The sequence below is a fragment of the Neobacillus sp. SAB-20_R2A genome (assembly GCF_049568635.1).
Classification (GTDB): Bacteria; Bacillota; Bacilli; order Bacillales; family Cytobacillaceae; genus Neobacillus; species Neobacillus citreus.
In genome coordinates this window covers 3,766,590-3,824,260 of sequence record NZ_CP145895.1, presented here as the reverse complement: position 1 = coordinate 3,824,260, position 57,671 = coordinate 3,766,590, and the positions used below count along the sequence as shown (strand labels likewise).

Sequence of the window (57,671 nt, the reverse complement as noted above, 5' to 3'; positions counted from 1 at the left end):
ATATTTCTCCTGAAGCAGCAGAAGGAGGCCCTCTTGCTTTTGTAAAAGAAGGGGACCAAATTGTAGTGGACATTGACCAAAACATTATTGAAGTGAAAATTTCTGAAGTGGAAATGAACCAACGCCGTTCGGCATGGGGTGGTTTTGAACCGAAAATCAAACGTGGATTTTTACATCGATATTCACGGAATGTAACTTCGGCGAACACTGGAGCGGTATTGAGATAGTTATTTGAATAAAAAATCTAAGGAGATGTTTAATCATGAAGAAAATGATTAGCTTGCTGTTTTTAATAGCAGTTTTTTTAGTAGGGTGCTCTTCGAACCAAACGAATAGCTCAAAAACTAATAACGGCGACAAATCTTCTAAAAATAAAGATGTTATTGAATTAAGCTTTTCCACTTGGTACCCAACAAACGACCCAGCAGTGGAGTTAGTTTTCAATAAGTGGGAAAATCTTGTAGCTGAGAAAACGAACGGACGTGTAAAAATTGTCAGCTACCATGCGAACCAATTAGGGACCTCCAATACAATGCTACAAGACCTCGCAGGTGGGGTATTTGATATTGCACCTCTTAGTCCAATTCTATTTAATGATTCAGAGTTGTTTCCATATACTATTTCAAATCTAGCCTTCGCACTGCCTAATGCGGATACAGGCACTAAGGTAATGGCTAAATTTCTGAAAAAGTACAATACAGCTAAACAAGTTGAAATTCTTGCAACTGGAAATGCAGACCCATATGTTATTTGGAGTACGAAACCCATTAAAAGTCTAGAAGATTTGAAGGGAAAGAAAATTCGTGCGATTAGCGAAGTGCATGTGGAATTAGTAAAAAGCTGGGGAGCTTCTCCTGTTGCTACGCCAGTGGCAGATATGTACGAGGCATTGCAAAAAGGGACATTGGATGGAGCAGTGTTCTCAATGGTTGGCGGAGAAGCATGGAAGTACGCAGAAGTTGCCCCCTACGTTACAAACATAGCGGTATCCACTCCTACCTTCATGCCATCCATGAATAAGGAAGCTTATAATAAGCTGCCAGAGGATTTGCAAAAAATGTTTAAAGAAGAGCTCGGACCTGCATTAGCCCAATTATGGTCGGATCATTATTCACAGTTTACAGATAAAGCTGTAGAAAATCTTAATAAAAACCCTAAGGGTGGGGTCATTACTTTAACAGAAGATCAGCAAAAACCATTTAAGAAAGACAGTAAAAAAATCTGGGATGCATGGGTAAAGACAGCCGATGATAAAGGGTATGACGGGGAAAAAATGATGAAGGATTTTAAAGCATTTTTACAGGAGGAAGGAGTTAAAATACCTTACTAGGCCATAAACGCCCCATCTCTATTCGGAATATTTCGCCAAATAAGGATGGGGCAAATGAAATATTCACAAATTAATAATGTAAAAGAGGGTGTAGAATGAGAATTCTAACAATTATCTTTCAATCTCTTACACAAGTTACTCGCTGGATAGCTATGGTGGTCATCTTCTGTATGATGGCGTTAATTTCACTAGCTGTTATTATGCGTGCAATGGGTAAACCAGTATTGGGTGACGTTGAACTCGTTGAGTTTGCAATGATTGTCATCATTATGTTTGGTCTAGCTTTTACCCAAAAAGAGAAGGCACACGTTTCGATTGGCCTGCTAGTTGATAAGTTATCAACACGCATGCAAAATATCCTCAATATTTTTGCATTACTTTTAACCATTGGGTTTTCTTGGCTGCTTAGCTGGGTTTTTTTTAACGGAGCAACTAAAGAAATGACGGGAACGGTTATAAATTCTACATTGTTGAGTCTTCCGCATTATCCATTTAAGTTTATTATTGCCATCGGGTTATTTCTTTGGGGTCTTGAAAGCTTGATGATGATCATTCAAACCATTATTAAACTGGTAAAGGGTGATATTGAGAATACTAAGACTACTAAAGGAGGGGATGAGCTGTGGCTGTAGAAACGATTGGACTTATTGCGATTACATCTATGTTTATATTAATGGTGCTTAGGATACCAATTGCCATAGCCATGGGGGTTCCTGCGTTATTCGGCATTATGTATCTTAAGGGAATGGGAACTCTTTCTGCTGCAATTGAATCTATAGTTTGGACACATAGTACGAACTATGCACTAAGTACAATTCCAATGTTTATTTTGATGGGTGAACTTTTATTCGTTGCTGGAATCACGAATGAATTATTCACTACCTTTCGTGCATGGTTTGGACGGTTAAGAGGCGGATTGGGAATGGCCACTATAGCAGCCTCAGCTGGATTTGCCGCAGCCTCTGGATCAAGTATCGCAACTACTGGAACAATGGGAGTTATTACCTCAAAAGAAATGTTAAAGGCAGGTTATGCTAAGACTTTGACTGGAGGATCAATCGTTGCAGGAGGAACACTGGGGATACTTATCCCTCCAAGTACAATCCTTATTCTTTACGGGATGTTAACAGGGGAATCAATCGGGAAATTATTAATTGCGGGTATTTTTCCAGGTATCTTGCTTACCTTGTTTTTCATATTAACAATAGCGATTACAGTAAAAATGAATCCTCATCTTGCTCCAACAGGTGAATCTAGTACTTGGAGTGAACGGATATATTCATTACGTCATACGATTTGGATTATCGTTCTATTTGCAGTTGTAATCGGGGGCATGTATTTAGGCTGGTTCAGTCCTACAGAGGCAGCTGGGATTGGGGCATTAGGTGCGTTGATTATTGCATTAATAAGACAAAAACTTACTTGGGGAAATCTAATCGAAGTCTTTTCAAATACTTTAAAGACAACAGGATTCCTATTTGCGATTGTCTTAGGTTCCTTCTTATTAAACTACTTTCTAGTTATTACTAGATTACCGAATTTAATCGCTACATTCATTAAAGATTCAGGTCTTTCTCCAGGAGTAATTTTCCTCTTAATTATCATCATGTACCTCATCCTTGGAGCAATAATGGATTCACTCTCGATGATCGTCATTACAATACCTATTTTGCTCCCAATTATTCAAGGAATGGGTTTTGATTTAATCTGGTTTGGAATCATTATTGTTCTCGTTGTTGAAGCAGGATTAATAACACCTCCTGTCGGCATGAATTGCTTTGTTCTTAACGGCGTAGCGCCAGAGTTGAAAATTGAGGAAATTTTTAAAGGAGCATTAAGGTTTGTCATTCCAATTTTAGTACTTGTCACACTGCTTTATTTTATTCCGGAAATAGTGCTTTATTTGCCAAGTAGAATGTTCTAGCGTTTTTAAAAAAATTGTTATTGGGGGAACTTTAGATGGATTTAGGTTTAAAAGAAAAAGTTGCACTTGTAACTGGTGCAAGCAAAGGGATTGGATTCGCAACTTCGCTTCAATTAGCCAAAGAAGGAGCTAAGCTTGCGATGGTTGCTAGAAATGAAGAATCTTTAGCTGTAGCTGCAGAGGAAATTTTTCAAGAGACCGGTGTTCGTGTATTGCAGATTACCGGCGATATGTCTTTAGAAGAAAATTGTAAACAGGTAGTTTTGAAAACTGTTGACCATTTTGGCCGGTTGGATATATTAGTGAATAATGCTGGAACCCACGCCGGACATCCATTTGAAAAAGTTGATAACGCAATGTGGAAATATGATCTTGATTTAAAATTGTTCGGCGCCATTCATTGCTCGCGAAACGCGGTTCCGTTTATGCGAAAAAATGGGGGAGGAGCTATCGTTAACGTGACAGCAGCGATTGCCAAAACACCCCCGGCATCCTCTTTGCCTACAACGGTTAGCCGAGCAGCAGGTATGGCGCTAACAAAAGCAATGAGTAAGGATCTTGGTCATGATAATATTCGAGTTAATACAGTTTGTATTGGTCTAATCAAAAGTGATCAAATCGAAAAGTATTGGCAAAAAACAGCACCACATCAGAGCTTCGAACAATATGTACATGACCCTAAACATCAGATTCCATTGGGCAGGATTGGAGAAGCAGAGGAGGCTGCTAAGGTCATTACCTTTCTTGTTTCCGATTCAGCTTCATATATAACTGGCACTTCATTAAATATTGATGGAGGGATGGCTGGAACACTATAAACTAATTGGGGTACGTTAGGGGAAATCGATAAAAATAGGAAAGGGGTTAGATGGGGGATGAAAAATCAAGTTACACCTGAATCTGATCAAGTTACACTTCCTGTTTCCCACCAAGAATGGGAAAAGAGAGCACGTGAAAAATTAGCCATTGGTCCGTTTTCTTATATATCCGGAAATGCGGGAATGGGGGAAACTTCCAATGCCAACCGAACTTCGTTAAAGGAGTGGAAAATTGTACCACGCGTTTTTCGGAATGTAGCAGATCGTGATTTATCAATTCAATTATTGGGACAAAATTTTCGAACCCCCATATTGCTTGCACCAATAGGTGTTCAAAAGATTATGCATTTAGAAGGGGAATTGGCTTCAGCTCGTGCAGCTGCAGAATTAGGAATCCCTTTTATTGCCAGTACGATGACATCTTACTCAATGGAAGAGATAGCTAGTGTTATGGGCGATTCGCACCGCTGGTTCCAATTGTATTGCAGTATGGATAACGATATTACAAGAAGCCTGGTAAACCGTGCTGAGAAGAGTGGGTATTCAGCTATAGTTGTAACACTCGATACAACTATGATGGGCTGGCGTGTTCAAGATTTGGAAAATAATTATTCTCCTTTTAGGCTAGGCATCGGTTTGGCAAATTATCTAACTGACCCTGTTTTTTGTTCGAAATTAGCAAAACCACCAGCTGAGGATATGGAAGCTGCATTTTCAATTTTTTCAAAAATAAATACAAGTGCGACATTAACTTGGGAATATCTCGGGTTCTTACGAGAAGTTACCAAATTGCCAATTATATTAAAAGGGATAATAGACCCTAGAGACGCCAAGCTGGCTGTTGACCATGAAGTAGATGGAATTGTCGTTTCTAACCACGGCGGAAGGCAATTGGATGGATCAATTGCGACCATTGATGCCCTGCCGAAGGTATGTGATGTCGTTGGTGGTAAGATTCCTGTTCTAATGGACAGTGGAATTCGAACTGGAACAGATATCATAAAGGCAATTTCATTGGGTGCTAGTGCTGTCCTTTTGGGTAGACCGTTTGCGTATGGTCTCGCTGTCGCAGGAGAAGAAGGCGTTAAACGAGTGATTCGTAATTTAATTGCTGAAACCGATGTATCTCTAGGACTATCAGGATACCATTCTATTGACAGTTTAGATCAATCGGTAGTAATTAAGTAAGACTTACAACGCGAGAAGGGGGATGATTTGAATGTTGAAGATGGAAAAGGGCTCATTTACATCCTTAATTGTTTTAATACTATCCATTTTCGTTTTGTCAGCATGTGGAAACAGCGAATCTAGCAATACTAGCAATACAAATGGAGACTCAAAGGCCAAAAAAACATACGAACTTTCTGTTAATAACTTCTATTCAGCCACAGATCCATGGGTAAATGGTGTATATGAGCCATGGAAGAAGTTTGTAGAACAAAAGACAAATGGAAGAATTAAAGTTAATATTACTCATTCAAGTACACTTGGAACGGCTAATAATGCTTTGAAAGATATTCAAGGAGGAGTTTATGATTTAGCCTATATTGCACCTTCCTTACATGCTGATACTGAGCTATTTCCTTTAACGATTGGTACTCTACCATTTGCAATACCAAACGCTGAAGTGGGAACTCGTGTAATGGAAAAATTTGCAAAAACATATGGTGAATTTAACAATTTCATTCCATTAGGGATGATTACTTCCGATCCGTACATGTTGTATTCAAGAAACTCAGTTAAAAAGATTGAAGATGTAAAAAATAGAAAATATCGAATAACTGGGAAGAATGATGCCATTTTGTATGAGGCATGGGGAGTTACACCGGTTTCGATTCCTATTGCAGACGTATACGAATCAATCCAAAAGACAACGATTGATGGATTGTTTTTTTCGGCTGTTGGCGGTGTAGGTGGTAAATATTATGAAGTAGCTCCTAATCTATTAAATTTGCCGTTTATGGTTCAGCCTTTATCTTTTGGATTAAACAAAGGCTTTTATGATCAACTTCCACAAGATTTACAGAAGATGATGAAGGAAGAGCTGGCTCCTAAATTAGTAGAGTTATTTGTCGGAACGTATACATCCGGTGTAGATAATGCCATGGAGGAATTCAAAAAACAAACAGAAGGAAAAGGCGGTATTACAAAGCTCTCACCTGAAGAAGAAAAGAAATTCAAAGCACCAGCGAAAAAAAGTTGGGATTTGTGGGTTGAAGAGGCAAATAAAAAAGGTTACCCTGGTGCAGAAATGATGGCTGAATTTAAGAAATTATTAAAAGAAGAAGGGATTGACGTCTCTTTTTGAATAAGAGGAAAATTACAAGTTCATGTTGAATAAAATAGTTGAATCGTTACATCATTAATACCAACAACAGTTTGTCTGGTCTGCAGAAAATTCACCAGAACTGCTTTAAAGATGGTTGGTGGAATGGCAGGTGTTTACTAAAATTGGAACATTTCAAGCAGGAGATGGTTCGAATTAATAAACCAGATTTGCGTAATTTGCATGAACAAACTTATCAATATTTACACAGACAAATAATAACTAATAAGTTGAAACCAGGAACTAGAATCAACTATGAGAAGTTAAGTAAGGAATTAGGATTAAGCAAAACACCTTTGCGTGACGCTTTTAACCGCTTATTCCAAGAAGGCTTAGTGGAGATTAAGCCGCGTTCAGGTACATTTGTTAGTATTCCAAATATAAAGGACGCTAAAGAAGTTTATGAGGTTAGGAAAGCTCTAGAGCGGCAATCCGTTGCACTAGCAATCCAAAATATACCGAATTCAGTATTACAAGAATTGCTGGAACTTAATAGTGATGTCGAGATTAAATTTAACCAAAGTGGAGATTTTCAAGCCTTCTTAGAATCTGACCGAATCATTCATAATACCATTATCAAATTCTCCAATAATTCTAGAATCATTAACATAATGGAGACCCTAAATGCCCAAATAAGCTGGTTCGGTTATCAAATTATCGACAAAATAAAGGAAAGAGCTTCAGAGGCTATGGGACATCACAAAGATATTCTTGAAGCAATGGCAGATCAGAATGTAGAATTAGCAATGAAATTAATGGAGGACCATATTGAGGCAACAAAGATTATAGTGGTCCAAGATTTTTCATAATTTATAGGCTCCTCCAATTTTTTTAAAAGACTGTTGGGAATTAAAGTACCAGCGGTCTTTTTTAATTTAATAAATTACGTTCATTGGAAAACGATAAAAACAGAATTAAATATATAATTTTAGGTCAAAACTGGAATGGAGGGAAAAATATTTAGAAAGGGGTATTGGCTTGACTGAACCTTTAGAATACCCATACATTCTGTACAACGAAGTCATTATGTACCTTGAAACAAAGTGGCGGCGTTCCTTAAACGCCCATGAAAAACACCTTTTGATCGAAGGGTACAAATATGGCAGAATGGTCGAAGCAGAAAACGAAATTAAAATAGTATTTGCTGAATAAAGCGGGTGACCCTGCTTTATTTTTTTTGCCAAGGAAAAAATTAACTTTTTAAAGGGTTTCCAAACGTTTTGTTGAAATAATAGGTAAATTCCTTTATATGGTGAGGTGGGAAAGTTGAACGAGTTACAATTTGCGTTTATTGATGAATTTGGAAATTATGGTTTTGATTTTGACAACCACGACCATTCGACCCACTTTATCATCGTATCCATACTTGTGAAAGAATCTGAAAAAGAAAACTTAGAACGACAGCTTCAGAACCATTTCCCATCAGAAGCAGCGCCTATGGATAATGCACAAAGATCCATGCTTTTGCAGGATATTAAGGATTTGCCTTTTAGCATATATGCGTACGTCATTGATAAGCGGAAGGTAAGAGAAGATAGCGGCATCCTACATCAAACGCCTTTTATTAAATATGTAAATAGGATGGTTTATGAGGACTTAAATAGAACCTTTGATCAGCTTGATCTTGTAGCGGATGAAGCTGAGGGGAAGGGGTTTTTGCAGGAATTTAAAAAGTACATCAAAACAAGGAGCATTCCGGATTTATTCAATTACTCTTCGTTTGGATTTAATAACAGCCAGTCTGAAATCCTGCTTCAACTGTCCGGCTTAATTGCAGAGACTTTGGGCAAGAGCTACGACCGGAGTTCTTATTCCGTTTATTCCCATTCATTGTTAAAAATGATTAAACATAAAATTGCCGCTCTTAATTTGCTCCCTATAGATTACCGACACTTTCTTTATGATTACAAAACAGATCCCGCTGACTCCCGCTACAATGAAGTAATCATCAAACAGGCCGTCAATTCCTCCTATCAATATATCGAAAAACATCGCAAGAGTGAGGATGAGGACGAAAGGCTCCGAATCGATTTCTTGAAGTTTCTTTTATTCAATCTGAAGGAAAATCCGGATGAATACGTCTATACTCAAGAAATTCTCGATAATTTAAATGCCATTCGGGATATAAAAATGAATCAGCATTATTTCCGCTCCAACATTGTTTCGAAGCTGCGTGATAGCGGGTTGTTAATCGCCAGCAGCAATAAAGGCTACAAGCTGCCTATATGTTTAAACGATTTATATGATTTTGTGAATCTATCAAGTTTGACCATCCATCCGATGATCCAGAGAATATCCAAGTGCAGGGATCAGATTCTGCTGGCAACTAACAATGAAATCGACATTCTTGACCAAAAAGAATATGGCTATTTGAAAAAAATCATTGAATTGGAAAAGTTGACTATTAACTGAATGTATTAGGAGGGGTTAGCCAGATGGGGAAAAAGACTTTGTTTATTAATGGCGAAGTAATTACCGTCAATCCAAAGGATGAAATTTGCAGTGCAGTTGCTGTTGAGGGAAGGAAGATTATAGCGGTTGGCAGTACAGAAGAGATTTTGAAGTTAAAAGATGAAACATGTAAAATCATTGATTTAAACGGGAGGACCCTTCTTCCGGGCTTTATTGAGTCCCATCTTCATATTACCATTTATGGAACAAATGAATTATCTGTTTCCTGTAAGGATGAATCGGTCCAATCCATCGCTGATTTGCTGAAAAAGCTGAAAGAAAGGGCAAAGGAAACACCCAAAGGGGAATGGATTCGGGCTTGGGGATATAATGACCAAAGAATTGCTGATGGACGTTTTCCAACAAAGGAGGAATTGGATAGCGTTTCGAACGAACATCCAATTATTGTCATACGTGCTTGCGGTCATATATCTGCAGTGAATAGTTATGTGCTGAAACTGGCATCCATCGATAAAAATACTCCCAATCCAGATGGTGGTAAAATTGGGCGGCAAGCAGATGGAGAGCCATGCGGATTGTTGATTGAAAATGCCCATATGCAAGTTTTTCAAACAGCTGGTTTTTCCCGTGAAGAAATCCGTAAGGCCCATATCATTGCGTCCAGGCATTTTGCTAAAAAAGGAATAACTTCTGTCCATGATGCATCCGGGTATGGAATAGCAAATGTAGAAGCCCTTCAAGAGGATTGTGAAAATGGTGTGATTAAGCAGCGAGTCTATGCTATGATCGGGGCACTCAACGAAGCTGAGAAGGTCGTCCGGTATTTTGTTGATTTAGGTGTCAAAACCAAGGATGGAAATGATCGTTTTAAATACGGTCCAGTAAAGTTATTCCTCGATGGAAGCAGCAGCGGCCCAACCGTTTGGACAAGGGAGCCTTACGATAGTGATCCAACTAATTACGGCATCCATTATTACCGCCAGGAAGAAATCGAGGAGCTGTTTATTCCAGCGCATCAAAAAGGGTGGCAAATTACCGCTCACGCCCAAGGAGATGCTGCCATAGATATGTTGCTCACTTGCATCGAGAAAGCAAACCGCTTGTACCCACGAAAAGATACGCGGCATCGAATCGAACATGCGGGAATTGCACAAAAAGATCTTATTGAAAGGATGAAAGAGCAAGGGGTCATTCCAACACCAAATCCGGCTTTTTTCTATGAATATGGTGATGGTTATATCAAAAATTATGGTGATCGGGCCAAACAAATGTATCCATTGAACAGCTACAAACAGGCAGGTGTGCCGGCTGCGATTGCCTCGGACTGTCCGGTGACAGATTTCAATCCAATGAGGGGCATACATAGTGCCCTGACAAGGCTCTCACCAACGGGAAAAGTTGTCGGTGATAAAGAAAGGATTGGGCTCTTGGACGCCATCCGAATGTTAACATGGAACGGTGCTTATGCCTCTTTTAGCGAAAAGGAAACCGGGTCAATTGAACCGGGAAAACTGGCAGACTTAATTATACTCGATCGTTCCATCCTTAAAACAGAAACTGACGAAATACCATCGATTCAAGTGGTGTGGAACATGATAGATGGTGAGGTTGTTCATGAAGAACTACATATAAATGAACACGTGGGTTAAGAAAATTTAAGGGCAGAATATGGGAAAAACTCCTTTTCGAAGGGGTTTTTTTGTCTCTTCAGTCAGCAAACTAACTAACTGTCACTGTCCTTAATTGACATGCTACCCAAAGGAATATGGATACTTTAAAAAAATAATTGAGATGGAAAAATTGAAGGCCTACTAAAATACCTTTCTTAGTAGGGCCCTATCACAAATAAATAGGTACGGAAATGACTATCAAAGTGTATGTTTTGATAATCATTTTTATTAGCAAATACCAATTATGTTCAGTCTAACTTTCCTCGGCCATTTTAGATGATGATGCAGTTTCTTTTTTACTAGCAGCACTTTTCCCTGGCATAAATAATGTTAAAACGAGTGCAGCAACAGCTAATATCATCATAAAGTAATAGGCATCACTGGAACCTTGAATCGAAGATAGTAATGCTATTTGATGCGGGGCAGCCGCTGCCTTTTCCTTCATTATTTCTGTAGCGTGATTGGTTGCTTGCGCGGTATAAATGGTAATCACTACAGCTGTTCCGATTGCTCCTGCAATTTGACGAACCGTATTATTCACTGCAGAGCCATGTGTCCCTAATTGCTTAGGCAATGCGTTCAAACCGGCAGTATTGAGCGGCATCGTAATAAAACTTAGACCAATTCGTAAAAAGATGGTACGAATCATTAAATACATATAAGATGTAGAGCCAGTTAGATTCGTTACAGCCCACATGGAAGGGATGATAAATATAAGCCCCGTAATAAATAAAGGTTTTGCTCCTAATTTGTCATACAATTTGCCAGTGATTGGAGACAAGATGGCATTGATGATAGAGCCTGGCAATAATAATAGACCGGCTTCAAATGCCGTAAAACCCCGTCCGCTTTGAAGGTAAATAGGTAATAAAATCAAATCGGCATACATCATCATTGTTACTAAAACATTTATTAATGAAGTTAATGTAAAAACCTTGTTCTTAAATACAGATAAATTCAATAAAGGATCATTTGAGCGAATTTGTCGAACACTGAATAAACCAGTAACCACCAATCCAATTATTAGTGAAAAAATAACAACCGGAGCATCCCATCCTTTATTACCCGCGTTGCTGAAGCCATATAAGATAAAGCCAAAACCAATTGTTGAAAGAAAGACACTTACAACATCTAGTTTTGTTTTGGCTGTTTCGGATACATTCACTAGATATTTTAAAGCAAATAAAATAACAATTAGCACAAAAGGTGCTAAACCAATAAATAGCCATCGCCATGATCCATATTCAATAATATATCCGGCCAAGGTAGGGGCAATAGCAGGGGCAAAGATCATGGCAAACCCAATCAAGCCCATGGCGCTGCCTCTTTTTTCGATTGGAAAAATAAATAAAATGACGCTCATCATCAGAGGCATAATAATCCCTGCGCCTGCTGCTTGAATCATTCGGCCTATTAATAATAGGCTGAAATTTGGAGAAATCGCGCAGATAACGGTTCCCGCTAATAAAAACAGCATGGAGCTGATAAATAGTTGCCTTGTCGTATAGCGTTTCATTAAAAAGGCTGTTATCGGAATTAATACACCGTTTACAAGCATAAAGCCAGTTGACAGCCATTGAACGGTTGTGGCTGAAACATCAAATACATCCATTAAATTGCTTAAGGCAACATTTAACAACGTTTGATTCAATACTGATAAAAAACAACCGGATATTAAAACAAATAATAAGATTCCTTTGTTAACATCTTCTCTATTTTGTTCCATTTCAAACTCCTTTTCTATTGTTTGCATTATCAACATAGTGTCAATAAAATAAATACTAACAGACCCGACAAGAATTGCCCATCTACAATTTTTTTCAAAACGTCAACTAATCAACATCTTGTAAGTAATCTGTTGAAGAAAGCATTAATAATCGATAAAGGAGTTCGAAATGTCTAGTCTAAAAAAGGAAGATCCACGTGCCATTCGCTCGAAAAAAATGTTTAAGCATGCCGTTCTATCTCTTTTAATAGAAGAACCTTCAATATCACAATTAACTGTTCAAAAAATTGCGGATCGCGCAGAATTAAACCGAGCGACCTTTTATTTACATTATCAAGATATTAACGACCTATTAAGGAAGATCACACATGAAATCTTTGACGAATTGTCGATAAAACTAAAACCTTTTATGCAAACTGAGATCATCGACGACCGAGAACAATTAGTTATATTTTTAGACTATATCTATGAAAATCGGAAATTTTTTGCCATTTTATTTGAAAATAAAAGCGTTGAAACCAATTTATTCAACCTTATAAAAAACCTCATTGAAACTAGAAGAAATAACAAGCAAAATGAGTTACCGAAAAGTTATGTTTCTATTGATATCCTGACAGCTTCCTTAATGGGGATTATTATGTGGTGGATAAAGGATGGAATTCATTATAGCTCTGAATATATAGCTAACCAAATTTCTCTAATGTACAAGCGATGAACAATTTTTGCTCCGGTTTTTTGTGTTAATAAAGTAATCAGATGTCACTGTCAGAAAATAAATCCCGTATACATATTGCAGGGACAGTTTGGCGGGGAAAAGATTCAACCATCAAAGCCAAAAAATCGGAGTGGACTATATGAACAAGCATCATGAATTTCTCAAAAATGAAGGGAATGCATTTCCAGGAAAAACTTATATTGAAGAGCTGTTAAAGCCAATATTTAATGACCAAAGGGATTTTTTATTTGAGGCTATGTTTGATATTCATCGTGCCCATGTGATTATGCTTTCGGAACAGCAAATCATCAAAAGGGACGAAGCTAAAATCATGCTGGTGGGAATTGAAAAAGTTGCAAAAACGGATATTACACAAATTTCATACGACCCACGATATGAAGATTTATTTTTCATGATGGAGGCGAAAATAGCGGAGGAAATTGGTGAAGAATTGGCTGGGAAAATCCATATCGGAAGAAGCCGAAACGACATGGGGGTGGCCATGTACCGTTTGGTGCTGAGGGAGCATCTTTTACAGCTGATTGGGAATGGGTATCGGCTGAGTGAAGCATTATTGGAGCAATCGGAGCGTCATGTGGAAACCTATATGACGGCCTATACGCATACCCAGCCGGCGCAGCCGACGACGTTAGGGCATTATTTTTTGGCGATTTATGATATTTTTCAGCGGGATATGAAACGGTTATGGTCTGCATATGAAACGGTAAACCAATCACCGCTTGGAGCGGCAGCGTTAGCAACGACGGGTTTTCCTATCAGCCGTTCGCGGACGGCTGAGCTATTGGGCTTTGACCGAATGGTTGAGAATTCCTATGATTCCATTGCGGGGGCAGATTATTTATTGGAAACAGCAACCGCCATCATGACATGCATGGTGAATACCGGTAGATGGATTCAGGATTTCTTATTATATGTAACGAGGGAATTTGACGCGTTTAAGGTAGCTGACCCCTATGTTCAAGTCAGCAGCATTATGCCTCAAAAAAGGAACCCAGTTTCAGTGGAACATTCCCGATCGCTTGCGAGCAGTTCTGTTGGTGAGGCACTCGCTGCCATCCAAATGATTCACAATACGCCGTACGGGGATATCGTTGATACAGAGGATGATTTGCAGCCGCATTTATATCGGGCATTTGCGAAGGCTAATCGGGTAATGAAGCTGATGTATGCTGTGATATCGACTCTTCAAGTTAATAAGGGACATTTAAAGGCGATGTCCGAAAAATCATGCATCACGATTACGGAACTGGCCGATACATTAACGAGGAATTATGATATTAATTTTCGTAAAGCGCATGCGATTGCAAGCCAGATTGCCCAAAGAACATGCCAGGAACAAAAAGAGTTAAGTGATTGGAAGATTGAAGAGATTAACTCGATTATTCAAGAATTTATCGATGTCTCTCTTACTGAGGATGAATGGAAAAACATCATTTCTCCAGAGTACTTTGTTAGGATAAGATGCATTCAGGGTGGGCCAAATCCAGATGAGGTGAGGAGGATGATTGCCGAGAGAAAGCGATGTCTAGGAGAGAGGTTACATGAGTACGAACAAATAGGTGATGAATTGATCAAAAAAATGAAACTGTTAAGGGTATTTTTAGTATAAATACTAAGAAAACAGGCCCCCAATGATTGATTAGGGGCTGTAATTATTTGATATTGACTAATTCCGCAGTAGTAAAGCTTTAATGTTTGGACTCTCGATAATGCTTGAGCATTCTCACCCCATTATGCCCATTAGTTCTTTTTCCAAATCAGTCGGCTCGTTTGCATAGTTATAGATTCCTAGAAACTTCTCAACAGCTTTAGGGTAAGCACTGATCAGTTTATTGACAGCGTCTTGCTGTTCAGAGATCGGTTCATTTTTGGATATTTCACATCCCATATAAAAACGGACCATAAACTCATCTTCCAGTGCCTTTTGATACTCCCCAGCCACTTTTTGCCATTGTTGATATTGATTTTTATATTTTACTAGAATTCCGGATAGTATTCTTGCGCCATATACGGCATCATGGATCCCTTGTGCCATACTTGGGTCTTTAAAACAAACGGCATCCCCAACCAGCGCCCAGCCATGTCCCATCCCGGTATACCAGAAGTTTTCATAGCCTAGAATACCCTTAATCGGTTCAACAAGGGTTGCCCGCTTCAGCCGGGAACCGATAGTGGTGTTTGGAAAACCTTCCGTTAATAGGCTGCGAAGACTTTCCTCCGGGTTATTCTTCAAGTTCTGAATGAAAGCTTTGTTCTCTAATGGAAAAATTCCAACTACGGTACACAGGTCATTATTTGTAGGAAAAAGAATCGCCGTGTTGTCTTTTACCCTATGTACCTCAAATTTCGGTACAAGATCGTTGTTAAAGTTGCTGAAATACCCATAATAAATACCTACTTTTGCGGGCACACGTAATTTCTGCTTGCTGTCAGTAAGCCTGCGGATGGTTGAGTTTCTTCCGTCGGCACCAACAATGATATCGGCAAAAAACTCTTGATCAAGACCGCGAGAATCATTCCCTTTGATACCAACTACAACTTCATTTTGGCGGATGATGTCTGTTACACGGAATCTTTCTATTACAGTCACACCGTTTAATGATTTAGCATGTTCTAGAAGAATATGATCCAGATATGTTCTCCTTATACAATAACAATTTTCCTCTCCATGGACTTCAGGTATTTTTCCTTCAATCGTAGTATTCTCAAACTGAAACTTAATATCTTTAACCGGCGGAGCATTGGTTTCCAATAACTTATCGAGCACACCCATTTCGCGGAAAAGGGCGGTTGTGTTATTGAAAAAGGTATGAGTGGATAGAGTATCACTAGGAAAAGAAGACCGGTCAGTCAATAATACCTGAAAACCTGCCTTTGCTAGGTAAATAGCTAATGAAGAGCCTGCACACCTTGCTCCAGTAATAATAACGTCAAACTTATTATTCACTCAATCACCCCGAATTGAATTTTTAGTCTGGATATTAATCAATGGTAACTAAACTAAGATTATGGAACTATTATTTAAAAAATTACGTTTATTTTCATTTGGATGTTTATTCTTTTTAAATAGGTATTTTTAAGAAATGGGACGAAATATAATGAAATTGCCGAGTATATAAGGGGGAGTTTTTATGGCCAAAATGATTATTATGTATGAACAACCGATTGATAAGGAAGCATTTGATCAACATTATTTTAATGTCCATATTCCATTAGGAAAGAAGATTCCAAACATTTTGGGGGAATCGGTTCGCCGTGTCCTTCAGACCCAAAATACTGATTTAAATTTGTATTTGATTACCGAACTTGAATTTGAAAGTGTGGACACATTAACCCAGGCATTGGCCAGTCCAGAGGCAAAAGCAGCTGAAGAGGATGGACCTAATTTAATGAGATTCTTAAAGAATCCGCCAATTATTACGATTGTGGAATAACTTCATTGGAAAATCAGTTACATTTTGCGGATAGCAATATAAGTCTATTAGTAGAAGTTTAATATAAATCTTTTTCTAGTTTTTTTAAAACTTTTTATGATATATTTTTCAATAATGCCATCATTTGAAGAAATGGTGGTTTTTAGTGTTGCTACAAACGAGGGGGATGAAAATGCATAAGAAACCAATTATCGGCATTACGGGTGCCTATGTTAACCATAACGAATATATGGAAGGTGTTTATGTCCATCATGATTATCATAAAAGCATAGCGGCAAATGGAGGAATTCCGATTGTGCTTCCTTATATAAACCCTGAAATGGCTATAGAGACACTTGATATATGTGACGGAATCATCCTTAGTGGTGGGGAAGACGTCGATCCCAAGTTTTATGGACAGGACCCACACCCACGTTTAGGGCCGACCACTCCAGAACGGGATTTGACCGAAATCGCCATTGTAAAATATGCGATTGAGAATAATATCCCGCTCCTTGCGATTTGCCGAGGCGTCCAAATTTTAAATGTAGCTTTAGGAGGGACATTGATACAGGATATTCCGAGCCAAGTCAAGGGGCCAATCCAGCATACGCAAAAGATTGATAGGAGCAGGGATAGTCATTGGGTGAATATCTCAAAAGATAGCAAGTTATTTGATATGATAGGTTCTGAACTGGTAAGAGTTAATAGCCTTCATCATCAAGCTTTGGATACGGTCGCTGCCGATTTACGTGTGGTTGCCACGGCATCTGACGGAATTATTGAAGCAGTAGAGTATATTCATCCAACAACATTCACAATAGGAGTTCAATGGCATCCGGAATCAATGGCGAGTACCGATTTGGTGATGAATAATTTATTTGTGGAGTTCATTAAAAGCAGTTCGAAAGTGCCGGTTTTGTAAGGAATTATAGCCACAAATGCAAAATAAGGGTGTCATTTGTTGACACCCCATTTGTAATTTTTAAAACAAACCACATTTGTTCGAATTCAGACTGTGCTTTGGACTTTGATTCTGACGTTTTATAGAAGGATTGTAAAAGACAAAACGAGGGAGGGCAGGCACCAAAATGTCCAATAGGAGGCTTCTAAAAGACAAAACGAGAGAGTGCAGGTGTCAAAGTGTCTAATTGAAGATTTTTAAAAAGAAAAACTATTACCCCTTATTCAATAGCGACCTCGGATTCGCATTCAATACCATCAACGCGCAAATCAATATCCCCGATACAAACCAAATCGCTTTCGTACCGAAATGCTGGGTGAACAGGGTTCCTAGCAACGCTCCCACTAAAAATGATACTATTACAACGCTAAAATCGAAGAATTGCTGGATGCCTTGACGGTTACGTAACAAAAACGCAGAATAGGCTGCTTCGGCTGCCGTCCGCAAATTACCAGTTACCATCGCAGAATTATACGGCCACTTAACCAAAGTGCGAAACGACGAAATTTGAACGGAGGAAACAAAGGCAATCGTTATAACCACAAACGTATTCGGCACGGCCGCTGGCAGGGCTCCGACAAACAAAAGGACGAGACTTTCTAAGAAAAGAACCGATCGCGCGGGATGAGGGAACTTCCTCGTTATAAAAGGTTGTTTCAAGCTTTGAGCAACTACAACCCCGATTACAAAGGCCAAAATAGGCGGTATATGCCTCCAGCCTTGATCCCAATTTCCTTTTGAAACCTCAACTCCCAACAACACGAGATTTCCTGTTTGGGAAGTTGCAAAAACTCCATCTCTGCTCACATACGTATAAGCATCCAAGAATCCGCCGATTAACGCCAGCAAGATACCCAATCCGATGGATTCGGGCGTTAAATGCGGCACTCTTTCAACGCCTCTATGTAGTTGCTCCCGTACAGCGTAAAGCGATACCTTCTTATTATAAGTTTTATCCATGAAGAATCTCCCCAAGTACGCTTTTCCTATAGATTAACCATTTTTTCAAGGTATTACATATGAAAATAAGGCGTTTAGGCTATTTTCTTGGAATAATCACACAATAAATGATAAAAAAGAATTATCATGCTGGCTTCGGAAGTCAGTTAGGGGGTTTTTTAGTGGAAATAGGTATTAGCACGTTTGTAGAAACAACGCCGGATGTCCAAACTGGCGAGGTAATAAGCCATGCCCAGCGAATTAGGGAAGTGGTTGAGGAAATCGTTTTAGCAGATCAGGTTGGTCTTGATGTATTTGGTGTAGGCGAGCATCATCGAGAGGATTATGCAGCATCTGCACCTGCTGTTATTTTAGCGGCAGCGGCCTCTCAAACCAAACGGATCCGACTGACAAGCGCTGTAACAGTTTTATCCTCTGATGACCCAGTCAGGGTATTTCAAGATTTTTCAACATTAGATTGTATCTCGAACGGACGGGCCGAAATTATGGCTGGACGCGGTTCCTTTATCGAATCGTTTCCGTTATTCGGATATGATTTAAGTGACTATAATGAGCTTTTTGATGAAAAACTAGAACTTTTGTTAAAAATACGCGAATCGGAAAAAGTGACCTGGCGTGGAGGGCACCGTCCGGCAATCGACAATCGTGGCGTTTATCCTAGACCAGTTCAGGACCCGCTCCCTGTATGGATTGGCAGCGGCGGTACCAGCGAATCAGTGGTCCGGGCAGGCCTGCTTGGACTTCCATTAGTTCTTGCTATCATCGGAGGAAGTCCTGTACATTTTGCACCGCTAGTCAAGCTTTATAAACGGGCTGCCGCTCGCGCAGGTCATGATCCGGAGAAGCTTCCGGTTGCCTCGCATTCGCATGGGTTTATAGCGGAGACTACTGAAACTGCTGTTGAAAAGTTTTTCCCACCGACCCAATATGCCATGAATAAACTTGGCCGGGAGCGCGGCTGGGGCCAATACGACCGCACAAGCTTCGATGCTGCCCGCAGCTTTGAAGGGGCTCTTTATGTTGGAGACCCGGAAACAGTCGCCACAAAAATCATTCATTTGCGAAAAAATGTTGGGATTACCCGGTTTATGCTGCATGTCCCTGTTGGGACCATGCCTCATGAAGACGTAATGAAAGCGATTGAGCTTTTAGGAAAAGAAGTGGCACCAATTGTCCGTGAGGAAGTTGCTAAATGGGAAGCGTCTGGCGGAGGAAAAGAATAGGTCTAAATAAAAGAAGGCATGCTTAAGTGGCATGCCTTTTGTGGTGTTATGATACATCTGTTAATTCTGATAAATGAACCAATTCGATGTGATGCAAGCTTCCTACTTCTTTAATTTCGCAGTACCCAGAAGTGTACTTAAAAAGGATGACATACCTCTTGCCGTTATAAATTACAGGAGTGTTGTTGTCCATTCTATTCCCGCCTTCCGAAATCCTTATTATCATTGTACAAACCTTTCTTTATTTTTATATGAAGCTTATTTTAAAAATATGTTATAAATTTGCGAAAAAAATCGAAAAATCGTGTTGGATTTTGGCTGAAGGTAGGACAAGCTAAAATTTAATACATGAATGTTAAAGGAGTTTAGACCGTGAAATCATATGAGATTAACAACATGATTATCGATGATGACTTTGCAAGCGAAGAATATGTAACAGTGGATTTTATTCATCAGGAGAAACAATATAGTATTACATTCAAAAAATCGGACCTAGAAGTGATGAACAGATGGGTGTATGAGGATGGTACGTCTCTTCCGGCAGAAATACCGGAAGAGCTGATTGAATCAATTAGAGAAGATGTCAAAAATAGAATTTAAGGAATCCACCCGATAATTTGCAATATGGTCAGGACAATTTCAAACAGGATGAGAATAACGATAATCCATTCAACGAACAGGCCTCGGATGGAGTGGCTGATAGTCGAAAAACCATCCATGATATTGTATAAGATGTCCGTTTTGCTTTTTAAGATTTTATAGCGGTCATTTAGTTCAAAAAATTCGATCATCCTATCGTAAAAATCACTGGCCGTGCTGCTGGTCCAGGTGATGTCGGGCTTATCCAGAATCATGATATAGGCTAGGGTGTTATACTCATGCCGTACAATTTTTGCTGTTGTCCGGGCGAGTTCTTTGTTGCCAATTCTCAAGTTTCCTTTTTCAAGCCGGTCGATCATGTTTTCAAGCTTATCATGAATCTTTCCGAGTTGTTCTTCTGTTTTTTCGAGGGCCACTGATTTAGCGAGAACCGTGGAAATTAGCTCAGGATAGAAATCCTCAATTTCCGGGACTACCACGTATTCGTCAGTGAGTTCGAGGTTCTCGTTTTCTCCGATGTGCAGGCTGTAATCGTCCGTGTAGTTGCCGGCAATGTTAAGGTCAACATCCGGCTCGAAGGAGCGAATAAAGCGAAATACAATGTGGAAATCTTCTTCGTTTGTATGATTGATAAAGACGATACTGCCGAAGGAAAAAATCAATACCATTTGCATGTCGGAGACCTCTTGCATGAGGATCGAGCGTAAAACATCTCTCTTTAGAACTAAAGGCTCCTCCCAGGTGAATTTTTTCGGTATTCCGCAATGAATGGCAATTTTGTTTAAATCAATTTCGTTTGTGATGGCGAATGCTTTAAAGGTTATGGCCTCCATTGTTACCACCTTTGAGTGAATTTTCTTAGCTTATTAAAGTGTATTCGGTATGCCGCAACGAATTCCCTGCATTATTTATGAAAAAGAAACCCATTGGGTTGTTAATCCAAAAAATTCGTTCCTTTGATATATTGTGCCAAACCTGATTGAATTTCACTAAATGATTTTTCCAGTAAATGATAAAAAACATAATAGCTTTTTCGCTTGGAAGCGATTAGGCCTGCATCTTTTAGTAGTTTTATATGTTTCGAGACGGCACCCTCAGTCATTCCCATCAGTCCGGCCAGTTCTCTGGTCGACCGGGGCTTTTGGGATAAATATTTGACAATCTGAAGCCTGCTTAAGTCTCCTAATGCGTTGAACAACTTTAATAAATCCTCTGGCGGCATGGGCCGAGCAGCCTCGCGCTGATTTTCCATGATAGAGTAGTTAATCCCTACTGGTTTATGGGCATTAACAAATAAATGCGGCCAGGCGAAGTAGGAAGGAGTTAACAGTAAGACATCGTCTTTCTCAAAATAAATCTCCCGTTTTGAAATTCTTCTAATAACGGCTTTCTTTTGATTAGGATGAATATCAATTTCCGGCGAAAGGCTTCCCAATAGCTGTAGAGGCCCTTCCTTCATAAGCTTTCTGCCGCGGGAAGCAATATCTTTTAGGAAAAGTTCCTCTATTCTACTCCACTCATCTTTCAAACATGTTTTCCAAAAATCCTCCAGCAGGGTCAAAAATCTTTGTTTTACCTGTTCCGGTTTTTCCTTCAAAGCTAAGATAATTTGCTCTGAGTCAGGGTAAACGCTGTCGGCAAATTGGACAAAGTCTTGTTCGAGAGTCTGAGGCGTTGCTTTTTGGCCTAAGATGGTTTCTGCAACAGTTTGAAAAAATGCATCAGAAGAGACGCAGCCTAGTTTATTCAGATCCTCCCCAAAATTGCTGATTGTAGAATTCTCTTGTAGTCCCCAGAAAGTGACAATCGGCCGCTTATAAAAGATGCTGAATGCATCAATTTCTTGTTTTAAAGCCGGATTTATTTTTTTTCTGGCGTTTATGACCCATGGGATATGGAGCGGGTGGTGCTTGCAATCGATGAATACGTGAAGGGCGATTAGAGTTTCATGTGCGGCTGAGTACCCAAATGATATTTGTTCAGATGATAGATTCGTAACTTCTAAGGAAAAAGACATTGTGATCCCCCAACTGATTTACTCTTTGCTCAATAAGTAGTCCGGCCAAAGGCCGTCATCATATAATTCCATTATAATACAATCGGTAAAAAGGAGAGGAACTAGATGAACGGAGAATTTTACAGCAAGCATTTTGATTTGGAAAGAGTGGGGGACGGGGTGTTTGCCGCGATTGCAAAGGAGGGCGGCGGTGCAGTTGGAAATGCCGGATTTGTGGATTTAGGCGGCCTGACGATTGTGTTTGATACATTTAATACGCCACAGGCAGCCGAAGATTTGAAAAGGGCAGCGGAAAGGGAAACCGCCCGTCCGGTTACATGGGTGGTGAATAGCCATTTCCATGGGGACCATATTCGCGGCAATCAGGTGTTTAAGGGCAGTACGATTATTTCTAGTCAAATCACGTTTGAGAAAATGAGGGACATTCATCCTGCACGAATCGAGCAACAGAAACGTGGCATCACGGAACTCACCCAATATATTCAAACTTTAATAGAACAATTGGATCGGAATCATGATCACGAGTTAGCAAACAAAATCAGTTTTTTATCGGAAGTGGAAGCGTCCCTGCCATCGCTGGAGTTGACCTTGCCGCAGCAAACGTTTGAAGACGAAAAGGTTTTTATCGGAACCAAAAGAAGCGCAAAACTATTCACCCTAGGCGGCGGACATTCCTACTGCGATGCCATGCTCTTGATTCCCGAAGAAAAGGTCCTATTTCTGGGAGACTTACTATTTGTCCAAACCTCGCCAACATACTTTGAAGAATCAAACCCTCAACAATGGATGGAGATTCTAGAAATTGTCGAAAACCTTGATTTTACAATAGCCGTACCTGGCCACGGCCCAGTAGGAACAAAAAACGATGTGTGGAGCATGAAAACGATGCACGGGGACGGTTCTCGTGTTTCAATAGAACGTTAGAACGGGGAAATCAACTTCTTCAAATATTATGAGGTCCGTCCATAAACATTAGAATGGTTATAGAGCGGCAGTGTTCCTTCATAAAATAATAATGGCGTTTGGAATAAGATGTTTAGTATTTTTTAAGGGGGAGCTCAACATGAATGACACTTTTGCCAAGACTGCCAACTTTGAGCATGCTTTCTGGCTGCAAATACTTGGAGACCATTCGCGGTTTATTTACGAGGCACTGGCACCCGTTCAAAAAGAGGAGATTGAAAAAGCCGTCAATTTCATTGGGATTTTCGATAGTCTTTTGAATCAAGTGAATACGGCTGATCCAAAGCAATTGGCAGCCCAAGCAGAACCAGAGGTAATGAGACTTCGGGAATTTAAATTAGACATGCTAAGTAAACACCTGATTGGAAAAATCAAAATTCACCTTTCCCCAACCTTTCTCAACCATATGGTCAACGAATTAGAAGAGTATGTTCGGATCTTAAAGCACTTGAAAGCAGGGCAGGTTCCGCCTGTCTACCATGAAGTACATCATCATCTTGTTTGGTTATTGGATGCGGCCGGCCATTCGGATGCCATTTCCTCTAATTTGGATGGTGTGGAAAAAAAATTAAGAGAGAAAAGTGATAAATTTACGAAGGATTTTGAGGCGTTTTATTTAAAGGCAGTCGAGATGGCAGGTTACTTAAGGACCAATCTGGCGGCTTTTCCGGCTTTGGCAAAATTTAATGCGGATGCTACTTTGGAAATCAAGCTTTTTCAAAACTTTTTAAAAGAAATAGAGGAGCTGGAGTTAAGCAAGGAGGCATTGGGAACATTTGCCCCGTTAATGGCGGACCATATGTGGCGGGAGGAATGCTACTATCTTACCAAACTGGCGGAAGCAGCCAATATGGAAATGCCGAATTGTGACCCCACGAAGCCGAGGCTTCAGGATTAAATTTATGCGTGACAGCCCACTATAATTATGTTACTATAAGAAAAAATAAATCTCCTTTAATATGGTCCAGAGAGGCCAAAAAGGGTTGTACGGAAACACTCATATATCTAATTGTGTATATGAAACCCTTTTGTCTCTTTACCGACGGAAGGGTTTTTATTTTTGCAAAAGTATCTTTTAATCAGGGTCCAGAGAGGCTCGAAAGGAGAATGACAGCAATGAATTATCAGAAAAAAACAGTCGTAGCATCAGTTGCAGGTTTAACGTTAGAGGGAATGGATATTATGTTTATTTCCTTCGCCATGTCCATGATCATTGCCCATTTCCACATTGATATGGCAACAGGCGGACTTATTTCTTCGATTACCAACTTGGGGATGTTAGTTGGGGGAACGATTTTTGGAATTTTGGCAGATAAGTTTGGTAGAGTAAAAGTTTTTACTTATACGATTATATTGTTTGCAATCGGAACGGCTTTAACTGGTTTGGCAACAAATATTGAACAAGTCTATATCTTTCGCTTTATCGCAGGCCTAGGTGCTGGCGGAGAGTATGGAATTGGTATGGCGCTAGTTGCAGAAGCATGGCCAAAGAACAAGCAGGGGCGCGCTTCCTCCTATGTAAGTGTTGGGGCACAATATGGAGTCATCCTGGCAGCACTATTAAGTGCGGTAATTCTTCCTTCCTGGGGTTGGAGAGGATTGTTCTTCGTCGGAATTATTCCGGTAATCTTTGCCTTTATGGTTCGTAAAAACTTGGACGAGTCTCCGGAATGGGTGGCCGCCCAAAAAGAGAAGAAGTTAGTTAAAAAGCAAGGCAATTTAAAGGAATTGTTTGCGACTCGCAGAACGACCTTTACGACAGTAGCTTTGGCTATCATGGCAACCGTGCAAATTGCCGGCTATAATGGTTTAATGATTTGGCTGCCATCAATGCTTCAAAAATCACAAGGATTGTCGGTGTCAGGTTCCGCATTATGGACCATCAGCACTGCGGTTGGAATGATTGTCGGGATGTTAACGTTTGGACAATTTATCGACCGCTTCGGAATGAAACGCACATACGGAATCTTCTTATTAGCTTCAGCTGTAGCGGTATTTTTATACTCCTACGCATCAGGAAGTGCCGGTGTCTTAATCGGCGGTGCCATCGTCGGATTTTTCGCAAATGGAATGTTTGCCGGCTATGGTGCTTTAATTAGCCACTACTATCCTGTAGAAGTGCGCAGTACCGCCACTAACACGATTTTCAACTTTGGCCGGGCACTAGGCGGATTATCACCGATTTTAGTAGGATTTATCCTGCAGCATGCGAACGTAACAGTTGCCATGGGCTACCTCGCAGTGCTTTACTGTGTATCATTTATTGCAATGCTCAGCTTGAAAAAGGGAAAGGCGGAGCAAAAACAAGAACGGTTCGTTCCTGCTGCAAAGGCAGTGTAACTTCTGTTAAAGCCATCACCAAAGGGTGATGGCTTTTTTAGTGCGCAAATTTAGAAATTATTAAAAAAATAATGGTACAATGGAAAAATAATTCTATTTTTGAAAAAACGGAGGCAAACAAGAATGTACAGCTTTAAGAATGATTATAGCGAAGGCGCACATCCTAGAATACTAAACGCTTTGTTGGAATCTAATTTGGAGCAGGAGGACGGGTATGGCGAGGACCGTTATACCAGTGAAGCGATTAAACTTATCAAAGAAAAAATGGGGCGGACTGATGTTGATGTTCACCTTTTAGCCGGTGGTACGCAAACGAACTTAACTGCAATTTCTGCTTTCTTAAGACCACATGAAGCGGCGATGGCAGCAAGCTCAGGCCATATTCTTGGACATGAAACAGGAGCCATCGAAGCGACCGGGCATAAAATCATTTCGATTGACACGAAGGATGGAAAGCTCAATCCTTCCCATCTTCAAGCGGTTCTTGACGGGCACCCGGATGAGCATATGGTAAAGCCGAAGCTCGTTTATATCTCCAATTCCACTGAAATTGGAACTATTTATAAAAAGAACGAACTGGCGGCATTGAAAGATTTTTGTGATGAAAACAAACTGATTTTATATATGGACGGCGCGAGATTAGGGTCGGCATTGTGCTCCCCGGAGAATGATCTTCATTTAAGTGACCTACCGTCATTGGTAGACGCTTTTTATATCGGTGGTACGAAGAACGGAGCGCTGATTGGGGAGGCGTTAGTGATTTGCCGTGACTCGCTAAAGGAGGATTTCCGCTATCATATAAAGCAAAAGGGCGGGCTTTTAGCAAAAGGAAGACTGCTTGGTATCCAGTTCCTTGAACTGTTTCGGGACAACCTATTTTTTGACTTGGCAGGGCATGCGAATAAACTGGCGGAATTACTTGTTGCTGAAATAAAGAAATTGAATGTTTCTTTTTTGACCGAGTCACCTTCTAATCAAATTTTTCCGATTCTCCCCAATGCGGTAATTGCAGAACTGGAAAAGAAGTATGGATTCCATATTTGGGAAAAAGTTGATTCCGACCACTCTGCCATCCGACTGGTTACATCCTGGGCGACAAAAGAGGATAAGGTTTTGGAGTTTATTGAGGATTTGAAAAAGGTAATTGGTTAAATTGCTGTAACATGCTCAAATTGAGACCGGGCAAGGTAAATCTGCCCGGTTCTTTTATATAAACTATCTTTTAAACACATGATCCCCAATCGAGGCGGTTGTCGTCTTTGAATCAAGCCAGCGACTGGTTGCAATTTCCGGATTATAGAAGAATAACGAATCTCCTACTAGTTCCCTTTTCTCGCTCAATGCTTCCCGTACTGCTTTAATAGAATCCTCGTCCGCGGGTTTATTAATGGCCCCATTGCGGACAGGCTGGAACTGCCCCTTTTGATAAATAACCTCTCTAATCGAGTTTGGGAATGCCGAACTCGCAACACGATTTAACACAACGCAAGCAACGGCCACTTTTCCTTCATAAGGCTCAATCTCCGCCTCGGCCCTGACCAATCTCGCCAACAAATCTAGTTCTTGTTCTGAATATCCCTGATTCTCTTCTAGTTTTAACGCGGCATCTGCAGCCGCAGCCCGCACTGCAACTGTTCTGGCTGTCGTCAATTCAGCCTCGGAATTACCAGTATGTATAGTTTGTCCAACATAAATCAAATCGAGGTTTTGAACCTGAGGATTCCGATTCGCTAAATCTTGTAAAGTCATATTATGTTCTCTAGCAATCTTAGTCATCGTATCTCCAGTTTTAACCGTATAAGCAAAAACAGGTGAAGAAAATAGTAGTGATAGCACTATTGTTATTGTCGCTATTAATTTTTTCATTGATATTTCCCTCCTAGTTGATTTCACGTAATCTCTTAGTGTCTATTTCTATGAATCGAAAAAAAAGAATAGTATTACAGTTTGATTTCATAGAAATAACAATTGTGTTATGTAGAAAAAATATCCAAGAGGTCGCTGAAAATTAGAAACTAACAGAAAATATGAATTTGCTAGTTTTTAAAGAAAAATCTATATTTAGAAGCTATAATGTAAAAAGAGATTTTTTAAGGGGGTGTGCATCATGAAGACCATCAAAGTTTCCCTTCAAACCAAAATATTCATGTTGGTTCTGATTCTTAGCCTTATATTGATATTGTTATTGACTGGCTTCTATAGTTATACGGAAAGTAAGCAAATTGAGGAAAACAAAGGCAGGCTGGCACTGGAAATCTCGAAAACGATTTCCTATATACCGACCATTATCGATGCTTTTCAGTCGAGTGACCCTTCCAAAACCATTCAGCCGATTGCTGAAAAAATCCGGAAAGAAACTGGAGCTGAGTTTGTCGTCATTGGGAATAACGATAGGATACGATATTCGCATCCTGACAAATCAAAAATTGGCCGGAAGATGACCGGAGGGGATAGTGCTAGGGCCCTTGAAAAAGGGGAGTATTATATCTCTAAGGCTAAGGGTTCGCTCGGGCCTTCGATAAGGGGTAAATCTCCTATCTTTAACCAGCAGGGAGAGATTATCGGGATCGTGTCTGTTGGCTTTCTCCTCGAAGATGTCAATCAACAAATTACCAGTAACTTAAGAAGAGTACTGATTGTTTCCTTATTTGCACTTTTCATTTCGCTCATCGGTAGTATTCTGCTAGGCCGGAATATCCGCAGGGATACGATGGGACTGGAGCCGTACGAAATTGCCACCCTTTATAAGGAGAAAAACGCAGTCCTCCATTCTGTTAAAGAAGGGATTCTAGCAATCAATCAAGAGGGTTACATCACCATGATGAACCAACAGGCGAAAGAACTTCTTCAGATGCAAGGATCTGTTAGAAATAGGAAAGTGGATGGACAGTTTCCTTCCAGCTATTTATATGAAGTTTTAAAAACAGGTAACTCGCAAACTGACAAGGAAATGGTCTGGAATGATAAAACCGTCATCGTAAATTGTACGCCAATTGTAGATGAAAACGGCATAAAGGGCGTTGTGGCATCATTTCGGGACAAAACGGATATTGAGCAAATGATTAATACCATATCTGAAGTAAAAAGGTATTCGGAGGACCTTCGTGCCCAGACCCACGAATTTACCAATAAACTTTACTTTTTACTGGGCTTGCTGCAGCTTGGGGAATACAAGGAAGCCATCGAGATGATTCAAGGCGAAACCCAGGCACTTCAGTTTCAGAATTCGGTTGTATTTAATCAAATTAAGGATACAAAAATACAAGCTATCTTATTAGGGAAATTAGGGAAAGCTTCCGAAAAGAAAATAACCTTTGAGATTAATTCGGACAGTTATTTGGAAGCTTTGCCCTCCCATATTAAGCTTTCTAACCTTATTGTCATCCTAGGAAACTTAATTGACAACGCTTTTGAATCTGTATACGGCAGAGTTGATCCGGCTGTAAAATTTTTTGGGACAGATATCGGCAGCGATATCATATTTGAAATTTCGGATAACGGTAAAGGATTTGATGAGGCTGATATACCACTCCTCTTTGAAAGGGGCTACTCCTCTAAAAAAGGTTCGGAACCGCGAGGATTTGGCCTGTCGAATGCGGAAGAGGCCGTGCTGGAGCTGAATGGAATCATTGAGGCACAAAGCAATCCCGATGGCGGAGCCATTTTTACCGTTTATCTTCCAAAGAAATTGCAAGGAGATGAGAATGTTGAATAAAATCAAGACGGTTATTGCCGAAGATGACTTTCGAATCGCTGCTATGCATGAAAAATTCTTAAATCAATTTGAAGAAATAGAAGTAGCAGGAAAGTCATTGAATGGAGAACAAACACTTCGTTTGTTGGAGGAGAAAAATCCTGATTTACTCCTCCTTGATGTCTATATGCCAGATATGCTGGGTTCGGATCTTCTTCCCGCTGTACGTGAGAAATTTCCGAAGGTTAGTATTATCATGATTACTGCGGCAACGGATAAGGAATTCCTTGAAAAAGCCTTAAACTATGGGGTTGAAAATTACTTAATCAAACCGGTAAACAAAGAAAGATTTGATGAAGTCATTCAAGAGTATATCAAAAAGCGTACATTGCTTTCCTCTGCTCAGGAAATCAACCAGAACTATGTGGACCTTTTATTTAGAAATGGGAAAGCAGAACAAGAGGGAAAAAGTACTGGGCTGCCCAAGGGCATTGATGAAATTACACTGGCAAAGGTAAAAGTCGTTTTTAAGGTAAAGAAAGAGGGACTCTCTGCAGAGGAAGTCGGCAAAGAAATCGGCGCTTCCCGGATTACGGCACGAAGATACCTAGAGTATCTTTCCTCCAAACAGGAGTTAAAAGCAGAAGTGGTCTACGGAATTGTCGGAAGGCCGGAAAGAAAATATTATCCAGTATCATAAAGGAAGGCGAATAGGTTGCCTTCCTTTTTCTTAGCTAATAAGAAAGTATAAATTCAACTACGCCTCATGAACCGTCCTCGCGGACTCGCCAATCGGCGAGTTTTCATTTATGGAAAAATCCCCCTCCCGTGAACAATATGTACAAAATCAACTTAAATTACGTTAAGAACTTTATTTTGGTAACGTTTTCACCCCAGAATATTTTGATTATATTTAATTTACAAACAAAAGGGGTGACTACAATGCTTGCTATTTTAGGATTTTTAATGATTATTATTTTCATGACATTGATTATGACAAAACGTCTTCCTGCTATGGTGGCGCTAATCGTTGTACCTGTTATTTTTGCATTGATTGGCGGCTTTGGGAAGGAAATGGGGCCGATGGCGCTAGAGGGGATTAAAAGTGTTGCGCCAACCGGAATTATGATTCTGTTTGCGATTCTGTTTTTCGGGATTATGATTGATGCCGGAGTGTTTGATCCTATCATTTCGACAATCTTGAAAGTGGTAAAAGGGGACCCAGTCAAAGTAGCGATTGGAACGGCTGTCCTTGCCCTATTGATTTCTCTCGACGGGGATGGGACGACCACTTATATGATAACGATTTCAGCGATGTTGCCATTGTATAAACGGATTGGCATGAGACCATTAACGCTTGCCGGAATTGCCGTATCGGCTTCAGGCGTAATGAACCTCCTTCCATGGGGCGGGCCGACAGCAAGAGCGATGACTGCCTTGCATATGGAAATGTCAGATATTTTTACACCGGTAATCCCAAGTATGGCGGGCGGAATCGTGTTCGTCTTATTAATGGCCTTCGTGCTTGGAAGAAAAGAGCGGAAACGGGTCGGCGTCCTCGAAATCGATCCTGGCACCAGCAATATGGTAGCTGCAACTTCAGAGGCTGCCTACCTGAAACGTCCTAAGTTAATTCTAATCAACTATGCTCTGACGATTACTCTATTAGTAGCACTAATCCAAGAATGGCTTCCAACAACAGTCTTGTTCATGCTTGGATTCGCAATTGCGATTTCGATGAATTACCCACGCATAAGCGAACAAAAGGAACGAATTGCTAACTATGCAGACAATGCCTTATCGGTTGTTTCAATGGTGTTTGCGGCAGGGATTTTTACAGGTATTTTGACAGGTACAAAAATGGTAGATGCCATGGCAACTACAATGATTTCCTATATTCCGGATTTTCTAGGTTCACATTTTGCAGTTATTACCGCGATTATTAGTGCACCTTTAACCTTTTTCATGTCCAATGATGCTTTCTATTATGGGGTGCTGCCATTGCTTGCTAAAGCAGCAAGTGTATATGGAATCGACCCGGCGTTTCTTGGACGGGCATCATTGTTAGGACAGCCTGTTCACTTATTAAGCCCTCTTGTCCCTTCGACCTACCTCTTAGTTGGTATGGTTGGCGAAGACTTCGGCGACCTGCAGCGTACATTTCTAAAATGGGCGTGCGGCTCGACATTGGTGATGATCGTCGTTGCAATTGTTTTAGGCATTATTCCTTTTTAATAGAAAAATAGGCTGGAGGATTCAATATGTGGATTATTACCGTCTTTTTAGGAAAAAATAATGTCTCAATGTATGAATTTTATTCTGAGCAGGAAGCAAGGGAAGCGTTTGGCAATGTAGCCGGTTGCAAATTTCTTTCTGAGGTGATTTATTATAACGATAAAGAATAAACAGGATTTTTGGTTTTATCGAGAGAGAAGGTTTTTCAATGAATATATTGTTTCATATTTTGCTGGATATCATTTTCCCGATCTTTGTGTTAATCGTGGCAGGTGCCATCTTGCAGCGGACTGTTAAGTTAAATTTATCTACACTGTCAACTTTGACAGTGTATTTCTTATTACCGGCAGTTTGTTTCGTCAATATTTATCAGAGCAAGTTGCCGAATGCGGTCGTTAGTCAGACTTTAGGCTTTTTAATGCTGTTTAACTTTATTCTAATTCTTATCAGTATGATAATTGCAAAAGCGAACAAATTTGACCGCAAGCTGTCTTCAACGATTAAAAACAGTATGGTTTTAAGCAATTCCGGAAATTACGGTCTGCCGGTAAGCGAAATGGTTTTTGCCGGGAATCCAATCGCCATGTCCATCCAAATCATCATCATGATTTTTCAAAACATACTCACATTTACTTACGGTTTATATAACTGTGTTTCTGCTCAGAGCAGCGGGATGGAAGTTTTGCGGAAAATTATGCGGCTACCAGTGATTTACGCTCTATTGTTGGCCGTATTGTTGAAATGGATTCATGTGGAAATTCCCATTTATATTTGGAAGCCAATTGAAAATGCATCGAACGCCTTTTTAGCGGTTGCACTCGTTACACTAGGTGCACAGGTCGCGTATTTAAAAATTACTCACATTTCCCGGCCCATAGTTTGGATTGTCATAGGCAGGTTGATTATTTCGCCAATTGTTGGTTTTTTCGTTATCACGGTACTTGGTCTTAAAGGGATTACTGCACAGGCATTATTTATTGCCAGTTCTTTTCCGACATCGAGAAATAGTTCCCTGCTTGCTCTCGAGTATGACAATTATCCGGAATATGCCTCGCAAGCGGTACTGTTAACGACCATTATCAGCAGTTTTACCGTTGCCATTGTCGTTTACCTATCGAAACTCATTTTTGCGGCTTAAATGGACTGATTAGACAGGCCAATTTTTCAATGGATAAGTCTAAATTTGCAAAAAATGAATATTTTCATAGTAGATAAGGAGGCGATAAGGTGAAATCAATCGGCATCTTGGGGGTAGGTCAAGCAGGTGGAAATATCGCTGAAATAGCAACGACGATGGGCTTTCAAACTGCCCTTATTAACACTAATCAACGTGATGGGGCAGTCAATACAAAGGTTGAAAAGAAATATTTTGTCCCCGGGTATAATGGCGCAGGGCAGGACCGTTCAGTCGGATTACGGGCGGTTCACGAACATTATCGGGAACTGATTGACTTTGTTAAAAAATCCTTTAAAAACGTCAAACTGTTATTAGTTGCTTTCTCGACGGACGGTGGAACTGGGTCGGGAATGAGTCCGCTGTTAATTGATATTTTATTAGACCAGCTGCCGGGTATGAACATCGGGGCAATTGCGGTTGTTCCTGAACGGAATGTGCTGGCAGGGAATCGAATCAATGCGGCTGAATGCATTGAGCAGATTTCCAAAATTGAAGGCATTTCTTCCGTATTTCTAGTGGATAACGATCAAATGCGGAAAGTAAATCCGCAATCAAGCAAGCAACAAGTTTATCTTCAGTCCAACCATCAGGTTATGGAGGCCATCAGCCATGTCCTGGAAGTAACACAAAAGAGTTCATTTTACGGCAATTTTGATGAAACGGATTTGATGAATATCCTCAATACAAGAGGAGTAACGTTGATTTCGTCGGCACCCGTTACTAATGCGGAGACGACGGCAGAAGTGGCCGAAAGCATTCAACGCTCTTGGGCAACCTCCATCTTTTGCCCTGTTGATACAGTCGGGGTCATTCGTGCAGGACTTATATATGAAGGACCGGAGACAGTCACGAAACTCATTAATGTGCCTTCTATTTTTGAGGGGATTGGGGAGCCTTTAGAGCTATTTGAGGGAACCTATATAACAGAAGGGGATCCGACGATTACGACAATTTTGGCAGGGTTGTCTTTCCCGAGGCGCCGCATGCAATCCTTGGAGGAATCACTGGAGAAAAACAAAGAGCGCCTGCAATATCTCGTCAAGAAGGAACATGCTGAGAGATATGAATCCTCCGTTTCCTGGGCTTCCAATCTGAAAGCAAAACCACCTGAACGAAAGTCTTCGGGAGTAACCTCTAAATTGTCAAAGTATCAGAAGTAAGCCTAATTTTGGCATCCCCTTTGAAAGGGGGTGTCTTTTTTATGAGAAAGTGCCGAATAGAACCCGATATATTTAAAAAACGTTCACAATGTAACTAAAAGAGTAGGTGTAAAATAAAGTATGTTAAATCTTTCACATACTTTACTGTAAACAAGGAGTTAATATGCTATGGCGTTCAGTAAACCGGAAAAAATCATGGAAATTACCGTTGAAAATGGGGGAAAGAAAACGAAGTATGCACCTTTGCAAACTATGATATTAGGCTTTGAAGCAGGAGCGTTTATCGCCTTAGGCTATTTGCTCTTCATCCGAGTGACAGCACCTTTGCCTGTCGAACTGCAGGGACTTAGCAGTTTAATAGGCGCATCGGTTTTCCCGATAGGCCTTATTCTTACCTTACTAGCAGGAGGCGAGCTTTTAACTGGGAATATGATGGCGGTGCCTTTGGCGAGGTTTGCGAAAAAGGTTACGACTAGGCAGGTTGCATTGAATTGGACACTTGTGACACTTAGTAATTTTGTTGGAGCTGTGTTTGTTGCTTACTTCTTTGGACATCTTACAGGTTTGACGGAAACGGGACCGTACATGAACCAAACTATTCAAATCGCTCAGCATAAGCTGGAGGCGTCTTTCCTGCAAGCCTTTCTTTCCGGCATCGGCTGCAACTGGCTTGTAGCTGCTGCTGTATGGCTTTCTTATGGAGCGGAGGATATGGCAGGTAAAATCCTTGGCATTTGGTTTCCAACCATGACCTTTGTTGCCATCGGTTTTCAACACGTGGTAGCCAATATGTTTGTCATTCCTGCAGCCATCTTTGCCGGGCAATTTTCTTGGATCGAATATCTACATAACTTTGTTCCTGTATTTTTAGGGAATGCCGTTGGCGGTGTCGTATTTATCGCCATGGCATACTATCATTCTTACAAGCAAAAGGAAGATCACCTAAAGGGGAAAGCGATTGTGCAGCCAATAATGAAAAGTGGAAGCAGATATTAACACGGTGAAGCACCGGGGGGCTGATCCCGGCAGTTGAAACGAGCTATTTACGAAAAAAAGCGGCGAGGAGGTTCGCCGCTTCACCGCATTAGGGCTCTATTTTTTTATTTTGATTTTTTCGTTTTATTTGTTTGTATAATCTTGAAGTTTTGATAGAGATATTGTTCAATTTTTGAGCCATAGAAGACAGTAATTCGTTTTGTTGTTTAAGTTCTAAAACCACGTTGGCCATATTCTCCAAATTTTTATTTAGAGAGAATAGTATTTCATTTGCTTTTTGTAATTCTGTAACCACATCAGCGTTATTCTCCTGGCTTTGAGATATAGCAGTTGTCTCTGCATTTTCCTGTTTAACAGGTGCTAAAGATGCAGGGAGTTTAAGATTGCCAAGTCCAGCAATAGAATTTAAAGGCGAATCTTTTTTTAGAAGAAGCGTGGTTGCCATCTGCATAAGAGAATTCATATCAAGCTGGTTTCCTAAAGTGCCCGTTAAATTCTTGAGTTTCTCCAAATCCACATTCATCCCAGCAGAATTATTATTATTTTCCGCTACATTATCATCCATAATATTACCCCTTTATCCAAAAATTTACTTTATCATATGTTATTTTAAAAAAATGAAGTGTGTAAATAACCATTATCGAAGAAGTTTTCTATTTTATTAGTCTCTATGCTATCTATTCATTCCGCGATAAGTACAAATGAATATTCTATAGAAACATGCTTATGGAGGCGGATAGATGAATTATTTAAATGGAAATGATGATTTGGAATTACTTCTTCCCTTTTATGGTTCAAAAATAGTTTATAAGACATTTAGCAGTTATCAAAAGATTTATGTTACAGAGCGAACTGAATACGAAGGAAAGTGTGGGAAATTTCGGATGTTGCAGTTTTCGTCCAATGCCAGCCAAGGAGTCATGAACTTGGAGTTACCAAATGATCTGGCCGTTGCATATATTCGCATTACAGTGGATTTAATTGATCATTATCTGCCGGATTTTGGAAAAGGATATATTATTGGACATGGAATTGGCACTGTGAGCTCTTATTATTCCGATAAATATGTGGTCACGGCGGAAATCGACCCGGTGGTTGTTGAGGTGTCGAAGGAGTACTTTGGACATTCGGGTAATAATGTGGAAATCGGCGATGGACAAGTTCTTTTAAGGGAACAAAAGAATCATTCACAGGATTTCATTTTTATAGATGCATTCAGCAGCGATGAGGTTCCAACCCAACTAACAACCGAGGAGTTCTTTACTTTAACAAAGGAAAAGCTATCCGACGAAGGAATCTTAATCATGAACTATATTGGAAAACTAAAACATGATAAATTATTGCATACATTATATTCAACAATTTCTAGTATCTATCCTTATGTGAGGGTGTTTGCGCCAAATCCCAAAAAGATTTCGAAGCAAAACATTATATTTGCTGCAAGTCGGAGCATTCTGGAGGACTATACCCCGCAAGAGGCTGTCCCAATTCAGATTGCGGGTAATTAGTTGTTGTTAAAATAATATACAGAAATAATAAAATATGTTTTTTAACTAGAACGAATCTGCTCCTTTCCACATAGCTTGTCTAATATAAGGAGGATCCAAACTTCCTTATAAATAAGAGAAAAAGGGGGGATTATCCATGGCAGCAGCATTTCCTGCTTGTCCGACACTTGGTGATATTGTTGTTGGACTTGTATTAGTTGTAGCATTCCTACTAGGTAGCTTGCTAGGCGCCCGTCCATCTACATTAAGTTGTATTTCAGATTGTATTTCCCAAGCATTTTCTTGTGCTTAATGTAGTAAATTAACCATCTAAGGAAAGGACCTTCTTTTGGCCAAGCCCAAGGAGGTTCTTTTTTGTGGTCTTATTTTCATGCAAAGGCACCCACTCATAAGCGTTGCTTATACCCCCTATTAAATACTCATATTTCTCACCAGTCTATTATCCTATTATAATCCAAATATACAGAATAGTTTAAAGATACAAAAAACACTTACCGGATTTTACACAATATAGCAGGGGAGTGAAATGATGCTCACAAAAGTGAAAGCAAGTAAGGTAACGTACACAAATCCTATTTTTAACAAGATGACAGAAGAAGAAATAAAGGCATATCAAGAGGGTTTACTTAGGCAGCAATTAAAGTATGTGTACCGAAATTCAGAATATTATCGAAGAAAATTCATCGAAGTTGGTGCTTCACCAGATGATATTCGTACATTTTCAGACTATCAGAATCTGCCAATTTTCATGGATAAGGTGGCTGAAAGAATCAGCCAGCAGGATTCCATGGAGCGGTTCGGCCACCCGTTTGGGATGCATTTATGCAGTTCACCGGATGACATTGTCTTTACCGGTACCACAAGCGGAACATCTGGAGTTCCCACTTTTACTTATAGCTTCACTCAGAAAGACATTGAGTTTTTAAACCGCTATATCCGGCACATGCTCGAATATGGAGGCATCCATGCTGGTGAGAGATTGTTATTCAGTCACTCTTTAGGTATTTACGCAACTTCTTCCATTTTATTTGGGGTCCGTTCTCAGGGGGTATTGCCGATTGACGTGGACGTAAGAGCAGGGAGCAAGACGATCTTGCAATATGCGATGATGACAAAGCCATCTGGTGCCATGATGACCCCGTCTTTGGCTGAGCATTTAATTAGTCGGGCGGAAGAACAAGGATGGAATGTACGAAACCTTGGCCTACAGGCGATTTTTACAGTTGGTGAAATCGGCGTTGGAGTACCTGAGGTGAAGAAAAGAATTGAAGAGGCCTATGGCTGTAGAATCTATGATTATTTGGGGGAATTAGGATTTTCCTGCGATTCGGATGAGTATCATGGCATCCACTGTGTAGCACCTGACCTAAACCTGTTCCCGAATGATTTAATCGACCCGGAAACAAAACAGCCACTAGAGATTTATGATGGGGTGATTGGGGAACGGGTGACAACAGAGCTAAATTTGAAAGGGCTTCCAAGAATCCGTTACGCAACTGGTGATGTCATTCAGGTGTTCACGAGTGAATGTCCGGGTTGCGGTTTTAAAGGAAGAAGAATCAAGTTTGTGGGGCGTGCCGATGACATGCTTATTGTAAAAGGGGCAAATGTCTACCCTTCGGCGATTAAAAAAGTCATTTCTACGTTTGTTCCCGATATTACAGGAGAACTAAGAATCGTTCTGAATAATCCTCCGCCAAGGGTGGTACCGCCGCTGCAAATCAAACTCGAGTATAACTCGGCATTTGACAGAACGAAATTACCTGAATTGGAAGCTAGGATTAAGAATGCTCTTCATACTGAGGCAAGACTGACACCGAAAATCATTTGGTGTGAGCCTGGTACATTAGAGAAATCGTTAACCAAGACACCTCTTTTTGAAAAAAATTACTAGAGAACAAGGAGGAAAAAAGAATTGTTTATTGATTGTTCAAATACATTGCCTGAATTTATTTTTGAAGAGCCAAAGGAAATTGACCCTAATAATACCGAATACCGCTTGCTGTTTGGAAAGAAGTGGGCGCAGCTGGCAGGGATGTCAAAAGAAGAATTTTTCCAAAAAGCTCAGCAGCAATCTGTTGACGCCGTCATGCGGGACGTCTATGCCAAGCTTGAAGAAGAATTCTCAATGGACAAATTTCTTAACATGCTTAGTGAGTCAGGGGTGGTTTACCATGCCATTCACAATATGGATTACGGAAGAGACGGATCAGAGTCGCCTGCCAATCATGATTATGTGGCGGAAATATTAAAGAAATATCCAGGAAGATTTATAGGATTTGCTGGTTATAACCCTCACAAGGGAACCGGAAGTCTGAAAACAGTCCGCAAAGCCATAACCGAACAAGGGTATAAGGCAGTGGTGATACCTCCATACGAGCATGGGGTAAAGGCTGATGACCGGAAATATTATCCGTTATACGCCCTTTGTGATGAACTGAATATCCCGATTTGGATTCACAGCTCGATTAATTATTACCGTCAGACGTCTGTTTTTCTTGATCATCCGTCAAATCTTGAAGCTCCGCTGATGGATTTCAAAAATTTAAAAATCATTGCCGGACACGGTGGCTGGCCATGGGTACCAGATTTAATCGCCATGTTATTAAAATATGAAAATCTTTATGTTGATACCTCCGCATTTAGACCGAAATACATTGCTGAGCCCAATACGGGGTGGGACATGTTCATGTATTATGCAAACTCCCTTATTCAGGACAAAATTGTTTTCGGCAGTGATTGGCTGACACTCGGTATGCCAATCAAAGATGTCATTAGTGAAATCGAAGCCTGGCCCTTAAAGGATTCCGTCAGAGAGAAATTCTATTGGAAAAATGCCAATAAGGTATTCAATTTAGGCTTGAAAGCGCCTGTTTTAAATAAAAACATGTAAGGAGAATAGAAATGGAAAACATCAAAAATATAGATCAGTTTGAGGAGCTAAAAAATAGGGGAAAAGCGGTGGTTATGCTGTTTTCAGCTGACTGGTGCCCGGATTGTCGGTTCATTGATACTTTTATGGACGAAATTATCGAAAACAATCGTGAAGAGTTTGATTTTTATAAAGTAGATTCAGATGCGCGCAAAGACATTTGCGCTGAAGCCGGGGTTATGGGGATTCCGAGTTTAGTGGCCTACAAGAGCGGACGGACACTTGCTGAATTCATCGGCAATGATTCAAAAACGAAGGAACAAATTGAAGAATTCCTGGAGGGTGCCAAAGCGAAATTGTAAGCTGTATGCTGTTTTGCTGTAACCTACTAAATCTTTGGGGGAAAGAAAATGAGAAATAGAAAATTTGGATTATTAACCATTGTATTAGTGCTTTCTCTTTTGGTATCAGCTTGCAGCAGCACAACCTCTAAGAAGAATGAAGAACCGAAAAGCAGCAAAAAACAGGAAGAACAAGTATTGATTTTTGGCAGAGGGGCCGATAGCTATTCCATGGATCCTCAGAACGCCAATGAAATTGAAACATGGCGGGTAACGAAAAACGTCTATGAAACCTTGGTTGAGTACGATCAAAAAACAACGGATGTGGTGCCGGCATTAGCGAAGGAATGGACTACTTCTGATGATGGGAAGGTTTGGACGTTTAAATTGCAGGAAGGCGTTAAGTTCCAAAATGGGACAGATTTTAATGCTGAAGCAGTTGTCTTTAACTTTGAAAGAATGATGGATAAAACGAATCCTTCGCGGTTTGATGGAACATTCTCGGTATACCGCGGCATGTTTAACGGCTTTAAAGGTGATGGAAGTGTGATTGAAGAAGTGAAAGCTATTGATCAAAACACAGTTCAATTTACGCTGGCAAAACCGCAGGCAAACTTCTTAGCGAATCTTGGGATGCATGCGTTTGGCATCATCAGCCCGGAGGCGATTAAAAAATATGGCGCTAAAATCAATGAAAATCCAGTCGGCACAGGACCGTTTAAATTTGAATCTTGGACAAGAAATGATTCAGTTACCCTCGTGAAAAACGAGGACTATTGGAAAAAGGGTTTGCCGAAGCTGGATAAATTGATTTATAAGGTAATTCCTGATAACTCTGCAAGATTAACAGCTTTAAAGAATGGCGAGATCGATATCATGGTTAGTTTAAATCCATCCGATTTAAGTTCAGTAAAAGAGGATAAAAACCTCCAAATTACCCTTCGTCCGCCGTTAAATGTTGGCTACCTGTCGATCAATAATACGAAAGAGCCGCTTAATAATCCAAAGGTTCGTCAAGCTATTAACTATGCGATCGACAAGAAAGGGATTGCGGATGCCTTTTACTATGGTCTAGCCGCACCAGTGAAGAACATGCTGCCATCCTCAAGTTGGGCTTATAACAATGATGTAAAGGATTACGAATACGATGTCGATAAAGCAAAGCAGCTTTTAGCGGAAGCAGGCTATCCAAACGGTTTCGAGCTGCAGTTTTCCGTCACATCCAATTCCCGTATTTACATGCAGCAGCCTGTAAAAATGGTCGAAGCGATGAAAACGAGCCTTGAAAAAGCAGGGATTAAAGTGAAGGTTGTTTCCCTTGAATGGGCGGCTTATATTGACCAGCTTCGAAAGGGTGAACATATGATTGGAATGATTGGCTGGGTTGGCGACAATGGCGATCCGGATAATTTCTTATATTCGATGCTGAGTAAAAATAATGCCGTTAAGGGCGCAGCCCAAAACCATACCTTCTATCAGAATAATGAAGTGAGCGATCTCTTGATGCAGGCAAAATCTGTGATGGACCAAAACGAACGGGCTAAGATTTACAAAAAGGTTCAGGAACTTGTCCATGAAGATGCTCCGTCCGTACCGCTTGTAGAAGTAAAGGAGCCTGTTGTTACGGCTAGTTACGTGAAGGGATACTTCCCTCATCCAACAGGAGCAGAAAATATGTATCAAGTCACGATTGAAAAATAACGAAAGAGAGCCGATGAAGAGATGACAAAACCATTAGATGGGATTAAAGTACTGGACCTTAGCTGGGTATTTTCCGCCCCATATGCAACGCTGATCCTGCAGGATTTAGGGGCGGAAGTAGTTAAGGTAGAAAGGCCTGGAGCGGGTGACCGCTCTAGGTCCATCCCTCCTTTTAAAGGTGATGTAAGCGGTTACTTCTACATGTTAAATCGAGGGAAAAAATCAATCTCCCTCAATATGAAGAGTGACGAAGGAAAGAAGATATTTCTAGAGTTAGCTAAAGAATTTGATGTCATTGTGGAAAATTTCGTAGCCGGAACCGTCGACAAACTTGGCATTGGCTATGAAGCCGTTAAAGAAGTGAATCCCAAAATCATCTATGCTTCATTAAATGGATTCGGCAGTGATGGGCCGTATTCACATCTTCCGTGCATTGATGGGATCGCCCAAGCAATGGGCGGGTTGATGAGCCAAAACGGCCTAGAGGGAGGAAAGCCTTTAAAGACGGGGCCTGCAGTGGCAGATTCATTGTCTGGTATTTATTTAACGGTCGGGATTTTAAGTGCCATTATCGAAAGGAATAAGACGGGGAAGGGCCAGCGAATTGAAGTCAGTATGATGGACAGTGTTTTCTCTGTTCTTGAAGAGACAGTCATCAGAACCAGCATGACTGGCGAGCCGTTAATGGCCCGAGGAAATAAAGACCCGCTTGGAGCGCCATGGGAAGCTTTTCAGACAAGTGATGATAAATGGGTCATTGTCTGTGCTTCCGGCAATGATCGGTTTACAAAGGTTTATCAAGGAATCGGAAGAGATGACATTGTCAAAGAATTTGAAGGGGATGACATCCCTTCGCTTGAGAAACGGGCAGCGAACCTCGATTATTTAAATGAAATTTTTGCAGAATGGGCAAAAAATCGGACAGCCGAGCAAGTATTAAGATTTTTGGCTGATTTGCACATTCCTGCAGGAGAGGTCAAAAACGGAAAAGATTTGATTCATGACCCACACTTAATCGGCAGAAACATGGTGGTCGATGTAGAACATCCGGTCCTCGGGAAAGTGAAGCTTCCGAACCTGCCTATAAAATTCTTTGAGAAAGAAATCGGCCTAAGAAATGACGATACACCAATTGAACCGCAGTTAGGGGAACATAACGAACAAATTTTACAATCCATACTCGGTCTTAAAGAGACAGAAATCAAACAGTTAAGGGAAAAAGGGGTTATCTTTAATTCTAAAATAATAAACTCCACGCATTAAAAAAATGAGGTGACAAGTTCCATGAATTTTAATGAGTACTCGAAATTTGATGCAACCGATTTGGCATCCTTGGTAAATGCAGGGGAGGTGTCCCCCAAGGAATTGGTGCAAGCAGCTTTTGAGGGGATTGAGAAACTAAACCCCGTAATTAATGCTGTCGTAAGTGTTCTCCCAAAGGAATCAATCCAAGAAATCGAAGCGGGTCTACCGGAGGGTCCGTTCACAGGTGTGCCATTTCTTATTAAAGAATCAAGTGCGCAAGCAAAAGGGATTCCAGTCCAGCTTGGTAGCCGGTTTGCTCAAGGAATGAGCACGCCACAAGACACCAATTTGATGGCAAGGTTTCGCAGGACGGGTCTTGTCACAGTAGGAACTTCAACAACTCCAGAATTTGCGTTTAATTTTTCTACAGAATCCGTATTATACGGTCCAACTCGAAATCCATGGAACCCAACTTTAAGTTCAGGAGGGTCGAGCGGAGGAGCTTGTGCATCAGTCGCGGCAGGAATTGTTCCAATCGCTCATGCAAATGACGGGGCCGGTTCCATCCGGCAGCCTGCAGCAGTGAATGGATTAGTCGGTTTAAAGCCAACAAGGGGCCGGATTCCAAATGGACCACATCGACCAGAGATTTTAAATGGACTGGGCAATGAATTTGCCGTGACCCGTACGGTAAGGGATGCTGCAGCATTGCTGGATTCAATAGGGGGAGCGGATCCAGGTGCCCGAAACTGGGTGGAGAATCCGGCTATTTTCTACCTAAATGAAATGAAGAAGAGGCCTAAAAAGCTTCGGATTGCATGGACTGATAAACCTTGGAACAATGCGCCAGTCGAAGAAGAATGCAAGCAGGCCTTATATAAAACGGTTCAAGTATGTGAAGACCTGGGGCACGAGCTTGTGGAAGCTTCGCCAGTGATTAATGCGGAACAGCAGCTTTTAGCTACGCTGCGAATTTGGTCAGCCAATCTTGGCCATAGCATGGAAAAAATCAAAGCAGGTTTAAATCGAATTCCTTCGACAAAAAACCTTGAAGCCTCTAACTGGGCTATTTACCAGTACGGTCAAAACCTGACTGCCTATGATTTATTGGAAGCATTTGAGATTAATAATTCTGTATCAAGGACAGCCGGTCAATTCTTTACAGAATATGATCTATTACTTACACCAGCAATAGCACAATTGCCATGGCCAATTGGCAAGCTTAATGCAAATGATCCTAGTCTTGATGCGGAGCAATGGATTGAAAGAATGATGGCCTACTCGCCATTTACCAATCTGTTTAACACCACTGGACAGCCTGCTATAAGTCTGCCGCTAGGCTGGAGCAGTGAGGGGCTGCCGATTGGGATGCAATTTGCCGCTAGGTTTGGAGATGAAGCTACATTATTCCAAATAGCCGGGCAGCTTGAAGAAGCTCAGCCATGGAAAGATAGAAAACCCAATCTAAATCAGTTACAGCACAAAGTGGTGGAGGGATAAGAGAATGAAAAAAGTGAACAAAATATTCATGGTCTTCACAATTTTGGCTGTCTTGGCGATTGCCGGTTGCAGCGGAAATAAATCAACAGCAAATAAGAGTAAAGAAAAAGAAGACACTTCTGGGGGCACATTAATTTACGGCAGAGCAACAGACACGGTTACTCTGGATCCTCATAATTTAATAGATGCTGAGTCTTCTAGAATATCTAAAAATATTTTTGAAACACTGATAGATTATAAAAAGGATGGAACAGAGGTTGTTCCAAAATTAGCCAAGGAATGGACCGTTAGCGATGATGGAAAGGTTTGGACCTTTAAATTGCAGGAAAATGTGAAATTTCATGATGGAACTGATTTTAACGCAGAGGCGGTTGTTTATAACTTTCAACGGATGATGGACGATTCTCATCCACAGCACAAAGGTGATTTCTCTATTTTTAACAGAACCTTCAAGGGAGTCATTCAAGAAGTCAAAGCGTTGGATGAACATACCGTCGAATTTACTTTGACTGCACCGAACGCTACATTTTTGCCGAACCTGGGAATCACCACTTTTGGCATCATTAGTCCTGCTGCATTAAAGGAGTACGGGGATAATATTAAAGACCATCCTGTCGGAACAGGTCCCTTCAAATTTGTAGAATGGAAGCCCAATGACTCCGTCACGCTTGAAAAAAATGATAAGTACCGGGTTGCTGGTCTCCCTAAGCTTGATAAATTAATGTTTAAAGTAATTCCTGACAATTCCTCCAGATTGACGGCCTTAAAGAATGGCGAAATTGATTTAATGGACGGAATCAATCAAAGTGATTTATCTTCAATAGAAAAGAATGACAGTCTGCAAATCTTTAAACGCCCGGCAGGAAGCCTTGGCTATTTAACATTTAATCTTGCAAAACCACCTTTTGATAATGTTAAGGTCCGCCAAGCGATTAATTATGCCATCAATAAGAAAGGGATTATCGACACTTTCTATGGACCGGTAGCAAAGCCTGCAAAAAATATGCTTCCTCCATTTATTTGGGGATATAACGATGATGTTAAGGGATATGAATATAATCCGGAAAAGGCGAAAGCACTCTTGGCGGAGGCTGGGTTTGCAGGTGGATTTGAAACTGAGTTTTCGATTATGTCAACCGACCGTTCCTATTTCCCACAACCTACAAAGGTAGCGGAAGCGATTAAGTCCGATTTGGCGAAAGTAGGGATTACAGTAAAAATTGTCAACTATGAATGGGCCACTTATTTATCCAAATTGGTAAAAGGTGAATATGCCTTTGCCGGAATAGGCCGGATTAGTGAGAACGGCGACCCTGACAACTTCCTGTTTACCATGTTAAGTTCTGAATCGGTTCAAAACCGCTCCGCTTATAAGAATGAAAAAGTGGATCAATTACTAAGAACCGCACAGACCACGATTGATAAGGAAGAGCGTACAAAGTTATATAAAGAGGTTCAGGAACTGGTATATGAAGATGCTCCAACCATTCCGCTTGCATATGTGGAAACACCGCTGGCTGGCGCTGCATACGTGAAAGGATATGTTCCTCATGCGATTGGCTATGAAAGTTTAGCAGAGGTTTATATAGAAAAGTAATAAACTTACAATCTATTGATAACAGGAGGGAAAGAATGGAGCCGCTGCTTTCAGTTCAAAACTTGAAAACGCACTTTTTTACAGATAATGGCGTGGTTCGCTCCGTTGACGGTGTCAGTTTCACCGTTAACGAGGGCGAAACGCTTGGCATTGTGGGAGAGTCGGGTTCAGGAAAAAGTGTTACCGCCCTCTCCATAATGCAATTACTGCCACCCAGAAAAGGCAAAATTGTCGAAGGCAGCATCCGATTTGAAGATGTTGACCTCACCAAATTGACTGATAAGAAGATGCGCAAGATTCGCGGCAATGAAATTGCGATGATCTTCCAAGAACCGATGACAAGCCTAAACCCCAGCTACACAATTGGCAATCAAATTGGAGAAGCCCTGAGACTCCATATGAAATTAAATCGAAAAGAAGCAGAAGAAAGAAGCATTGAGCTGCTTACTCAAGTTGGAATTCCCCGTGCTGAGAAAATTGTGAAGGATTACCCCCATCGATTGTCCGGCGGGATGCGGCAACGCGTCATGATTGCGATGGCCCTAGCCTGCAATCCTAAACTGATTATTGCGGACGAACCGACAACGGCACTCGATGTGACGATACAGGCGCAAATTTTGGAACTGATTCAACAAATGAAGAAGAAAAGCAATACTTCCATCATGATGATTACCCATGACCTTGGCGTCGTTTCAGAAGTATGTGACCGGGTCATTGTCATGTATGCAGGCAGGGTTGTCGAAGAAGCGGATGTAAAAACGATATTTTCTTCACCGTCCCATCCTTATACAAAAGGATTAATCGAATCCATCCCGACCCTCGAAGAAGAGGTCGAGTGGCTGGAAACCATCCCGGGAAATGTCCCCATTCCATCGGAAATGCCGGAGGGCTGTAAATTTGCCACTCGATGTAAATTTGCGATGGAAGAATGTTTAAATGCAGAGCCTGAACTTTATGAGATTGATCCAGGCCAAAAATCCCGCTGTTTTTTGGCAAAGGAGGTTAAACATGCCGTCACCGTTACTTGAAGTAAAGGATTTAAAAGTACATTTCCCTATCAAAAGCGGCTTTTTCGGAAGGAACACGAATGTTGTAAAGGCCATCGATGGGGTGAATTTTCATATCTTCGAGAATGAAACATTTGGGTTGGTGGGGGAATCAGGCTGCGGCAAATCGACGACCGGTAAAGCGATTTTGCGGTTAATTAATTCGACGGACGGGGAGATTTTGTTTCAAGGAAAAGAGATTTCTAAGATTCCTCATAAGGAAATGAGACCGGTTTACAGTGATATTCAGTTGATATTTCAGGACCCATACGCATCACTCAATCCTAGAAAAACCGCTGGTGATTTAATTGAAGAACCAATGATTGTCAATACGGATTTTAGTCCAGAACAGCGAAAAAGAAGGGTACATGAGCTATTGGAGGTAGTCGGGTTAAGTGCCTACCATGCTTCTAGATACCCGCATGAATTTTCAGGGGGACAACGGCAGCGGATCGGGATTGCCAAAGCGCTTTCTTTGAATCCAAAACTAATCATTGCTGATGAAGCCGTCTCGGCCCTGGACGTTTCAATCCAATCGCAGGTACTGAATTTATTAAGACAATTGCAACGCGATTTCGGCTTAACATACTTATTTATTTCCCATGATTTAAGTGTTGTGAAGCATATTAGCGACAGAATTGGCGTGATGTATTTAGGAAAAATAGTGGAACAGGGCAGCAAGAAAAGTTTATACGAAACCCCCCTGCATCCCTATACACAAGCATTATTTTCAGCCGCACCAAGCATCAACCATGAAAAGAAACGGGAGCGGATTGTACTCAAAGGGGATTTGCCAAATCCAATCAATCCGCCGAAGGGTTGTCCGTTTCATCCGCGCTGCTTTGTCAAAATGGCTGAGTGCGAAACCGTTAAGCCAGAATTACGATACGCAGGTGATGGACACTATGTTGCCTGCCATCTTTATAAATAACGGCAAAGGAGGTGCAGGGAAGCTTGTCTAACTATATTACCCGCCGTATATTGCAATTATTTCCAGTTTTGATCGGAATGTCGATCATTGTTTTTTCTATCATCCACGCCATCCCGGGGGACCCAGCGACCGTTATACTTGGCGATCAGGCCACACCGGCTGCCGTCAATGACCTAAGAGAGGAAATGGGATTGAACAAACCTCTTACCACTCAATATTTCTCTTATGTTTCGGATATTGTGACGGGAGATTTTGGAACGTCATTAAAAACAAAAAAGCCAATCCAAGAAGAAATCATGCCGTATTTAACGGCAACCATTGAATTAATGATCATGAGTATGCTGATTGCCATCATCATCGGGGTAAATGCCGGAATTATCGCGGCCTGGAGAAGAGCATCCTGGTTTGATTATACGGCGATGTTAATCGCTTTAATGGGAGTATCGATACCGGTCTTCTGGCTAGGCCTTATGGAACAGTGGATTTTTGCTGAGAAACTAAGCTGGCTGCCCTCAACAGGACGAATGAATGCAAGGGAACCGGTTGAAGCGATTACTGGACTCCTTTTATTTGATACATTGATACAAGGAAATTGGGCAGGGTTTTGGGATGTATTCAAGCATTTAATTTTACCAAGTATTGCTTTGGGAACCATTCCAATGGCGGTAATAGCAAGGATTACCAGGTCAAGCATGCTTGAAGTGTTGGAATTGGATTATGTCCGGACTGCCCGTGCCAAAGGACTGTCGGGATTCTGGGTGCTTTATAAACATGCTTTAAAAAATGCTTTTGCACCAATTTTAACAATCATCGGCATGCTGACAGGATTATTGTTAGGTGGCGCCGTTCTGACGGAAACCATTTTCGGCTGGCCAGGTGTGGGCCGCTATATTTATGATGCGATTGGTTCTCGCGATTACCCTGTCATCCAAACCGGAATTTTAATTATTGCCACCATATTTGTGTTTGTAAATTTAATCGTCGATATCCTCTATTCACTTTTAGATCCGCGAATTAATTACCGTTAAGGAGGGAGGAATTTGAAAACAGTCTTACAACCGGTAGCTGATAAACCTACCTTCAATAAATCTACTAAAAAATCATTGTGGCTGGAAGCTTGGAAAAAGCTGAAAAAGCAGCGTCCCGCCATGATTGGATTAGGAATTGTCGTCGTCTTTATCTTGATGGGCATATTGGCCCCTGTTCTTACGTCGCAGCCCTACGATGGATTTAATCCGCAGAAAACCCTTATATCTCCCAATGCAAACCATTGGTTTGGAACGGATGACCAGGGCAGGGACATTTATACACGAATTATTTATGGCGCAAGAATTTCATTATGGATTGGCTTCTTCTCGGTCATTGGTTCGATTATCGTCGGCTCACTTCTTGGCTTAATTGCAGGTTATTATGGAAAATGGCTTGATACCATCATTTCACGATTCTTTGATATTATGCTGGCGTTTCCAAGTATTCTGCTTGCCATCGCGATTGTAGCGATCTTAGGTCCGAGCCTCTTTAATGCACTGGTGGCCATCGCGATTATTAACATTCCTACGTACGGCCGTTTGATTCGGTCGCGAGTGTTAAGTGTAAAGGAAGAAGAATACATCGCTGCCGCAAAAATAACTGGCATGTCCGATAGACGTCTACTGTTTCAGCATGTACTTCCTAACTCGATTACGCCAATTATTGTACAAGGCACATTAGGCATTGCCACTGCTATTTTAGAAGCAGCTGCATTAGGTTTTTTGGGACTGGGTGCGCAGCCAGGCGAACCAGAATGGGGAAAGATGCTGGCCGATTCCAGACAATTTATCACGAGTGCTCCTTGGACTTTATTGTTCCCAGGCTCCGCCATCATGCTGATTGTCCTTGGTTTTAATATGTTTGGTGACGGGCTTCGGGACGCCTTAGACCCGAAAATGAAATAAGATTCATTTTAAAACTCAAAATAGAAGAATTTTTCTTCTGTTTTGAGTTTTTTTATATCTCAGTATTTAGAAGGGATAGTAGTACTTCTATTGTTGTATAAATCGGATATTTCCCGTTCAAAATATTTCATCGTTTTTTGGTTTTCGATAGAAAAGGCTTTATTTTTCAATGTAGCCATTCCTAGAAGACTATTTTTATTAACATCCTCGATTAACGGAATTGCAAGAATTTCCCCGCTTTTGACAAAGGGGTTGGTACTGACCTCTGACTCTGTTTCAATTGCAATCGCCAGCCCATTGCGGACTGTCTCGGAAATGTTCTCGTTGTTGTTAGTGGTAAATAACAATTTAAGCGGCCCGTACTGCTGATTAAAAATTTTAAAAAACCAGTTCATATATTCTCCATTAAACATCACAAAGGTTTGGTCCGTAATATCTTTAGGTTCTAAAAACGCGGAATAAGCCAAAGGAGAGGCAGGGTCTACTAATACAAAAAAATGAATGGGGGACAACTTTGTGAATGAGATGCTGTTTCTATATTTTAATGTCTCATCATAGATCACTAGAATCCCTAAATCTATTTCCTTTTTAAGGATACATTCCGTGATATGCAGGGAACTTTTTTCAACCAGAGCAATTTCCTGCTGGGGAAATTCCCGTTTGATATCAGCAAGCAGCTTTGGCAGAATCGGCAAATGCAGCCCGGACACAATTCCGATTGTTAACCGACTCTTTGCAGCTATTTTGTATTTCTCAGCTTCTAATTGCAACCTATTTAAATTTTGTAGGACGTCCATAGCAATGGTAACCAGTTGTTTTCCTGCTTCTGTTGGTTTCACCCCATTATGGTGCCTCTCAAATAGTTTAACCCCTAATTCATTCTCCAGTTTTGTGATGGACTGGCTGATGGCAGACTGGGAAATATGGAGTGCTTGGCCAGCTTTTGAAAAAGAACGTAATTCCATGACTGAGACTATGTATTCCAACTGCTCGATTTGCAAACTATGTCACCACCTTGGATATTATTAACTCAATAATTTTGTCTATTTCTATTATTGGCTTTACAAACGGAAAATCCTTCTTTTTAGGTATAAGTAATACTTATACATGTATTAAAAATCAATATTTTACTAGGAAGAAAATTAATTTTATAATGTGTATATAATATATAATATTCTAAATAATCAAATTAAAAATGGAGTTTGGTTTAAAAATTATATTAATAAAATAAAAGGAGTAAACGGTAGTATCGGAAGGGAGATGATTATATGCAAGCATTGAAAAATAAGGAAGTCGTTACCACCGGTTCGAAGCAAAATGCCCAGTTGAAAAAATTATTATCAAAATGGGATTTGTTAACAATTGGTGTAGGGGCTGCGGTTGGTTGGACATGGGTAATGTATGCCGGGGTTTGGACATCGGTTCCTGGCAGTATGGGAGGGGTGTTTGCCTTCTTGGTTGGCGGTATTCTTTGCTCCTTTGTCGGGCTCGCCTATGCCGAGCTTGCTTCAGCGATGCCGCGGGCAGGCGGGGACATAGTATACACATTTAAAGGGTTAGGTGACCGTTGGGCTTTTTTCGCAGGGGCCTGTGTGGGATATGGGCTACTTACATTAATTGTGGTTGAGACCATCATGCTGCCGATTATTCTTAGTGCACTGGGATTCCCATTGCCCAAAATAGGAGCATTATACAGCGTTGGTGGAGAAACAATTTATGCGTCCTATGTAATTGTTTCGATTTTGTTTAACTTTTTCTTTGCCCATCTTAATATGAAAGGCGTCGAGTTTTCAAAAGTTTTTCAAACGATTACAGTTGCCGTTATGCTGATGGCAGCCGTCTTTTATGTCATCGTCGGTGTCAGCCTGGGAGATATAAACAACGCCAATCCATTGGTTTCTTCTTTATCGGGAATTTCCTTAACCTTATTAATGGTACCGGGATTCTTGGCAGGGTTTAATGTTGTCGCCCAAGCAGCGGAAGAAACTAATGTGAAACCAAAAATGATTGGCAGACTTGTTGTCGTTACAGTTTGGGCAAGTGCTGCGTTCTATATTCTGATTATTATCGGGACAGGCTTTTCAGCCAATTTGGAAATGCGCCAGACCGCCAAAATTGTCGTTCTCGATTCATTGGTCCAGCTGTTCCATGGCTCGCAAACCGCCAAAATATTTGTCGCGATTGCAGCTTTGATAGGGATGTTAACATCCTGGAATGCCGCTTATCTAGCCGGAAGCAGGGTATTGTTTGCGCTCGGCAGGGCCAAATATATTTCAAAGGCCTTTTCAGAGCTGCATAGGATCAATAAGACACCGGCCAAAGCTGTCATGTTCTTATTCATTTTAAGCAGTTTAGGAGCGTTCCTTGGGACGAGTCAATTGATATTTATGAATATTGTAAATGTTTCTGGCTTTATGATGGTTTGTTCTTGGTTATTGGTCGTCATCACCTTTATGGTGCTAAGGAAAAAAGAGCCGAATTTATATCGCCCTTATCGAGTTGCATATGGCGGGGTGGTAGGGTGGTTAGCCATTTTTTCTCTTGTTTTCTTTCTATTCTTATACACACCTTTAAACCCTTTGGGAGGTTTGAAGGTTCCTGAATTAATAGTTTTATCCATCATCATTCTGACGATACTTGCTTTTTATTTTAAAAATGTCCATCGCAGCAACGTTAGTAGAGAAGAACGGGAAAAACTAATATTCAACGATAACGGAGAATAAAGATAAAAGAGGGTGACCCCAAAAGAAATTTTACTTTGGAGACATCCTCTTTTTTTTACTTAGACAGTTTATTAAATAATTATTAATAAAATAAACGTCGAAATGCAGATTCCTTTAAATATTGTAACTGGAGGGTAGTTTATAAATATTAAATTTTTATTAATGGGTAGATAAACCAATTGACAGGAAAAAGGATGATGTGCGATTATAGTTAACACAAATTATTTCGTATGCGAAATATTCGTATAGTAAATAATACCTAAAAAAGGAGGAGGGGACATGAAGACTGCATATAACAGTGAGATTCTGAATTCATTTTCAGATATAAGCAAGCTTCTCTTTAAAGTGTCGAAAAAAGATGCTGATAAGAACGGATTAACCGTTGTTCAGTTGAAGGCTTTGTATAAAATTTCCCAGCGACCAAATCTTGGATTAGTGGAACTGGCTGAAATCCTGAAATTAACGAACAGTACCGTCAGCGGGGTAGTCGACCGGCTTGTGCAAAGCGGTTTTGTCGAACGCCGCAATCCGCCCCATGACCGCAGGTCCATTACTATTCATCTAACGGAAAAAGGGGAAGAGAAATTGGAACAAGCGATATTGAATGAATCAGAGCTTGTCCAAAAGCTTAACAAGATTAAGCAATTGCCGGATGCGGATATTCAGCATTTATTGCGCATTCACAAGCAAATCCAAGATATTTTAAGTGAATAAAGGAGGACTTTATATTTATGAACGCAAAACGCATGATTTTAATAAATGTCATACTACTGATTATTTTAGTAGGTGGAGGCTTTGCGGGGTATTATTACTTTAATCAATCAGTAAACTATTTATCCACTGATAACGCCCAAATTGCCGGACAGCAGGTAAGTGTTGCTGCACCTGCAACTGGAAAATTGACAAAATGGACTGGAAAGACAGGCGATACATTCGCAAAGGATGACACGATTGGCACAGTTCAAATGGTAAGTGACAAAGGAGCAGTTGATGTGGATATTAAAGCTCCTGCTGACGGCACCATTGTCCAAACAAATGCAGTGGAAAATACAATGGTTGCTGCCGGAACACCGCTTGCTGTCAGCTATGACCTTGACCATCTATGGGTAACAGCCAATGTCAAAGAAACCGATTTAAATGATGTGAAAGCGGGCCAGGATGTTGATATTTATGTTGATGCGTTTCCAAACATCACCCTAAACGGCAAGGTTGAAGAAATTGGCTTGGCAACAGCAGGCACTTTCTCACTTTTACCAAAAAACAATGCTTCAGGAAACTACACAAAAGAAACACAGGTCGTTCCTGTCAAAATTTCGCTTGATCATTATGGAGAAAGATTAGTTCCTGGTATGAATGTGACAGTGCGAATTCATAAGTAGGTGATGACATGTCCATATACCTTATAGGCTATATTCTAATATCGGTCCTTCTTTTAATAATTGTTAACGTAATGTTGAAAAAACAGTATAAATCTAGTAAACAGGAACTGCAGGCTGCAAATGTAGACCAGCCTGAACAAGAAAATCGCACTGCTTCAATGAAGAAAGAAGTTGAGCAGTCAATAGAAGACGAACAATCTGAACAAAATCCTCCTAGTGAAGCAGTGGAAAAGACGAAAGAAAAAGAACAACCAGCAAGAAAGCCGGCAGCCACTTCCGTAACGGCTGAGCAATTTGAAGGAAAGCGTGGGAAAGTGGTTGCGGCCATGATGCTTGGTGCGTTTGTGGCAATCTTGAATCAAACGTTATTGAATGTGGCGATTCCACATATCATGAATGATTTAGGAATCTCCGCAAGCACAGTTCAATGGCTTTCGACAGGGTATATGTTAACGAACGGTATCATCATACCAATCACTGCTTTTTTAACGGCAAGGCTTGGGACGAGGAAATTATTTATTTTTGCCGTCATATCCTTTACCCTGGGATCCGTGATCTGCTCGATTTCGCCAACTTTTTCGTTGTTAATGTTGGGAAGGATTGTCCAGGCAGCGGGTGCCGGTATCATTATGCCGCTCTTGATGACGGTATTTCTGACCATATACCCGCCAAATCAGCGTGGAGCGGCGATGGGCTTGATGGGTGTCGCTATGCTATTTGCCCCGGCAATCGGTCCAACCTTGTCAGGATGGCTGATTGGGCATTATGATTGGCGTGTGCTATTTGATATTGTCATTCCGTTTGGCATTTTGTCCATAATCCTGGCGTCTGTTTGGATGGTGGATGTTACCGAGGTAACGAAGCCAAAATTTGATACTCCTGGATTTATTTTATCCACGCTTGGTTTAGGGTTCTTACTATACGGCTTTAGTGAAGCGGGGAATAATGGCTGGGAAAGTGCTAAGGTTGTGGTTACGCTAGCGGTTGGTGTGATTGGTTTAATTGCCTTTATCTGGCGGGAATTGACCACAGATCAGCCGATGCTCGAATTGCGTGTGTTTAAATACGACATCTTTGCTTTAACCACGATTATCGGCATGATCATCAATATGGCAATGTTTGCCGCAATGATTTTACTGCCAATTTATCTGCAAAATATTCGCGGCTTTACAGCTCTGGACTCAGGGCTGTTAATGCTTCCGGGTGCCATTGTGATGGCGGTAATGATGCCGATTTCCGGAAAGCTCTTTGATAAAATGGGTGCGCGCTGGCTGGCTGTGTTCGGTCTGATTATTACGGTTATCACAACATGGCAATTTGCAAAATTAACGATGTCTACATCCTATGGCTACATTATGCTGCTTTATGTTATGCGAATGTTTGGGATGTCTTTCTTAGCGATGACGGTTCAGACAGAGGGCATGAATCAGCTCCCTCTAAGGCTGGCAGGACATGGAACATCCGCTTCAAACACAGCAAGAACCGTTGCCGGAAGTCTCGGTACAGCCTTCCTTGTTACTGTTATGACAACGAGAAGTGAATTTCATTCAGCGAATTTCACGAATGTGGTTACAAGTGCTAACCCATACCTAGCCGCTAAATTATCTGGTCTGGGTCAGGGGCTTGCCGCCATGGCGGGGATTCCTATTCAACAAGGGAAGATGCTGGCGACCTATTCTATTTATGGTGAAGCCATGAAGGAGGCCACGATTAGCGGTATCAATGACGCTTTTGTCGTTGCGACGGGAATCGCGGCAGTTGCTTTGCTGCTGGCATTCTTTATCAAAAGAGCAAGACCTGGTGCTGAGAAATAGTAATTTTACCAAGAACAAATGCCTGCCGAAGTGGCAGGCATTTGTTTTAATAAATTTTATCTCCATTAAAGATCGAATTCTTCACGACTACATAATCAACAGTGCGGATATCCTTCAATTTGTTTCCGCCTGCATAGGAGATAGAGGACTGAAGATCCTGTTCCATCTCAATTAAAGTATCAATTAATTTTCCTTTATGTTCCACGTACATTTTTTTGCCTTCAACATTTTTTCGTTCGCCTTTTTGGAATTCTGAAGCAGAACCGAAATATTCCTTAAAGCACTTTCCATCCTTTTCGAATGTTTCACCAGGAGATTCTTCGTGACCCGCGAATAACGATCCAATCATCACCATGGATGCCCCGAAACGGACGGACTTTGCAATATCACCGTGGGTGCGGATTCCGCCGTCCGCGATAATCGGCTTGCTTGCGGCTTTTGCGCACCATCTTAGGGCAGCAAGCTGCCAGCCTCCAGTACCGAATCCGGTCTTAATTTTCGTAATACATACTTTACCTGGTCCAATACCGACCTTAGTAGCATCTGCTCCGGCATGCTCTAACTCTCTTACGGCTTCAGGTGTTCCAACGTTACCGGCGATGACAAAGCTACCAGGAATTAGTTTTTTAATATGCTTAATCATATCAATAACGGCATTGGAATGACCATGTGCGATATCGATGGTAATAAATTCAGGTGTCAAGTTCTCATCGGCAAGCTGCTGGACGAATTCATATTCTCCTTCCTTCACACCTACGCTGATGGATGCGATTAGGCCTCGTGTTTGCATATCTTTCACAAATTCAAGACGCGTTTCCGGCTGGAAACGGTGCATGATATAGAAGTAACCGTTTTCGGCTAAGAAAATAGCAATTTTTTCATCGATGATCGTCTGCATGTTTGCAGGGACGACCGGTAATTTAAATTTATGACCGCCAAATTCGACGCTTGTGTCACACTCAGAACGGCTCTTTACGATTGATTTTGCGGGAATTAGTTGAATATCTTCGTAATCAAATACTGTATCCATGAAATAACACTCCTAAACACGAATATTATATAAAGTTTATGTTTTTATTGTTCGTACATTTGATAATTTACAGCATTTTTATCCAAATGTCAAAACATTTTCATTTTTATTTTTTCTAATTTAATGTAACACAATGGACCGAGTTTCATTCTAGAGTAGCAATCTAGACAATCTTTTTAAAAAGAAAATACATGCAGGCTATCAAAGTGTTGGGGGGCAGACTCCAGCGCTTTTTTTTAACGTGTAACTATAGACGAATTGAATACTTCTATTAAAAATCAATATTTTACGAAAGGACAATTTATATGGTTAAATAAAACAAAATATTCAATTAATTCAGCAACCTAAACAAGACTATTAGTTATCTTACAACAAAAGGTTTTGTATTTTTGAAAAACTGATTAAGGAGGAAATCAACAGTGAAGTACAATTTTGACATCGAAATTAATAGGCATAATACAGCTTCTGCAAAATGGGATGAAACAGAGAATTTATTCGGGGAAAAGAATTTACTTCCTATGTGGGTGGCCGATATGGACTTTCAATCACCGGCGCCAGTGATCGAAGCAATCATCAAAAAGGCTGAGCATGGAATCTTTGGCTACACCACACGTCCAGATTCCTATTATCGTGCAATTATCGATTGGATGCAGGAAAGGTACAACTGGAGGGTACAAAAAGAATGGATTTGCTATAGTCCAGGTGTGGTACCGGCATTAAATTATCTTGTGCAAACCTTTACGAATCCTGGAGACAAAATTGTGATCCAGCCCCCGGTTTATTATCCGTTTACTAATGCGATTGTCAATAATAACCGTCAAGTTGTTTATAACCATCTAAAACATGAAAACGGTAATTACTCGATGGACCTTGAAGACCTGCGAAATAGAATCGATGAGAACGTCAAAATGCTGATTCTCTGCAATCCTCATAACCCATCAGGACGTGTCTGGACAAAAGAAGAGTTGACTGAGCTAGGGAAGATTTGTATTGAGAACAACATTCTCATTGTGTCCGATGAAATCCATTGTGACTTAGTTTTTAAAGGAAAAACACATACAGTCTTTGCCTCCATTTCTGAAGAATTTGCTGAGCATACCATTGTCTGTACGGCTCCTAGCAAAACCTTTAATTTAGCAGGCTTACAGACTTCCAATATCATCATCCCCAATCAAAAGCTGAGAGATGAATTTAATGCGACCATGAATCGATTGTCTCTAAGGCATACGAATACATTTGGGATTGTGGCAACTGAAAGCGCTTATCGTTTTGGCGGTGAATGGCTGGAACAAGCTGTTGATTATATTGAAAAAAACCTAAATTTCCTGAGCGAATATATGGAAAACAATATCAAGGAAATCAAAGT

56 protein-coding genes (2 of these 56 cut by a window edge) are annotated in these 57,671 nt (G+C 40.7%); 46 read left to right on the top strand and 10 right to left on the bottom strand.

The window, feature by feature from the left end; all coding sequences use genetic code 11:
- The 11 genes from ilvD to V5M37_RS18475 all read left to right on the top strand — a co-directional run.
- Positions 1–227, top strand: partial view of a dihydroxy-acid dehydratase gene (gene ilvD, locus V5M37_RS18525; RefSeq protein ID WP_423798634.1) — the 3' end only. 1,453 nt of this gene lie to the left of the window's left edge; only the last 227 of its 1,680 coding nucleotides appear in the window; its start codon lies beyond the left edge, outside the window; the stop codon is at positions 225–227.
- Between the two features lie 35 nt (positions 228–262).
- Positions 263–1,330 carry a TRAP transporter substrate-binding protein gene (locus tag V5M37_RS18520; RefSeq protein WP_423798633.1) on the top strand — a complete coding sequence of 356 codons (1,068 nt, stop codon included), beginning with the start codon at positions 263–265 and terminating at the stop codon, positions 1,328–1,330.
- 95 nt (positions 1,331–1,425) lie between these two features.
- Complete coding sequence (locus V5M37_RS18515; protein ID WP_423798632.1) at positions 1,426–1,962, top strand: TRAP transporter small permease; 537 nt, start codon at positions 1,426–1,428, stop codon at positions 1,960–1,962.
- Positions 1,953–3,254 carry a TRAP transporter large permease gene (locus V5M37_RS18510; protein WP_423798631.1) on the top strand — a complete coding sequence of 434 codons (1,302 nt, stop codon included), beginning with the start codon at positions 1,953–1,955 and terminating at the stop codon, positions 3,252–3,254. The genes V5M37_RS18515 and V5M37_RS18510 overlap by 10 nt, the downstream gene beginning before the upstream one ends.
- 35 nt (positions 3,255–3,289) lie before the next feature.
- The gene (locus tag V5M37_RS18505) at positions 3,290–4,072 is read left to right on the top strand and encodes an SDR family NAD(P)-dependent oxidoreductase (protein WP_423798630.1); all 783 of its coding nucleotides are present in this window, start codon (positions 3,290–3,292) and stop codon (positions 4,070–4,072) included.
- Positions 4,073–4,129: 57 nt separating this feature from the next.
- The gene (locus V5M37_RS18500) at positions 4,130–5,260 is read left to right on the top strand and encodes an alpha-hydroxy-acid oxidizing protein (RefSeq protein WP_423798629.1); all 1,131 of its coding nucleotides are present in this window, start codon (positions 4,130–4,132) and stop codon (positions 5,258–5,260) included.
- A 31-nt stretch (positions 5,261–5,291) separates the two neighbouring features.
- Positions 5,292–6,380 (top strand): TRAP transporter substrate-binding protein DctP, encoded by a 1,089-nt coding sequence (dctP, locus tag V5M37_RS18495; protein ID WP_423798628.1) that lies wholly within the window; start codon positions 5,292–5,294, stop codon positions 6,378–6,380.
- A gap of 143 nt (positions 6,381–6,523) precedes the next feature.
- Complete coding sequence (locus V5M37_RS18490; RefSeq protein ID WP_423798627.1) at positions 6,524–7,207, top strand: GntR family transcriptional regulator; 684 nt, start codon at positions 6,524–6,526, stop codon at positions 7,205–7,207.
- Between the two features lie 169 nt (positions 7,208–7,376).
- The gene (locus V5M37_RS18485) at positions 7,377–7,550 is read left to right on the top strand and encodes a hypothetical protein (protein ID WP_423798626.1); all 174 of its coding nucleotides are present in this window, start codon (positions 7,377–7,379) and stop codon (positions 7,548–7,550) included.
- Between the two features lie 114 nt (positions 7,551–7,664).
- Positions 7,665–8,810, top strand: coding sequence for a DUF3800 domain-containing protein (locus tag V5M37_RS18480; RefSeq protein ID WP_423798625.1), 1,146 nt, complete (start codon positions 7,665–7,667; stop codon positions 8,808–8,810).
- A 23-nt stretch (positions 8,811–8,833) separates the two neighbouring features.
- Positions 8,834–10,459, top strand: a complete 1,626-nt coding sequence (locus tag V5M37_RS18475) for an amidohydrolase (protein ID WP_423798624.1) — start codon at positions 8,834–8,836, stop codon at positions 10,457–10,459.
- Between the two features lie 274 nt (positions 10,460–10,733).
- Here the strand turns inward: V5M37_RS18475 and V5M37_RS18470 are convergent, their stop codons facing one another.
- A complete protein-coding gene (locus V5M37_RS18470; protein WP_423798623.1) occupies positions 10,734–12,206 on the bottom strand; it encodes a DHA2 family efflux MFS transporter permease subunit in 1,473 nt (490 codons plus the stop codon).
- A 169-nt stretch (positions 12,207–12,375) separates the two neighbouring features.
- Between V5M37_RS18470 and V5M37_RS18465 the strand changes: the two genes are divergently transcribed.
- Both V5M37_RS18465 and argH read left to right on the top strand, forming a co-directional pair.
- Positions 12,376–12,921, top strand: a complete 546-nt coding sequence (locus V5M37_RS18465; RefSeq protein ID WP_423798622.1) for a TetR/AcrR family transcriptional regulator — start codon at positions 12,376–12,378, stop codon at positions 12,919–12,921.
- 139 nt (positions 12,922–13,060) lie between these two features.
- Positions 13,061–14,551, top strand: a complete 1,491-nt coding sequence (gene argH / locus V5M37_RS18460; RefSeq protein ID WP_423798621.1) for an argininosuccinate lyase — start codon at positions 13,061–13,063, stop codon at positions 14,549–14,551.
- A 114-nt stretch (positions 14,552–14,665) separates the two neighbouring features.
- Here the strand turns inward: argH and V5M37_RS18455 are convergent, their stop codons facing one another.
- Complete coding sequence (locus V5M37_RS18455) at positions 14,666–15,889, bottom strand: NAD(P)/FAD-dependent oxidoreductase (protein WP_423798620.1); 1,224 nt, start codon at positions 15,887–15,889, stop codon at positions 14,666–14,668.
- Between the two features lie 184 nt (positions 15,890–16,073).
- Between V5M37_RS18455 and V5M37_RS18450 the strand changes: the two genes are divergently transcribed.
- Together V5M37_RS18450 and V5M37_RS18445 are read left to right on the top strand one after the other, a co-directional pair.
- Positions 16,074–16,376 carry an EthD family reductase gene (locus V5M37_RS18450; protein WP_423798619.1) on the top strand — a complete coding sequence of 101 codons (303 nt, stop codon included), beginning with the start codon at positions 16,074–16,076 and terminating at the stop codon, positions 16,374–16,376.
- Between the two features lie 172 nt (positions 16,377–16,548).
- Complete coding sequence (locus tag V5M37_RS18445; protein WP_423798618.1) at positions 16,549–17,280, top strand: gamma-glutamyl-gamma-aminobutyrate hydrolase family protein; 732 nt, start codon at positions 16,549–16,551, stop codon at positions 17,278–17,280.
- Between the two features lie 252 nt (positions 17,281–17,532).
- Here the strand turns inward: V5M37_RS18445 and V5M37_RS18440 are convergent, their stop codons facing one another.
- The gene (locus tag V5M37_RS18440) at positions 17,533–18,279 is read right to left on the bottom strand and encodes a YoaK family protein (protein WP_423798617.1); all 747 of its coding nucleotides are present in this window, start codon (positions 18,277–18,279) and stop codon (positions 17,533–17,535) included.
- Between the two features lie 161 nt (positions 18,280–18,440).
- On the opposite strand from V5M37_RS18440, the gene V5M37_RS18435 reads away from it, so the two are divergent.
- Complete coding sequence (locus V5M37_RS18435; protein ID WP_423798616.1) at positions 18,441–19,502, top strand: LLM class flavin-dependent oxidoreductase; 1,062 nt, start codon at positions 18,441–18,443, stop codon at positions 19,500–19,502.
- A 46-nt stretch (positions 19,503–19,548) separates the two neighbouring features.
- Here the strand turns inward: V5M37_RS18435 and V5M37_RS18430 are convergent, their stop codons facing one another.
- On the bottom strand, positions 19,549–19,695 hold the full coding sequence (locus tag V5M37_RS18430; protein WP_213118969.1) for a hypothetical protein: 147 nt from the start codon (positions 19,693–19,695) through the stop codon (positions 19,549–19,551).
- Between the two features lie 179 nt (positions 19,696–19,874).
- On the opposite strand from V5M37_RS18430, the gene V5M37_RS18425 reads away from it, so the two are divergent.
- The gene (locus V5M37_RS18425) at positions 19,875–20,102 is read left to right on the top strand and encodes a hypothetical protein (RefSeq protein ID WP_423798615.1); all 228 of its coding nucleotides are present in this window, start codon (positions 19,875–19,877) and stop codon (positions 20,100–20,102) included.
- Here the strand turns inward: V5M37_RS18425 and V5M37_RS18420 are convergent.
- Together V5M37_RS18420 and V5M37_RS18415 are read right to left on the bottom strand one after the other, a co-directional pair.
- Positions 20,099–20,935 carry an RMD1 family protein gene (locus V5M37_RS18420; RefSeq protein WP_423798614.1) on the bottom strand — a complete coding sequence of 279 codons (837 nt, stop codon included), beginning with the start codon at positions 20,933–20,935 and terminating at the stop codon, positions 20,099–20,101. The genes V5M37_RS18425 and V5M37_RS18420 overlap by 4 nt on opposite strands.
- Before the next feature lie 101 nt (positions 20,936–21,036).
- On the bottom strand, positions 21,037–22,119 hold the full coding sequence (locus V5M37_RS18415) for a DUF5937 family protein (protein WP_423798613.1): 1,083 nt from the start codon (positions 22,117–22,119) through the stop codon (positions 21,037–21,039).
- 105 nt (positions 22,120–22,224) lie between these two features.
- Here V5M37_RS18415 and V5M37_RS18410 point away from each other — a divergent pair, with 105 nt between their 5' ends.
- The 4 genes from V5M37_RS18410 (at position 22,225) to V5M37_RS18395 (ending at position 26,574) form a co-directional block, all read left to right on the top strand.
- Positions 22,225–23,043 (top strand): MBL fold metallo-hydrolase, encoded by an 819-nt coding sequence (locus tag V5M37_RS18410; RefSeq protein ID WP_423798612.1) that lies wholly within the window; start codon positions 22,225–22,227, stop codon positions 23,041–23,043.
- Positions 23,044–23,182: 139 nt separating this feature from the next.
- A complete protein-coding gene (locus tag V5M37_RS18405) occupies positions 23,183–23,980 on the top strand; it encodes a DUF2935 domain-containing protein (RefSeq protein WP_423798611.1) in 798 nt (265 codons plus the stop codon).
- 218 nt (positions 23,981–24,198) lie between these two features.
- A complete protein-coding gene (locus V5M37_RS18400) occupies positions 24,199–25,422 on the top strand; it encodes an MFS transporter (RefSeq protein WP_423798610.1) in 1,224 nt (407 codons plus the stop codon).
- A gap of 123 nt (positions 25,423–25,545) precedes the next feature.
- Positions 25,546–26,574, top strand: a complete 1,029-nt coding sequence (locus V5M37_RS18395) for a threonine aldolase family protein (RefSeq protein ID WP_423798609.1) — start codon at positions 25,546–25,548, stop codon at positions 26,572–26,574.
- A 63-nt stretch (positions 26,575–26,637) separates the two neighbouring features.
- Here V5M37_RS18395 and V5M37_RS18390 read toward each other — a convergent pair whose 3' ends face one another.
- A complete protein-coding gene (locus V5M37_RS18390; RefSeq protein ID WP_423798608.1) occupies positions 26,638–27,288 on the bottom strand; it encodes a cell wall hydrolase in 651 nt (216 codons plus the stop codon).
- Positions 27,289–27,529: 241 nt separating this feature from the next.
- Between V5M37_RS18390 and V5M37_RS18385 the strand changes: the two genes are divergently transcribed.
- From V5M37_RS18385 to V5M37_RS18355, 7 genes are all read left to right on the top strand, one after another.
- A complete protein-coding gene (locus V5M37_RS18385) occupies positions 27,530–29,137 on the top strand; it encodes an ATP-binding protein (RefSeq protein ID WP_423798607.1) in 1,608 nt (535 codons plus the stop codon).
- Complete coding sequence (locus tag V5M37_RS18380) at positions 29,127–29,816, top strand: response regulator (protein WP_423798606.1); 690 nt, start codon at positions 29,127–29,129, stop codon at positions 29,814–29,816. The genes V5M37_RS18385 and V5M37_RS18380 overlap by 11 nt, the downstream gene beginning before the upstream one ends.
- A 242-nt stretch (positions 29,817–30,058) precedes the next feature.
- On the top strand, positions 30,059–31,351 hold the full coding sequence (locus V5M37_RS18375) for a CitMHS family transporter (RefSeq protein WP_423798605.1): 1,293 nt from the start codon (positions 30,059–30,061) through the stop codon (positions 31,349–31,351).
- A 26-nt stretch (positions 31,352–31,377) separates the two neighbouring features.
- Positions 31,378–31,521: a hypothetical protein gene (locus V5M37_RS18370; protein WP_423798604.1), complete on the top strand. Its 144-nt coding sequence runs from the start codon at positions 31,378–31,380 to the stop codon at positions 31,519–31,521.
- A 38-nt stretch (positions 31,522–31,559) separates the two neighbouring features.
- On the top strand, positions 31,560–32,489 hold the full coding sequence (locus V5M37_RS18365) for an AEC family transporter (protein WP_423798603.1): 930 nt from the start codon (positions 31,560–31,562) through the stop codon (positions 32,487–32,489).
- Positions 32,490–32,578: 89 nt separating this feature from the next.
- A complete protein-coding gene (locus tag V5M37_RS18360; RefSeq protein ID WP_423798602.1) occupies positions 32,579–33,688 on the top strand; it encodes a cell division protein FtsZ in 1,110 nt (369 codons plus the stop codon).
- A gap of 168 nt (positions 33,689–33,856) precedes the next feature.
- Complete coding sequence (locus V5M37_RS18355; RefSeq protein WP_423798601.1) at positions 33,857–34,684, top strand: formate/nitrite transporter family protein; 828 nt, start codon at positions 33,857–33,859, stop codon at positions 34,682–34,684.
- An 88-nt stretch (positions 34,685–34,772) separates the two neighbouring features.
- Here V5M37_RS18355 and V5M37_RS18350 read toward each other — a convergent pair whose 3' ends face one another.
- Positions 34,773–35,249, bottom strand: coding sequence for a hypothetical protein (locus V5M37_RS18350; RefSeq protein ID WP_423798600.1), 477 nt, complete (start codon positions 35,247–35,249; stop codon positions 34,773–34,775).
- Between the two features lie 175 nt (positions 35,250–35,424).
- Here V5M37_RS18350 and V5M37_RS18345 point away from each other — a divergent pair, with 175 nt between their 5' ends.
- From V5M37_RS18345 to V5M37_RS18285, 13 genes are all read left to right on the top strand, one after another.
- Positions 35,425–36,192 carry a spermidine synthase gene (locus V5M37_RS18345; RefSeq protein WP_423798599.1) on the top strand — a complete coding sequence of 256 codons (768 nt, stop codon included), beginning with the start codon at positions 35,425–35,427 and terminating at the stop codon, positions 36,190–36,192.
- Positions 36,193–36,328: 136 nt separating this feature from the next.
- On the top strand, positions 36,329–36,484 hold the full coding sequence (locus tag V5M37_RS18340; protein ID WP_423798598.1) for a hypothetical protein: 156 nt from the start codon (positions 36,329–36,331) through the stop codon (positions 36,482–36,484).
- 237 nt (positions 36,485–36,721) lie between these two features.
- Positions 36,722–38,086, top strand: a complete 1,365-nt coding sequence (locus V5M37_RS18335) for a phenylacetate--CoA ligase family protein (protein ID WP_423798597.1) — start codon at positions 36,722–36,724, stop codon at positions 38,084–38,086.
- Positions 38,087–38,107: 21 nt separating this feature from the next.
- Positions 38,108–39,085: an amidohydrolase family protein gene (locus V5M37_RS18330; RefSeq protein WP_423798596.1), complete on the top strand. Its 978-nt coding sequence runs from the start codon at positions 38,108–38,110 to the stop codon at positions 39,083–39,085.
- Between the two features lie 11 nt (positions 39,086–39,096).
- Positions 39,097–39,426: a thioredoxin family protein gene (locus V5M37_RS18325; protein ID WP_423798595.1), complete on the top strand. Its 330-nt coding sequence runs from the start codon at positions 39,097–39,099 to the stop codon at positions 39,424–39,426.
- A 48-nt stretch (positions 39,427–39,474) separates the two neighbouring features.
- Complete coding sequence (locus V5M37_RS18320) at positions 39,475–41,106, top strand: ABC transporter substrate-binding protein (protein WP_423798594.1); 1,632 nt, start codon at positions 39,475–39,477, stop codon at positions 41,104–41,106.
- Between the two features lie 21 nt (positions 41,107–41,127).
- Complete coding sequence (locus V5M37_RS18315) at positions 41,128–42,369, top strand: CaiB/BaiF CoA transferase family protein (protein ID WP_423798593.1); 1,242 nt, start codon at positions 41,128–41,130, stop codon at positions 42,367–42,369.
- Positions 42,370–42,390: 21 nt separating this feature from the next.
- Entirely contained in the window at positions 42,391–43,851 is a 1,461-nt protein-coding gene (locus V5M37_RS18310) for an amidase (protein ID WP_423798592.1), read from the top strand.
- Positions 43,852–43,855: 4 nt separating this feature from the next.
- Positions 43,856–45,448 carry an ABC transporter substrate-binding protein gene (locus V5M37_RS18305; protein ID WP_423798591.1) on the top strand — a complete coding sequence of 531 codons (1,593 nt, stop codon included), beginning with the start codon at positions 43,856–43,858 and terminating at the stop codon, positions 45,446–45,448.
- Positions 45,449–45,483: 35 nt separating this feature from the next.
- Entirely contained in the window at positions 45,484–46,476 is a 993-nt protein-coding gene (locus V5M37_RS18300; RefSeq protein ID WP_423798590.1) for an ABC transporter ATP-binding protein, read from the top strand.
- On the top strand, positions 46,457–47,425 hold the full coding sequence (locus V5M37_RS18295; RefSeq protein ID WP_423798589.1) for an ABC transporter ATP-binding protein: 969 nt from the start codon (positions 46,457–46,459) through the stop codon (positions 47,423–47,425). The genes V5M37_RS18300 and V5M37_RS18295 overlap by 20 nt, the downstream gene beginning before the upstream one ends.
- Positions 47,426–47,448: 23 nt before the next feature.
- Positions 47,449–48,453 carry an ABC transporter permease gene (locus tag V5M37_RS18290; protein ID WP_423798588.1) on the top strand — a complete coding sequence of 335 codons (1,005 nt, stop codon included), beginning with the start codon at positions 47,449–47,451 and terminating at the stop codon, positions 48,451–48,453.
- Between the two features lie 12 nt (positions 48,454–48,465).
- A complete protein-coding gene (locus V5M37_RS18285) occupies positions 48,466–49,359 on the top strand; it encodes an ABC transporter permease (RefSeq protein ID WP_423798587.1) in 894 nt (297 codons plus the stop codon).
- A gap of 59 nt (positions 49,360–49,418) precedes the next feature.
- On the opposite strand, the gene V5M37_RS18280 is transcribed toward V5M37_RS18285, so the two are convergent.
- On the bottom strand, positions 49,419–50,360 hold the full coding sequence (locus tag V5M37_RS18280) for a LysR family transcriptional regulator (RefSeq protein WP_423798586.1): 942 nt from the start codon (positions 50,358–50,360) through the stop codon (positions 49,419–49,421).
- A 267-nt stretch (positions 50,361–50,627) separates the two neighbouring features.
- Here V5M37_RS18280 and V5M37_RS18275 point away from each other — a divergent pair, with 267 nt between their 5' ends.
- From V5M37_RS18275 to V5M37_RS18260, 4 genes are all read left to right on the top strand, one after another.
- Positions 50,628–52,082: an APC family permease gene (locus V5M37_RS18275; RefSeq protein ID WP_423798585.1), complete on the top strand. Its 1,455-nt coding sequence runs from the start codon at positions 50,628–50,630 to the stop codon at positions 52,080–52,082.
- 279 nt (positions 52,083–52,361) lie between these two features.
- Complete coding sequence (locus V5M37_RS18270; protein ID WP_423798584.1) at positions 52,362–52,796, top strand: MarR family winged helix-turn-helix transcriptional regulator; 435 nt, start codon at positions 52,362–52,364, stop codon at positions 52,794–52,796.
- Between the two features lie 17 nt (positions 52,797–52,813).
- A complete protein-coding gene (locus tag V5M37_RS18265; RefSeq protein ID WP_423798583.1) occupies positions 52,814–53,461 on the top strand; it encodes an efflux RND transporter periplasmic adaptor subunit in 648 nt (215 codons plus the stop codon).
- A gap of 8 nt (positions 53,462–53,469) precedes the next feature.
- Positions 53,470–55,275, top strand: coding sequence for a DHA2 family efflux MFS transporter permease subunit (locus V5M37_RS18260; protein ID WP_423798582.1), 1,806 nt, complete (start codon positions 53,470–53,472; stop codon positions 55,273–55,275).
- A gap of 46 nt (positions 55,276–55,321) precedes the next feature.
- Here V5M37_RS18260 and guaC read toward each other — a convergent pair whose 3' ends face one another.
- A complete protein-coding gene (gene guaC / locus V5M37_RS18255; protein WP_423798581.1) occupies positions 55,322–56,305 on the bottom strand; it encodes a GMP reductase in 984 nt (327 codons plus the stop codon).
- Positions 56,306–56,724: 419 nt separating this feature from the next.
- Between guaC and V5M37_RS18250 the strand changes: the two genes are divergently transcribed.
- Positions 56,725–57,671, top strand: partial view of a MalY/PatB family protein gene (locus V5M37_RS18250; RefSeq protein ID WP_423798580.1) — the 5' portion only. It continues 247 nt past the right edge of the window; the window shows 947 of its 1,194 coding nt (coding positions 1–947); the start codon lies at positions 56,725–56,727; its stop codon lies off the right edge, out of view.

What these genes read in the sequence shown, in the direction of transcription:
- V5M37_RS18520 (WP_423798633.1), top strand. Translation starts at nt 263, where the DNA reads ATGAAGAAAATGATTAGCTTGCTGTTTTTAATAGCAGTTTTTTTAGTA.
- V5M37_RS18515 (WP_423798632.1), top strand. Translation starts at nt 1,426, where the DNA reads ATGAGAATTCTAACAATTATCTTTCAATCTCTTACACAAGTTACTCGC.
- V5M37_RS18505 (WP_423798630.1), top strand. Translation starts at nt 3,290, where the DNA reads ATGGATTTAGGTTTAAAAGAAAAAGTTGCACTTGTAACTGGTGCAAGC.
- V5M37_RS18500 (WP_423798629.1), top strand. Translation starts at nt 4,130, where the DNA reads ATGAAAAATCAAGTTACACCTGAATCTGATCAAGTTACACTTCCTGTT.
- dctP (WP_423798628.1), top strand. Translation starts at nt 5,292, where the DNA reads ATGTTGAAGATGGAAAAGGGCTCATTTACATCCTTAATTGTTTTAATA.
- V5M37_RS18475 (WP_423798624.1), top strand. Translation starts at nt 8,834, where the DNA reads ATGGGGAAAAAGACTTTGTTTATTAATGGCGAAGTAATTACCGTCAAT.
- V5M37_RS18470 (WP_423798623.1), bottom strand. Translation starts at nt 12,206, where the DNA reads ATGGAACAAAATAGAGAAGATGTTAACAAAGGAATCTTATTATTTGTT.
- V5M37_RS18465 (WP_423798622.1), top strand. Translation starts at nt 12,376, where the DNA reads ATGTCTAGTCTAAAAAAGGAAGATCCACGTGCCATTCGCTCGAAAAAA.
- argH (WP_423798621.1), top strand. Translation starts at nt 13,061, where the DNA reads ATGAACAAGCATCATGAATTTCTCAAAAATGAAGGGAATGCATTTCCA.
- V5M37_RS18450 (WP_423798619.1), top strand. Translation starts at nt 16,074, where the DNA reads ATGGCCAAAATGATTATTATGTATGAACAACCGATTGATAAGGAAGCA.
- V5M37_RS18445 (WP_423798618.1), top strand. Translation starts at nt 16,549, where the DNA reads ATGCATAAGAAACCAATTATCGGCATTACGGGTGCCTATGTTAACCAT.
- V5M37_RS18440 (WP_423798617.1), bottom strand. Translation starts at nt 18,279, where the DNA reads ATGGATAAAACTTATAATAAGAAGGTATCGCTTTACGCTGTACGGGAG.
- V5M37_RS18430 (WP_213118969.1), bottom strand. Translation starts at nt 19,695, where the DNA reads ATGGACAACAACACTCCTGTAATTTATAACGGCAAGAGGTATGTCATC.
- V5M37_RS18420 (WP_423798614.1), bottom strand. Translation starts at nt 20,935, where the DNA reads ATGGAGGCCATAACCTTTAAAGCATTCGCCATCACAAACGAAATTGAT.
- V5M37_RS18415 (WP_423798613.1), bottom strand. Translation starts at nt 22,119, where the DNA reads ATGTCTTTTTCCTTAGAAGTTACGAATCTATCATCTGAACAAATATCA.
- V5M37_RS18410 (WP_423798612.1), top strand. Translation starts at nt 22,225, where the DNA reads ATGAACGGAGAATTTTACAGCAAGCATTTTGATTTGGAAAGAGTGGGG.
- V5M37_RS18405 (WP_423798611.1), top strand. Translation starts at nt 23,183, where the DNA reads ATGAATGACACTTTTGCCAAGACTGCCAACTTTGAGCATGCTTTCTGG.
- V5M37_RS18400 (WP_423798610.1), top strand. Translation starts at nt 24,199, where the DNA reads ATGAATTATCAGAAAAAAACAGTCGTAGCATCAGTTGCAGGTTTAACG.
- V5M37_RS18395 (WP_423798609.1), top strand. Translation starts at nt 25,546, where the DNA reads ATGTACAGCTTTAAGAATGATTATAGCGAAGGCGCACATCCTAGAATA.
- V5M37_RS18390 (WP_423798608.1), bottom strand. Translation starts at nt 27,288, where the DNA reads ATGAAAAAATTAATAGCGACAATAACAATAGTGCTATCACTACTATTT.
- V5M37_RS18385 (WP_423798607.1), top strand. Translation starts at nt 27,530, where the DNA reads ATGAAGACCATCAAAGTTTCCCTTCAAACCAAAATATTCATGTTGGTT.
- V5M37_RS18380 (WP_423798606.1), top strand. Translation starts at nt 29,127, where the DNA reads ATGTTGAATAAAATCAAGACGGTTATTGCCGAAGATGACTTTCGAATC.
- V5M37_RS18375 (WP_423798605.1), top strand. Translation starts at nt 30,059, where the DNA reads ATGCTTGCTATTTTAGGATTTTTAATGATTATTATTTTCATGACATTG.
- V5M37_RS18370 (WP_423798604.1), top strand. Translation starts at nt 31,378, where the DNA reads ATGTGGATTATTACCGTCTTTTTAGGAAAAAATAATGTCTCAATGTAT.
- V5M37_RS18365 (WP_423798603.1), top strand. Translation starts at nt 31,560, where the DNA reads ATGAATATATTGTTTCATATTTTGCTGGATATCATTTTCCCGATCTTT.
- V5M37_RS18355 (WP_423798601.1), top strand. Translation starts at nt 33,857, where the DNA reads ATGGCGTTCAGTAAACCGGAAAAAATCATGGAAATTACCGTTGAAAAT.
- V5M37_RS18350 (WP_423798600.1), bottom strand. Translation starts at nt 35,249, where the DNA reads ATGGATGATAATGTAGCGGAAAATAATAATAATTCTGCTGGGATGAAT.
- V5M37_RS18345 (WP_423798599.1), top strand. Translation starts at nt 35,425, where the DNA reads ATGAATTATTTAAATGGAAATGATGATTTGGAATTACTTCTTCCCTTT.
- V5M37_RS18340 (WP_423798598.1), top strand. Translation starts at nt 36,329, where the DNA reads ATGGCAGCAGCATTTCCTGCTTGTCCGACACTTGGTGATATTGTTGTT.
- V5M37_RS18335 (WP_423798597.1), top strand. Translation starts at nt 36,722, where the DNA reads ATGCTCACAAAAGTGAAAGCAAGTAAGGTAACGTACACAAATCCTATT.
- V5M37_RS18325 (WP_423798595.1), top strand. Translation starts at nt 39,097, where the DNA reads ATGGAAAACATCAAAAATATAGATCAGTTTGAGGAGCTAAAAAATAGG.
- V5M37_RS18320 (WP_423798594.1), top strand. Translation starts at nt 39,475, where the DNA reads ATGAGAAATAGAAAATTTGGATTATTAACCATTGTATTAGTGCTTTCT.
- V5M37_RS18315 (WP_423798593.1), top strand. Translation starts at nt 41,128, where the DNA reads ATGACAAAACCATTAGATGGGATTAAAGTACTGGACCTTAGCTGGGTA.
- V5M37_RS18310 (WP_423798592.1), top strand. Translation starts at nt 42,391, where the DNA reads ATGAATTTTAATGAGTACTCGAAATTTGATGCAACCGATTTGGCATCC.
- V5M37_RS18305 (WP_423798591.1), top strand. Translation starts at nt 43,856, where the DNA reads ATGAAAAAAGTGAACAAAATATTCATGGTCTTCACAATTTTGGCTGTC.
- V5M37_RS18300 (WP_423798590.1), top strand. Translation starts at nt 45,484, where the DNA reads ATGGAGCCGCTGCTTTCAGTTCAAAACTTGAAAACGCACTTTTTTACA.
- V5M37_RS18295 (WP_423798589.1), top strand. Translation starts at nt 46,457, where the DNA reads ATGCCGTCACCGTTACTTGAAGTAAAGGATTTAAAAGTACATTTCCCT.
- V5M37_RS18275 (WP_423798585.1), top strand. Translation starts at nt 50,628, where the DNA reads ATGCAAGCATTGAAAAATAAGGAAGTCGTTACCACCGGTTCGAAGCAA.
- V5M37_RS18270 (WP_423798584.1), top strand. Translation starts at nt 52,362, where the DNA reads ATGAAGACTGCATATAACAGTGAGATTCTGAATTCATTTTCAGATATA.
- V5M37_RS18265 (WP_423798583.1), top strand. Translation starts at nt 52,814, where the DNA reads ATGAACGCAAAACGCATGATTTTAATAAATGTCATACTACTGATTATT.
- V5M37_RS18260 (WP_423798582.1), top strand. Translation starts at nt 53,470, where the DNA reads ATGTCCATATACCTTATAGGCTATATTCTAATATCGGTCCTTCTTTTA.
- guaC (WP_423798581.1), bottom strand. Translation starts at nt 56,305, where the DNA reads ATGGATACAGTATTTGATTACGAAGATATTCAACTAATTCCCGCAAAA.